This is a genomic window from Caballeronia glebae, assembly GCF_001545035.1.
Taxonomy (GTDB): Bacteria; Pseudomonadota; Gammaproteobacteria; order Burkholderiales; family Burkholderiaceae; genus Caballeronia; species Caballeronia glebae.
Map to the genome: position 1 here is coordinate 1 of NZ_FCOJ02000048.1, position 56,990 is coordinate 56,990.

The window sequence follows — 56,990 nt, forward strand, 5'->3', positions numbered from 1 at the left end:
CTCATCGGCATGTACACGCGGCTCGCGGCGAGCGCGCGCGTGCGGCTCGGCGAAGGCGTCGTGGCGGTGCGCAGCGCGGGCGCCGGCCAGCCGCAGATTCGCGCGACGCCCTACGCCGACGCCTCCGAATTCGTGCGCGACCTGCACGTGCTGATCGATTCGCTCGCGGAACATCACGGCGCGTCGATGTCGATCCTGCGTCTGTCGCCGCTCGCGCGCGCCGCCGAAGTGTTCGGCTTTCATCTCGCGAGTATCGATCTGCGGCAAAGCTCGGATATTCACGAAGCCGTCGTCGGCGAACTGCTTGCGCGCGCGGGCGTGGTGGCGGATTACACCTCGCTTTCCGAAGAGCAAAAGCGCGAAGTGCTGCTGAAGGAACTCGCGCAGCCGCGTCCGCTGCGTCTTCCTTACGCGCAATATTCCGATCTCGCGAAGAGCGAACTCGGCGTGCTCGAAGCGGCGCGCGAGACGCGTCAGAAATTCGGCGCGCGCGCGGTGCGCAACTACATCATCTCGCACACGGAAACCGTCAGCGACTTGCTGGAAGTCATGTTGCTGCAGAAGGAAACCGGCGTGCTGCAAGGCTACCTCGGCGCGAAGGACGATTCCCCGCGCGACGGCCTGATGGTCATTCCGCTCTTCGAGACCATCGCCGACTTGCGCAACGCGCCCGTCATCATGGGCGAGTTCTTCGCGCTGCCGGGCATCGACAAGCTGATCGAGAATCAGGGCAACGAGCAGGAAGTCATGCTCGGCTATTCGGACAGCAACAAGGACGGCGGTTTCCTCACGTCGAACTGGGAGCTGTATCGCGCGGAAGTGGCGCTGGTCGGGCTCTTCAAGGAACACGGCACAACGCTGCGTCTGTTCCACGGTCGCGGCGGCACGGTCGGACGCGGCGGCGGCCCGACCTATCAGGCGATTCTGTCGCAGCCGCCCGGCACCGTCGATGGGCAGATTCGCCTGACCGAGCAAGGCGAAGTGATCGCGAGCAAGTTCGGCAATCCGGAGATCGGGCGGCGCAATCTGGAAACGGTCGTCGCCGCGACGCTCGAAGCATCGCTCTTGCCGCACGAGAACGCGCCCGCGCAACTGCCGCAATTCGAAGCGACGATGCAGACGCTGTCCGATTCCGCGATGGCCGCGTACCGCGCGCTCGTGTACGAGACGCCCGGTTTCACCGACTACTTTTTCCTGTCGACGCCGATTTCGGAGATCGCGGAACTGAACATCGGCAGCCGGCCGGCGTCGCGCAAGCTGCAAGACCCGAAGCAGCGCAAGATCGAAGACCTGCGCGCGATTCCGTGGGGCTTTTCGTGGGGCCAGTGCCGTCTGCTGCTCACGGGCTGGTACGGGTTCGGCAGCGCGGTGACGGCGTATCTCGACCGCGCCGGTTCCGACGATGAACGCGCGAAGCGGCTCGCGACGCTGCGCAAGATGCACAAGACGTGGCCGTTCTTCAAGAACCTGCTGTCGAACATGGACATGGTGCTCGCGAAGACCGATCTCGCGGTGGCGTCCCGTTATGCGCAACTCGTCACCGACAAGAAGCTGCGCAAGACCGTGTTCGACAAGATCGTCGCGGAGCACGAGCGCACCTCGAACGTGCTCGCCGAGATCACGGGAAAAGGCGATCGTCTCGCGGACAACCCGTTGCTCGCGCGCTCGATCAAGAACCGCTTCCCGTATCTCGATCCGCTCAACCACTTGCAGGTGGAACTGCTCAAGCGTCACCGCGCGGGCGACCAGAACGTGCGTTTGCGGCGCGGGATTCACCTGACGATCAACGGGATTGCGGCGGGATTGCGCAATACCGGTTGAGGCCGGACGGCGTCGCGCTTTTTCCGGCGCGACGCCGTTTTCCTTTTAGTCCCTTCGTTTCGCCTCGATCATCATCGCGTCGAGTTCGAACGAGCCATCCTCCTTCACGCCGAAGTACTGGCGCACTTCATCGGGCGCGCTCTTCCACATTGATCTGATCGCCGTGACGCGCTCGGGCGGCGTGCGCATGCGCGTTACCCACGATTCGAATTCCAGCGGAATGCGCCAGCGTTGCGCGATGTGCGCGTCGAAGCCGGCGGCGTCGAGCATCGCGATCCATTCGTCGGCGCGATAGTCGCGGATGTGCGACGCATCGCGCAGGATTTCAATGGCCTGAATGTGCGTGTCGTAGAGCGGATCGTCGATACCCGCGATATCGATGAATTTCAGCCGGCCGCCCGGTTTCAGCACGCGACGCACTTCGGAAAGCGCCGCCGGCACGTCGCGCCAGTGATGCGCGCTCATGCGGCTCATCGCCCAGTCGAAGCTGGCGTCGGCGAACGGCAGCGCTTCGGCCGCGCCCTGCTGCGTGCGGATCGTCGTCAGGCCGCGCTCCTTCGCGGCCGCCTCGACTGTCGCGAGCATCTGCGGCGCGATGTCGTACGCCACCACCTCGCGCACGTGCGGCGCGATCGCAAAACTCGCGTGACCCGCGCCGCAACCCATGTCCAGCACGGTCGCGTTGCCGCACGTGGCCGCGAAAGTCGCGCTGAGATTCTGCAGATCCGCGCCGCTCGCGTGGACGGCGCTCGTGAGATAGGCGGCAGCGGTGCTGCCGAACGCGTCTGCGACCTGGTCGTGGTGTTTCATTACGGTCTCCGCTTGGGTGTGGGGAAGTCTGTTCAGTACAATAAAGCCCGCCTTGTACCAGTACAAGTTATGTAGTTATTCTGGTATGCACACCACCTGCCACGCATGAACCCCGCCGACAAGAACGAATCCCTCGCCGAAACGCCCGCGCACGCGCTCGGCGAGTTCATCCGCGCGCACCGCGAACGGCTTTCGCCGCAGGCCGTCGGCCTCGCGCCCGGTCCGCGGCGGCGCACGCCCGGGCTGCGCCGCGAGGAAGTCGCGCAACTGTGCGGCGTGAGTCCGACCTGGTACACGTGGATCGAGCAAGGCCGCCCCGTATCCGCTTCCGCGGATGCCCTCGCGCGCATCGCCGTCGCGCTGCAATTGTCGCGCGCCGAGCGCGCCTATCTCTTCGAACTCGCCGCCCAGCGCGATCCCTCCGAACCGGACCCCGCATCGCAAGACGCGCCCGCCGCGTTGCTCCAGACCGTCGGGCTCATCGGCGCGCCCGCCTACGTGCTCGATCGCCAGTGGAACGCGCTGCGCTGGAACGAGCACGCGTCGGCGTTGTTCGTCGGCTGGCTCGATGGCGCGCATGACCGCAATCTGCTCACTTACACGTTCACGTCGCCGGCCGCGCGCGAGTTGATCGTCGACTGGGAAACGCGCGCGCGGCGTCTCGCGGCCGAATTCCGCGCCGATTCGATCCGTCATCTGAACGACGCGCCGACCCGCGCGCTCATCGACGATCTGAGCGCCGCGAGCGATGCCTTCGCGCGCTACTGGGCGTCGCAGGACGTGTTCGAGCGCGAAGGCGGCGAGCGCGCGTTCAATCATCCGGCGCGCGGGCGCGTCGTGTTCAATCAGATCACGTTCAAGCCCGCGCATCGGGAGGATTTGAAGCTCGTCATCCTCGTCGGGAACGAATGACACAACTGTTAAAATCGTAGACTTCCGGCTTGAGAAAAGCCGCCTCAACCGCCACTGCACATCACCATGACGTCCCAACTCCACAAAAAAGGCGAAGCCTGGTCGGCTCGCTTCTCCGAGCCGATGTCGGAACTCGTCAAGCGCTACACGTCGTCGGTGTTCTTCGACAACCGGCTCGCGCTCGTCGACATTCAAGGCTCGCTCGCGCACGCATCGATGCTCGCGGCGCAGAAGATCATCGGCGCCGACGATCTCGCCGCCATCGAGCGCGGCATGGCGCAGATCAAGGGCGAAATCGAGCGCGGCGAGTTCGAGTGGAAGCTGGATCTGGAAGACGTGCATCTGAACATCGAGGCGCGCCTGACCGCGTTGATCGGCGATGCCGGCAAGCGCCTGCACACCGGCCGCTCGCGCAACGATCAGGTCGCGACCGACATTCGCCTGTGGCTGCGCGGCGAAATCGACCGGATCGGCGATCTGCTGAAGGATTTGCGCGTCGCGCTCATCGACATGGCGGAGAAGCACGCCGGCACCATCATGCCGGGCTTCACGCACTTGCAGGTGGCGCAGCCGGTCACGTTCGGCCATCACCTTCTGGCCTATGTCGAAATGTTCTCGCGCGACGCCGAACGCATGCGCGATCTGCGTCGGCGCGTGAACCGCCTGCCGCTGGGCGCGGCGGCGCTCGCCGGCACGAGCTACCCGATCGACCGTCACGCGGTCGCGAAAACGCTCGGCTTCGACGGCATCTGCGCGAATTCGCTCGACGCGGTGTCGGACCGCGACTTCGCGATCGAATTCACGGCGGCGGCCGCGCTCGTCATGACGCACGTGTCGCGCTTCTCCGAGGAACTCGTGCTGTGGATGAGCCCGCGCGTCGGCTTCATCGATCTGGCGGACCGTTTCTGCACGGGTTCGTCGATCATGCCGCAGAAGAAGAACCCCGACGTGCCCGAACTCGCGCGCGGCAAGACCGGGCGCGTGAACGGCCACCTGATGGCGCTTCTCACGCTGATGAAAGGCCAGCCGCTCGCGTACAACAAGGACAATCAGGAAGACAAGGAGCCGCTGTTCGATACCGTCGATACCGTCGCGGACACGCTGCGCATTTTCGCGGAAATGGCGGCGGGCATCACCGTGAAACCGGACGCGATGCGCGCCGCGGCGCTGCAAGGTTTTGCGACCGCAACCGATCTCGCGGACTATCTCGTGAAGCGCGGCCTGCCCTTTCGCGACGCGCACGAAGCGGTCGCGCACGCGGTGCGCATCTGCGACGATCGCGGCTGCGATATCGCGGACCTGTCGCTCGACGCGATGCGCATCGAACTGCCGAACGTCGCGCATCTGATCGGCGAGGACGTGTTCGAGTATCTGACGCTCGAAGGCTCGGTCGCGAGCCGCAATCATCCGGGCGGCACCGCGCCGGATCAGGTGCGCGCGGCGGCGCAGGCGGCCCGCGCGGCGCTTTGATCGCAATGCCTGGCTGCTGATCCCCGAAGGCCGTTCGTAAGAGCGGCCTTTTTCGTTTCTGGACGCGATGCGCGGCATTTTCGAGATAATCGCAAATTGCTCGCGCATTAATCGCGCATTCATCGACAAGCTCGCAAATGATCATTCGCCCCAAGCTCAACTGGTTCCGGCTGCTGTTCGTGTGGCGCGGCTCCGTGCTGCCGCAACTGCTGCCGCGCCTCGGGCTGATCTTCCTGCTGTCGGTCGCGGCGATTTTCATGCACGACCACATGCGCCACTATCCGATTGGGCTCGGCACGCCGCCGTTTGCGCTCGTCGGCATCGCGCTGGCGGTGTTTCTCGGCTTTCGCAATGGCGCGAGTTACGAGCGCTGGTGGGAAGGCCGCAGGCTGTGGGGCGCGCTGCTCAATACTTCGCGCGCGCTGGCGCAGCAGGTGCTGTCGTTGCCGGAGAAGCCCGACCGCGCGCAGTCGCGACGCCTTCTCGCCGCGCTGGGCGGACTGTCTCACGCGTTGAGGCATCAATTGCGCGGCACCGATGCGCTCGCCGATCTCGCGCCCCGCCTGCCACCCGAGCTGCACGCGCGCGTGGCCGCCGCGCAGTTTCGACCCGCGCTGATTCTGGTCTGGCTCGGCGAATGGGTTGCCGAGCGCAAACGCGAAGGTGTGCTCGACGGCTATGCGGTGCTCGCGATTCAGCACAATCTGAACGCGCTTTCGGACGTGATCGGCGGATGCGAGCGCATCGCGTCGACGCCGCTGCCCTTCTCATACTCGGTGATGATTCACCGCACGATCTACCTCTTCTGCGTGATGCTGCCGTTCGGACTCGTCGATGGCGCCGGTCTGCTCACGCCGCTTTTCGCGCTGCTCGTCGCATATGCATTCATGGCGCTGGAGGCGATCGCCGCGCAGATCGAAGATCCATTCGGTCTCGAAGAGAACGATCTCGCGCTGAACGCGATGTGCGACACGATCGAAGCCGCGCTGCACGACATGGCGGCCGATCCCGAATTTCCGATGCCGCCGCGGCCCGTCACGTCTTCACGCGAATTCATCCTCGACTGATTTCTATCGATTATTTGCCTTCAGCAAAGGCAATTCCGTCGAATCGTTCTTTCGTAAAACGACACAGTCAGTTTCGGGACAGCGGGTGCTGCGCGCATACGACATCGTTCATAATCGTGCGCAGTCATCAAGGAGAAATTGTTTTGAAACTGTTCTACAAGGCAGGCGCCTGTTCCCTCGCTTCGCACATCGCTCTCGAAGAATCCGGACTCCCTTACGAAATCGAAGCCGTCGATCTCAAGACCAAGCTCACCGCGAGCGGCGCGGATTTCACCAAGATCAACGCGAAGGGCTACGTGCCCGCGCTTCTGCTCGACGGCGGCGAACTGCTGACCGAAGGCCCCGCGATCATGCAATACATCGCCGATCAGGTTCCGGCGAAGCATCTCGCACCGCTCAACGACGCGATGGCGCGCTATCGCCTGCAAGGCTGGCTCACGTTCATCGGCACGGAATTGCACAAGAACTTCTCGCCGTTCTTCAACCCGGCCGCGAGCAGCGACTGGAAAGCCGCGGCGATGGCCAACCTCGAACGCCGTCTCGCTTACGTCGCGCAGCAGGTCGACGACAAGCAGTTCCTGCTCGGCAACGAGTTCAGCATCGGCGATGCGTATCTCTTCACCGTGCTCGGCTGGGCCACGCATATCGATCTCGATCTCGGCAAGTGGCCGGCGCTTGTCGCGTATCAGGAGCGTGTCGGTGCACGTCCGGGCGTGCGGGCCGCGCTCAAGGCCGAAGGCCTGATCTGAGGCTACGAGGTCCCGGACCAGGCCGCGCGGCGCACGTGCGGTCGAAGCATCCTGCCATCCACAGGATGCTTGCATTTAGCAAAGCAAGCTCCAACAGCGGGATAGTCGGGCATCCGTAATAAGTCCGGCGATGCCCGTCTTTCAACCGCGCGGTTTTCTCTCGAATCGCGTTCCGATCGCCAGCGCCGCGGCTCACTGCCGCACGCAATCGACGAAATACTCGATGCGCCCGTTGATCATCTCGCCGACCAGACCGTGGATGTCCGTATGGAAGCCCGGGAAACGCTCGTTGAACTCGCGCGCGAAACGCAGATAATCGACGATCGTGCGATTGAAACGCTCGCCCGGAATCAGGAGCGGAATGCCCGGCGGATACGGCGTCAGAAGGATCGACGTCACGCGCCCTTCCAGTTCGTCGATAGGCACGCGATCGATCTCGCGGTGCGCGAGCTTGGCGAACGCCTCTGACGGTTTCATCGCCGGCTCCATGCTCGACAGATACATCTCGGTCGTCAGGCGCGCGATATTGTTCGCGCGATAGACGCTGTGAATCTGCTCGCACAGATCGCGCAAGCCGATGCGCTCATACGACGGATGCTGCGCGACGAACTCCGGCAGCACGCGCCACAACGGCTGATTGTTGTCGTAGTCGTCCTTGAACTGCTGGAGTTCCGTGACCATCGAGTTCCAGCGGCCCTTGGTGATGCCGATCGTGAACATGATGAAGAACGAGTAAAGCCCCGTCTTCTCCACGATGATGCCGTGCTCCGCCAGATACTTCGTGACGATCGCGGCCGGAATGCCCGACTCGCCGAACTCGCCGTCCACGTTCAGCCCGGGCGTGATGATCGTCGCCTTGATCGGGTCGAGCATGTTGAAGCCTTCGGCGAGCGGGCCGAAACCGTGCCAGCGGTCGTTGGGCTTCAGAACCCAGTCCTCGCGGTCGCCGATGCCCTCTTCCGCGAGCGCGTCCGGTCCCCAGACCTTGAAGAACCAGTCGTCGCCGTATTCGTCATCGACCTTGCGCATCGCGCGGCGGAAATCGAGCGCCTCCGCAATCGACTCTTCCACGAGCGCCTCGCCGCCCGGCGCTTCCATCATCGCGGCCGCGACGTCGCACGACGCGATGATCGCGTATTGCGGCGACGTCGACGTGTGCATCAGATACGCCTCGTTGAAGCGATGACGGTCGAAGGTGCTGTTCTCGCTGTCCTGCACGAGAATCTGCGACGCCTGCGAGATGCCCGCGAGCAGCTTGTGCGTGGAATGCGTCGCGAACACGAGCGCGCCGGTGCGCGGACGGCCCGCGCCGATCGCGTGCATGTCCTGATAGAACGAGTGGAACTCGGCGTGCGGCAACCAGGCTTCGTCGAAGTGCAGCGTGTCGAGCATGTCGCCGAGCAGATCCTTGATCATTTCGACGTTGTAGACGACGCCGTCGTAGGTGCTCTGCGTGATCGTCAGAATGCGCGGCTTGACCTTCGGGTTCTTCGCCAGCGCTTCGCGCGCGAACGGATTCGCCTCGATCTTCCTGCGGATATTCTCCGGCTTGAACTCGTCGCGCGGAATCGGCCCGATGATGCCGAAGTGATTGCGCGTCGGCGTGAGGAAGACGGGAATCGCGCCGGTCATCGTGATCGCGTGGAGGATCGACTTGTGGCAGTTGCGATCGACCAGCACGATGTCGCCCGGCGCGACGGTCGCATGCCACACGATCTTGTTCGACGTGGACGTACCGTTGGTCACGAAAAAGAGATGATCCGCGCCGAAAATGCGCGCGGCGTTACGCTCGGACGCCGCGACCGGGCCGGTGTGATCCAGCAGTTGCCCCAGTTCCTCGACCGCGTTGCAGACGTCCGCGCGCAGCATGTTTTCGCCGAAGAACTGGTGGAACATCTGCCCGAGCGGATTCTTCAGGAACGCGACGCCGCCCGAGTGCCCCGGGCAGTGCCACGAATACGAACCTTCGTCCGCGTACTGCACGAGTTCCTTGAAGAACGGCGGCGCGAGCGCATCGAGATAAACCTTCGCTTCGCGGATCACGTGACGCGCGACGAATTCCGGCGTGTCCTCGAACATGTGGATGAAGCCGTGCAACTCGCGCAGGATGTCGTTCGGCAAGTGGCGCGAGGTGCGCGTCTCGCCGTACAGGAAGATGGGGATATCCGCGTTGCGGCGGCGCACGGCGTTGATGAACGCACGCAGCGCCACGATCGCCGAGGCGAGTTCCGGTGTATCGCCTTCCACGACGACGTTATCGGCGTAAGGCAACAGTTCGTCGTCATCGATCGACAGGATGAAACACGACGCGCGGCTCGACTGCTGCGCGAACGCGGCGAGATCGCCGTAGCTCGTCAGGCCGAGGACTTCGGCGCCTTCTTTCTCGATCGCCTCGGCAAGTGCCCGGATGCCGGAACCCGAGATGTTCTCGGAGCGAAAGTCTTCGTCGATGATGACGACGGGGAAGCGGAACTTCATGGGGCGAATCTCCAAATGGAAACGACCGCTGCCCGGGAAGCAATCCCGGAGCCAGCGGTCTTTCGACAAGCGTTTGCCGTGTGCGTTGCTAAAAGCGCGGCGACGATCAGGTTTTGGGCAGCGTCACGCCGTGCTGTCCCTGGTACTTCCCGCCGCGATCCGCGTACGACGTCTCACAGATTTCGTCGCTTTCGAAGAACAGGACTTGAGCGACGCCTTCGTTCGCGTAGATTTTGGCAGGCAAAGGTGTCGTATTCGAGAATTCGAGCGTGACATAACCTTCCCATTCCGGCTCGAACGGCGTCACGTTCACGATGATCCCGCAGCGCGCGTAGGTCGACTTGCCGAGACACACCGTCAAGCACGAGCGCGGAATGCGGAAATACTCGACCGTGCGCGCGAGCGCGAAAGAATTCGGCGGAATGATGCAGACATCGCCCTTGAAGTCGACGAACGATTTCTCGTCGAAATTCTTCGGATCGACGATGGTCGAATTGATGTTGGTGAAAATCTTGAATTCGTCGGCGACGCGGATGTCGTAGCCGTAGCTCGACGTGCCGTAGCTCACGATCTTGCGGCCGTCCTCGGTCACGCGCACCTGATCGCGCACGAACGGCTCGATCATTTTGTGCTCTTCGGCCATGCGGCGAATCCACTTGTCGGACTTGATGCTCATAGGGGACGCTACTCAACGGTGAACGGCTCGGGTCTCGCGACCGCCGCCTATGGTGAAACGGGGCATGGCCGGCGGCGGTTTGCACCGCGCGGACCAGACGAAAGCGGGTATTTTACGCGATCGGGCCGCCGCGCCGCGCGCGACGCGAACGGGGCGGCTAGCGCCGGATCACGCCGCAAGCGAGCGCGGGGCCCACGTTATGCGGCGCGTTCGCGTACGGGTCCATTGCTTCGCGATGCAACATGATCGCGCGGGAAATGATCGAGCGCACGCCGTCGAGCGAGACATCGGTCGCCACGATGAAGCCCGTCGCCGCGCCGGTCGCGTCCGCGTGGATATTGCCGAGCTCGCCTTCGAGCCGCGAAACCGTCCTTCTGCGATCCGAAGGCAGCGCGAACACCGGGCTCGCGTCCTGCTCGCTGACCGCGATGCAGTCGCCGCGCTCGTGCACGGTCAGCGCGTGATCGCTGTTCGGCGGCATGTCGGTGAGGTTGTAGGAAACCTGCACGCCGTCCGCGCGCTCGATCAGCGTGACGGTGCCGCGCGTCGCGTTTCCGGGCGTAGGCTGGAGCACCGCGTCCGCGCGCTTTTCGTGATTCTGGAAGAAGAGCCCGCAACCGCTCAGCATGACGCTGCAAGCGGCCATCGCGATCGAGGCGTAAAGCGCCCTTCCGTCGAATCTGTGTCTCATGCGATCCTCTCGACGGCCCGCGCACGCCCAGTGCGTCCGCGTTGCCGTGCATCGAAGGCGACATGATACCGCGAGCCGCATCGCACAAGGCTCGCGCAGATTTGATCGAATGCTCGAAATCAGGTGTTCTGCACGACGATGCTCGGAAACTTCGAGGTCATGTCGCGCTGACGCTCGGCAATCGAGATCGCGACGCGCCGTGCAATCGCGCGATACATCTCCGCGATGCGGCTCTCGGGCTGCGACACCACGGTCGGCTCGCCCGCGTCGGTGCGCTCGCGAATGGCGATATCGAGCGGCAAGGACCCAAGAATCTCGACGCCGTACTCCTTCGCCATGCGCTCGCCGCCGCCCGCGCCGAAGATGTGCTCTTCGTGGCCGCAGTTCGAGCAGATGTGCGTGCTCATGTTCTCGACGATGCCGAGAATCGGAATGCCGACCTTCTCGAACATCTTCAAGCCCTTCTTCGCGTCCAGCAGCGCGATGTCCTGCGGCGTCGTGACGATCACCGCGCCCGTGACCGGCACCTTCTGCGAGAGCGTGAGCTGAATGTCGCCGGTGCCCGGCGGCATGTCGACGACGAGGTAATCGAGATCCTTCCAGTTGGTTTGACGCAGTAATTGTTCGAGCGCGGAAGTGACCATCGGGCCGCGCCAGACCATCGGATTGTCCTGCTCGATCAGAAAGCCGATCGAATTCGCCTGGATGCCGTGGCCTTCGAGCGGATTCATCGTCTGGTTGTCGGGCGATTCGGGACGGCCGGTGATGCCGAGCATCATCGGTAGCGAGGGACCGTAGATGTCCGCGTCCAGCATGCCGACCGATGCGCCCTCGGCCGCGAGCGCGAGCGCGAGATTCGCGGCCGTCGTGCTCTTGCCGACGCCACCCTTGCCCGACGCCACCGCGATGATGTTCTTGACGTTCGGCAGCAGTTTCACGCCGCGCTGCACCGCATGCGCGACGACCTGCGACGAAACGTCCACGTTCACGTTCGCGACGCCGGCAACTTGCCGCAGCGCACCTTCCACTTGTTCGCGGATCGCGCCGAACTGCGTTTTCGCCGGATAGCCGAGCACGACGCTCACCGCGACGTTGGCCCCGTCGACGGCGACATTGCGAATGCTTTTCAGATCAACGAACTTGCGGTTGGTATTCGGATCGGTCAGTGTGGCGAGGGCGGCGTCGATCTTCGCGCGGTCAATGCTCATCGAAACTCCATGGTACGGTTGTTGCTTACGCGCACCGGCGCGCGACAACAAACTGAGGAAATTGAAAATAATTGTTAGCGCGATTGCGTTGTGACGCGCGCGCATTGCACTATGCCGCTGCAAATCTTTCCGGGGACGCATCGCGCCGGGCGGCCGGACGCTTCTCTCAATATTGTAGAGGCTCGCCCGGAGGCTCGTCCGAAGACCCTTTCGCACTGTCGGCCCCATTGGCCGAACGCTTGTTGAATTAAAGGAGCTCGAACATGAATTCTAAGTTGATGACCCGCCTTTCCGTCGTTGCCCTGGTGGGTGCCCTTCTCGCCGGCTGTCAAACGACCCAAGGCACAGACACCGCAGTCGGCACCGGCGCGGGCGCGGCAACCGGCGCGGCGATCGGCGCGATCTTCGGCGGCGGCAAGGGCGCGGCGATCGGCGCGGCAGCTGGCGCGGCGACGGGCGGCATCGTCGGCTACAACTGGCAGTCGATCAAGAACAAGATCTCGGGCGACTCGAAGGGCACCGGCACGAAAGTGACCGAGCAGCAAGACGGCTCGCTCAAGGTGAACATTCCGAACTCGATTTCCTTCGACACGAACAGCTACGCGATCAAGCCGTCGTTCGATCCGGTGCTGAACTCCGTCACGCAGACCATGCAGCAGCATCCGGAACTGATCGCGAGCGTGATCGGCTATACGGATAACACGGGTCAGCCGGCGTACAACCAGACGCTCTCGCAGAACCGCGCGCAGAGCGTCGCGTCGTACATCGCGACGCATGGCGTCGCCGGACAGCGCCTTGCGGCGTCGGGCATGGGCCAGAATCAGCCGATCGCGGACAACTCGACGGAAGCCGGCCGCGCCGAAAACCGTCGCGTGGAAATCTATCTGCGCGCCACGGCGCAGCCGGGTCAATCTCAGTAAGCGCCTGATTTAAAAGAGGATCGTGCCGCCGCACAGGCGGTGGCCGAACATGGAACGAGCGGCGTCCAGTCGCCTCAAAAAAATTTGAACCTTGGACGCAATACCGCTGTCTGTCCTTACGGTAGGTGGATGGCGACGCCATCACCTGCCATTCTCCTCTTGTCGTTGTTGCTCCGGGGCCCGATTGGACCCCGGTTTTTTTTGGCCGCTCGGAATGCAATTTCCGCGCTTCGCCCCACGCCACCTGCCCTCACGGATCATTTCGTTGGCGAGCAGGCAACGTCACGACCGATTACGCTTTCTCTGGCTTCGACGCCATCGGCACTTCGCGCCTTTATAGCCGCGACATAACAGCGATTCGCACCGCGCGACCACAAGTCTGCCCGCCTGTCCCCTCCCTGCTAAAATCGAAGCCCGCCTTTTTTCACAACCCCAAGCACTCCCACCGGGCCGCGCCTTTATGTCAGCACCGATTTCAGCCACTGCCCCCGCCGCGCCTGCCGCCCAAAACGGCGGCCGCCAGGTCCTCGTCACGTCCGCGTTGCCGTATGCGAACGGTCAGATTCATATCGGCCACATGGTCGAGTACATTCAGACGGATATCTGGGTTCGGACGCTGCGAATGCATGGCCACGAGGTCTACTACGTCGGCGCGGACGACACCCACGGCACGCCGGTCATGCTGCGCGCCGAGAAGGAAGGCATCACGCCGAAACAGCTGATCGAGCGCGTGTGGAAAGAGCACAAGCGCGATTTCGACAGCTTCGGCATCTCGTTCGACAACTACTATTCGACCGATGCCGAGGAAAACCGCGTCCTCTGCAATACGATCTACGGCGCGCTCCAGCAAGCAGGCCTGATCGAGGCGCGCGACATTGAACAAGCCTACGATCCAGTGAAGGAAATGTTCCTGCCGGACCGTTTCATCAAGGGCGAGTGCCCGAAGTGCGGCGCCAAGGATCAGTACGGCGACAACTGCGAAGTCTGCGGCTCGACCTATCAGCCGACCGAACTCATCAATCCGTATTCGGTCGTCTCGGGCGCGACGCCCATCCGCAAGACATCGACGCACTACTTCTTCAAGCTCTCCGACCCGCGCTGCGAGGAATTCCTGCGCGCCTGGGTGAGCGGTCTCGCGCAGCCCGAAGCCACCAACAAAATGCGCGAATGGCTGGGCGACAAGGGCGAAGCCAAGCTCGCCGACTGGGACATTTCGCGCGACGCGCCGTACTTCGGCTTCGAAATTCCCGGTGCGCCGGGCAAGTACTTCTACGTCTGGGTCGATGCCCCTGTCGGCTATTACGCGAGCTTCAAGAATCTCGCGGACCGCATTGGCGTGGATTTCGGCGAATGGGTGAAGCCCGGCTCGAAGGCCGAGCAGTATCACTTCATCGGCAAGGACATTCTGTATTTCCATACGCTGTTCTGGCCGGCGATGCTCGAATTCTCCGGCCATCGCACGCCGACGAACGTGTTCGCGCACGGCTTTCTGACCGTCGACGGCGCGAAAATGTCGAAGTCGCGCGGCACGTTCATCACCGCGCAGAGCGTGATCGACACGGGCATCAATCCCGAGTGGCTGCGCTACTACTTCGCCGCGAAGCTCAACAGCACGATGGAAGACATCGACCTGAACCTCGACGATTTCCAGGCGCGCGTGAACAGCGATCTCGTCGGCAAGTACGTGAACATCGCGAGCCGCGCGGCGGGCTTTCTCATCAAGCGCTTCGACGGCCGCGTGCAAGATAGCGCGATGCATCATCCGCTGATCGCGCAACTGCGTTCGGCGGTTCCGCAGATCGCCGACTACTACGAGTCGCGCGAATACGGCCGCGCGCTGCGCACGACGATGGAACTCGCCGATACCGTCAACGCCTACGTCGATACCGCGAAGCCGTGGGACCAGGCGAAGGACCCGGCGAACGCCGTTGCGCTGCACGAAACCTGCAGCGTGAGCCTCGAAGCGTTCCGCCTGCTGTCGCTCGCGCTGAAGCCGGTTCTGCCGAAGCTGGTGGAATCGGTGGAATCGTTCCTCGGCATCGCGCCGCTCGTCTGGGCCGATGCCGCCAGGCCGCTGTCGTCGGCCAGCGCGATCAACGCGTACAAGCATCTGACGACGCGCGTCGATCCGAAGCAGATCGAGGCGTTGCTGGCCGCGAATCGCGAATCGCTGCAAACGGGCGCGGACGCCGCGGCCGTCGCGGCTCCGGCAAAGGCTGCGGCGAAAGCGCCAGCGAAGAAAGAGGAAGAGCCGGGCGTGATCTCGATCGACGACTTCGCGAAGATTGATCTGCGTATCGCGAAAATCGTCGATTGCAAGGCCGTCGAGGGTTCCGACAAGCTGCTGCAACTCACGCTCGATATCGGCGAGGACAAGACGCGCAATGTGTTCTCGGGCATCCAGTCGGCGTATCAGCCGCAGGATCTGATCGGCAAGCTGACCGTGATGGTCGTGAACCTCGCACCGCGCAAGATGAAGTTCGGTCTATCGGAAGGGATGGTGCTGGCGGCGTCCGCCACGGATGAAAAAGCCGAACCGGGCCTTTACATTCTCGAACCGCATAGCGGCGCGAAGCCGGGCATGCGGGTGAAGTAAGGCGCCGCATCGAAACGGCAGTTCGACAACACGAAGGGCACGCGAATCGCGTGCCCTTCGTGTTTGCAGGCGCGTGAGTTCAGTCCGCCTCCGGCGGCGATGGGTCCGCCGCCGAAGCGCCCGACGGCGCCGACGCGGAATCCGCCGCCGACGCCCGCGCAGCCGACGTAGACGACGACCACAGCCGCGACCAGCGATTGAATCGCCGCGTATAGGAAAGATCGACGCCCTGATACGTCCCGCCATAGACCGTCACGGCCCAGAACCGCGACAGGCTCAGCGTCGCCTTGACCGCGTTGCTCGCCGATTGCAGGCCTTGCTCGTAGCCGATCACGAGCCGCTCGTTGATCGCCTTCGACAGCAGCACGACTTGCGGATCGGTCAGGCCCACTTCGCTCGATCCGACGGTGAACTCGTCCAGCCCGACCGTCTGCGCGATCTTCGCGCCGCCCTTGCTGCCGAGCAACGCGAGCGCGCTCGTCATCGCGCTCTGCTGACCGACGTTGTTGCCCTGATCCGTGCCGTGGCCGAACAGCATCCACGAGAGCTTTTCGTTGTCGGGCACGCTCGGCTCGGAGATCAGCTTGGCGACCGGCGCCTGCACGGTGCCCGTCACCTGCACGCCCGCCTCGACCTCCTGATTGCGCCGCATCGCGAGAATATTGAGGCCCGGATTCGCCACCGGCCCGTTGAACGTGAAGAAGCCGTTCTCGATGTTCAGCTTGCGCCCGAAGGCCGTGTACGACGAACCCGGCGTCGTCACGCGCACGTTGCCGACCGCGCGCAGCGGCATGCCCGGCGCGCTCGTCGCCGTGATGATGCCCGCGAGCCCGAGATCCGCGCCCGCGCCCTTGAAGCGAAAGCGCTGGCCGAGATTGATCTCGATGTTCGCGCGCGGCGTGAACGGCCCGACCGGCCTTTCGGTGGCGGCCGCGATCTTCTGGTTATCGCCCTTGATCGTGCCGTCGGGGCGCTCGATCACGACATCGTCGCCGAGAGAGGGCGCGGACGATTCCGGCAGATCGATGAGCGCGTGATCGACGGTGAACTTGCCATCGATCGCCATGCCGCCCTGCAAGCCCGCGTTCGCGATCGTCGCCTTGCCGGACAACATCAGCTCGCGGTCCGGCGACGCGAACAGCTCCAGCTTGTCGGCGATGATGCTCGCGGTCAGATCGGGCTGTTGCTGGTCGAGCCGCACCTTGCCGGTCGCGCGCAACGTGCCGCTTGCGCCATGAAACTCGACGCGCTGCAAGTCGACCAGATTCTCCGACAGCGCGATCCGGATGATGCCGTCCTTCAGTTGCACGCCCTGATCGACGACCGTCGCGGAAATGTTGTCGCCGGTGAGCGAGCCCGACAGATTCGGCTTCGCGACGATGCCCGCGATCACGAGCTTGAGCGCGATCCTGCCGCCGAGCAGATAGTTCGCGCCGAGCAGGCCGCCCGTAGTACGCAACTCGGGAACATTCGCGTCGATGCCGCCGGTGAGCGGCGCGTTGTCGTCGATGGTGAGCATGCCGTCGCGATTGACGAGCGGCGTATGCACGTTCGCATCGATCACGCCGATGCGGCTCGCCTGCGCGTGCAGCGTCGCGTTCAGCCGATTGCCGTTGCTGAAATCCGCGCGCGCCGAAATATCCGCGATACCGAGCGCGGACAGGCCGCGCGTGCCGTCGATCGTCACGTCGCCGGCGCGGCGCTTGACCTGCGCGTAGCCCGTCGCGGTCGCGCCGAGGGTGAAGTTCCAGTCGCCGTCGAAGACGAGATCGGTGCGGATCGGCGGCTCCTCGCCGGTCAATATCTGACGCACTTCGAGCAGATGCTGCACCGACAGGTTCGTGAGCGTGCCGGCCGATTGCAGGCGGCCGTTTTCCATCGCGAACGACTTCAGATTCAGCGCCGCGCCTTCCCCGACGAGCCTCGTCGCGCCGAGCACGAGACGCTTCGGACCGTAGCTCACCGAGAGCGGCGATTCGAGATTCAGCGACGGCGTGCCCTTGTTCGACAGCTTCGTGATCGAACCGTCCCAATGCGGGCCGTCGGGCGCATCGGTGAACTTGCCGTTCGCGCCGAGCGCGAGATTCACAGGCTGGCCGCGCACCTTGCCGGCAGCGGTCATGTCGAGCGTGTGATGCGCGCGCGTGCCGTTCAGACTCGCGTCGAGATTCGCAATCTCGACGTCTTGCGTGCTCGCATCGCGCGCCTTCAACGTGAAGACGAGCGCGCCGTTCGCACCGTCGCGGATATCGGCGCGGCCTTCCGCGTGACCGAGCCGGTTCGCGCCGAACACGACGCCATCGGCCTGATAATTCGCCGCGATGTTCGGATGCGCGATCGAGCCGGTCAGATCGCCGTCCGCCTTCACCGTGCCCGCGACGCCGAAGCCGAGCCGTTCGAGCGCGGGCGCATCGACCTTGAAGCGCAACCGGTCGCCGGGCGCGCCGAAACTGCCGTTCAGATCGACGTTATTGCCTGCCACCGACAGCGTCGCCTTGCTCGGCAACAGGCGCGTGCCCGCGACTTGCACGGTGCCCTCGCCCGTCAGCGGCAAATTGTCGTACATGCTGTCGGTGAGCTTGAAGGTCGCCTTGGCCGTGAGCGTCGGCGCGAGTTGCCCCGATGCGGCCAGCGTGCCGTTCACGCGCGCCTGCACGACGCGCGGCGGCGCGGCCGGCTTGCTCGCCGCCTTTGCGCCCTTCTTCACCGGCGCGGACTTTTGCGCGATCAACTGCTGTTGCAGCAGCAGCGGATTGAAATCGACGATCTTCGCCTTCAAGTCGTAGCTCGAATTCGCGTCCTTCTTCAGCACGCCGCTCGCTTCGACGCGGCCCGGGCCGACGGTGAGCTTCACGTCGTCGAGCGTGGTCGCTTTCGGATCGAGCTTCACTTTAGCCTGCGCGCGGATCGCGGCTTTCGGATCGTTCAGGTCGGCTGCGATGCGCTGCGTGTCGCCATCCAATTCGATGCCGATAGGCCCGGCGAAATCGGTCGGGCGCAGCGTCGGCTCGATTGCGTTCAGATCGAGCTTCGCCACTTTCAGGTCGAACTTGCCCTTCCCGCCCGCGAGCGTGCCGCCGCCCGTCACGGTCGCGTTCTTCAGGAGCCGCACGTCGAGATCGGTGATGCTTTGCGCCGACGCGTCGAGCCGCACGTTGGCGTGCGCGTCGATGAGCGGCAACAGCTTTTTGTCGATGGAGCCGGGCTTCGCGTTCACGATCGACACCGGCCCGCTCACGACGAACGCCTTCGGGTCCGCGTCGGCGACAGGCTTCACCTCGGCGCGCACCGCGAGATCGGCCTCGGGCGCGCTCGGGCTGAAGGCCTGCGGATTCACGTGATCGAACGTGACGAGCGCGGATTTGAGCGGCACGTCGGCGAACGGCAGCGCCTCGACATGCGCCTTTCCGTTGAGCTTCATGCCGCTCGCGTCGACATCCGCGATGAGGTCTTCGAGCGATCCGGAGAGCCGCGCGTTCACGTTCACCGTTTCGTTGGCGACCTTGCCGGCATAGCCCGCGTCGCCGGAAAGCGGAAACGGTCGCGCGCCGCCATCGAGCTTCGCCGAGGCCGTCACGGCGCCGAACGGCGTGTCGAGCCGCTGGACCGTCGCTTCGTGATGCTGACCGTCGCTTCGGCCATTGAAGAGCAGATGCGAGAATTCGGTCGTCGTGGCGCCCTGATGCAGGCGCAGTTTCCCGACGGAGAGATCGTTGATCGCGAGTTGAATCGGAATGCGCAGGTCCTTCGGCAGTTCCGTTTTCGTGCTCGGCTCGTTCGACGGCGCAATGCGCGCATCGATCGTCCCGACGTGCAGATAGTCGATCGTGAAGCGCAGCGGATCGCGCGTGAGCGCCCAGCGGCCCGACGCGCTGTCGACCGCGATGTCCGTGCCCTTGCCGTCTTTCCAGCGCACGTCGCGCAGTTGCAGGCCGGTCGCGATCGCGCCGCCGTCGAGCTTGCCGCTCAGTTGCCCTTTGAGCAGCGAAGTGGCCGCGTTCCACGCGTAGCGCGTGCCGCGTTCGGTCGTCAGCACGTAGAGAACCGTGCCGACGGCGATCCCGGCGATCAACACGACGACGAGCGCGAGCACGCCGATCCAGCGCGCGAGACGGCGCCAGCCGCTTCTGCGCGGCGGCGTTTTCTTCGCGCCGCCGTCATCGCCGCCAGCGTTGCCGGGCGGCGGTGTTTCAGCGTCCGCTTGCTTGGTCGGTTCCGTCATGCCAATTCAATTCCCTTCATCGTTCTCACGCGCATCAGAACGCGACGCCGAGCGTCAGATACGGTTTGATGCTTTTGTTCTTCAGTCCGTATGCCAGATCGACGTTGACCGGGCCGACCGGACTGCGCCAGCGCGCACCGATGCCCACGCCCGGCTGGAACACGCGCTCGGCCCAGGTGTCGGTGGCGGTGCCGATGTCGAAGAACACCGCGCCACCCCAGTCGTGCGTGAACCAGTGCTGATATTCGCTGCTGCCCGTCACCATATATTTGGTCGGCAGGATCGAACCGGCCACATTGTTGCCGATGCTCAGATAGCTATAGCCGCGCACCGAGTTCGCGCCGCCCGCGCGGAACAGCAGCGACGCCGGCACGCCGCTCGACGGCCCGCTCGTGAACACGCCGCCGAACTCCGCGCGGAACACGAGCAGATCGTTCTTGCCGAGCGGCACATATTGCTGCGCGTTGGTGTACAGGCGCGCGAAGGTCTGATCGGTCATCACGCCCTTCACGGCGAACCCCGCCTCCGCGCGGATGATGTTGCCGCGGCGCGGGAACAGCGGATCGTCGACATCGCGGCGCACCCAGGTCCAGGCGGGCACGAGCGCGCGCGCCGTCGAAGGATTCGGCTCGTTCTGCGTCAGGCGATCGTCGAAGAAAGTGAGCGAATACATCGTGTCGATGTTCTGACGCGAGCGCGAGCGCTGCACGCCGACGCGCGCGCTGTAAATCTTCGTGCTCGACACATCGGTGATCGTGTACGAGCCGAACACGACGTTGATCCAGCCGCTCGAATCCGGCGGCATCGCGAGTTGCACGCGGCCGTATTGCTGCGTCTGATCGAGCCGCCCGGAAATCGTGAATGGATAAGCCGCGCCGAACGTATCGAGATAGCTGTACGCGCCCTGAATGTGAAAACCCGTGTCGGTTGCGTAACCCACGCCGTAGCGGATGCTGTTGTACGGATACTCGCTCACCTTCACGTGCAGCGGCGTCTCGATCGGCTTGTTGACGTCGCTGTCCGTGTCGATGGCCACGCTCGCGTAATACGGCGTGTTCTGGATCTGGCGCTGCAATTCGTTCAGGCGCGCGACGCTGTAGATCTCGCCTTCGCGGATCGGATTCACGTGATCGATGATCCACGCGGGATAGCGTTTCGGGCCGCTCACATCGAGTTTGCCGAGCGTGAAGGTCGGGCCGCTGTCGAAAGTCACGGAGAGATCGGCCAGATGCGCGCGCGGATTGATGCGCGCCTGCGAGCGCACGATCTTCGCGCCGAGATAGCGCTTCGCCTGCAGCGCTCTGAGCGCGCCGTTCTTCGCGTCGTCCCAGCCGCTTTGCGTGAAAGGATCGCCTTCGTTGACCGAGAACGCGAAACGCGCCGCGTTCTCCTGCACGCGGTCTTCGGTCGTCACCGCGCCCGTGAAATTCAGTTGCACCGAGGCAATCGTCGTGCGCGGGCCGGGATCGACGCTCACCTTGACCTCGCGCTTGTCGTCGACGGTCGTAACGTCCGTGCGCACGACGGGCGTGAAATAACCTTCGGTCGCGACAAGATCACGCACGTCCTTCGGCGTCGCGGTGACGAGAAACTGGAACTGATCGTCGCTCACGTCATCGCGCCTGGCGAAGCGTGAGAGATCGAGGTTGTCTTTCAACAGCTTTTTGACACTGCGCGGCGCATCGATGTCGACGTCGTACTTGGCGCAAGCGGGCGCGGCGAAGCCTAACGCGATCAACGCGAAGATCAATGCCGGCCAGCGGCTCATGCCACGCGGCTTCACGCGCCACGCGCGCAGCGGATCAAACGAACGGCCCGCCAAACGTGACCTCCGGCATCGGGATACAGTGGAATCGAAAGGTAAAAGTTGCAGCCGACGCAATCGGACGCAGGCGCTATTTCACCACATCGGCATGCGCGCACGCCGCAAAAGCGGCCGTCTCGCGCCGGACGTGCGCCTTTGGACGGCTTCGCGCCGCGCGGGTTCCGCGAAACCTGCACGCGCGTGCGCCTTTGGAGCCGAAACAGCGACGCGCCGATATGCGTTGCGGCCGCACGCTTGCGGTAAAATCGCCGGCACAGGCAAAATCACACGCGCAACGCAGACTGCCGCGTTCGCCGACATCGTCACACAGAGGCGCGCGCCTCGACCCCCAACGGAAGCCGGATCATGTATCAGTCGGATATCACCCAGTTCATCAATCAGTTGAAAGAGCAAAAGCCCTCGCTGGAAGAAGAACAGCGCCGCGGCCGCGCGCTTCTGTGGGACAAGCAGCCGGTCGACCTCGACGAGCGCAGCAAGCAACAGCAATCGCGCGTGAACCAGACGCCCTACGTCTATTACCAGAACTTCTGAACGTGAGCGCAGCCGGCCGCGAGCCGCAATCGTCCGCGCATTCGCCGACTGAGCCGAAGCACGACGAAGCAAGGGAGGACCGCGCCGTGGCGCTCGTCACGCCCGCAACCGACTCGACGCCCGACACCATCGACGGCGTCGCGTTCGCGCATCTGTACGGCGAGCCGCTGTGGAAGCTGCCCACCGATCTGTACATCCCGCCCGACGCGCTCGAAATCTTTCTCGAAGCCTTCGAAGGCCCGCTCGACCTGCTGCTCTACCTCATCCGCAAGCAGAACTTCAACGTGCTCGACATTCCGATGGCGGATGTCACCGCGCAGTATCTCGGCTACGTCGACCAGATCCGCGAATCGAATCTGGAACTCGCGTCGGAATATCTGCTGATGGCCGCGATGCTGATCGAGATCAAGTCGCGCATGCTGCTGCCGGTCAGGAAGGCGGACACCGGCGAGGAAGCCGAAGATCCGCGCGCCGAACTCGTGCGGCGCCTGCTCGAATACGAGCAGATGAAACTCGCCGCGCAGAGGATCGACCAGTTGCCGCAGCTCGGCCGCGACTTTCTGCGCGCGGACATCTATATCGAACAGTCGGCCGAGCAGCGCTTCCCCGACGTCGACATGAACGATCTGCGCGCTGCGTGGGCCGACGTCATCAAGCGCGCGAAGCTCGTTCAGCATCACAAGATCACGCGCGAGGAGCTTTCGGTGCGCGAGCACATGAGCGTGATCCTGCGGCGTCTGCAGAGCGCGCGCTTCATGGAGTTCACGGAACTCTTCGACACCACGCGCGGCGTGCCGGTCGTCATCGTGAACTTCATCGCGATGCTGGAGCTGTCGCGCGAATCGCTGATCGAAATCACGCAGGCGGAACCCTTCGCGCCGATCTACGTGCGGCTCGCGTATTCTCCCGACTAGTTTTTCTTACCCTTTCCGCGTGGCGGCAAGACCGGCCGCTCGACAGGAGACACCCGCTCGATGAAAGTCATCAGCTCCATCCATGAACTGCGCGACCAGTTGCGCGGCCAGAACCGAACCGCCTTCGTCCCGACGATGGGCAACCTCCACGAAGGCCATCTCTCGCTCATGCGCCTCGCGCGCCAGCATGGCGACCCCGTGGTCGCGAGCATCTTCGTGAATCGTCTGCAGTTCGGCCCGAACGAGGACTTCGAGAAATATCCGCGCACGCTGCAGGACGACATCGAAAAGCTGCAAAGCGAGAACGTCTACGTGCTGTTCGCGCCGACCGAGCAGGACATGTATCCGCAGCCGCAGGAGTATCGCGTGCATCCGCCGCACAATCTCGGCGACATTCTCGAAGGCGAATTCCGCCCCGGTTTCTTCACGGGCGTGTGCACCGTCGTCATGAAGCTGATGTCGTGCGTGCAGCCGCGCGTCGCGGTGTTCGGCAAGAAGGACTATCAGCAGTTGATGATCGTGCGCGCCATGTGCAACCAGTTCGCGCTGCCGACGGAAATCATCGCGGCGGAAACCGTGCGCGACGAAGACGGACTCGCGCTGTCGTCGCGCAACCGGTTCCTCTCGGCCGACGAGCGCGCCGAAGCGCCGCACCTGGCCGCCGCGTTGCAGCGCGTGCGGGAAGCCGTGCTCTCGGGCAACCGCGATATCGCCGCGCTCGAACGCGACGCGATGAACGCGCTCGCCGAGCGCGGCTGGAAGCCCGACTACATCAGCGTGCGCAAGCGCTCGAACCTGATCGCGCCGGACGCCGGCGAGACGGACGCGCCGCTCGTCGTGGTCGCGGCGGCCAAGCTCGGCGCGACGCGTCTCATCGACAATCTGGAAATCTGAAGGAAGGAAGCATCATGCAGCGCACCCTGCTGAAATCGAAGATTCACCGCGCAACGGTCACGCATTGCGAATTGCATTACGAAGGCTCGTGCGCGATCGACGAAGACCTGCTCGACGCCGCGAACCTGATGGAAAACGAGCAGATCGACATCTGGAACGTGAACAACGGCGAGCGCCTGACCACCTACGCGATCAAGGGCGAGCGCGGCAGCGGCATGATTTCGCTGAACGGCTCGGCCGCGCGCCGCGCGCAACTCGGCGATCTCGTGATCATCGCGGCGTTCGCGCAGGTCGACGAGCAAGAGATCAAGGCGGGCTGGAAGCCGAACCTCGTTTTCGTCGACGACGGCAATCGCATCAAGGGCAACCGCGATCACGTGCCGACGCAGAACTGGACCTGAACTGGGCTGATTCCCGCGCGTTTTTAGTCCGATAAAACCGGCGATTCCTCAACGGACGCCGGTTTTTTCATTTCTTCGACACCCATTCGATGATCGGCTCCCACTGCTCCAGATCCTTTTCGACGCGGCTCTTCGCCACGTCCCAGATCGTGAGGCCGTGAGCGGCGAGCTGCACGTAATTCTGCGTATCGCGCAAAAAGCCGAGCACGGGCAGATCCAGTCCTTCCACAAAACGATGCAGTTGTTCGGCCGAGCGCGTGCGCGCATCGACGCGCATGCCGACCACGCCCACCTGAATCGCGCCCTTCCTCACCGCCTTTTCCTTCGCCAGCCTGGTGAGAAAGTCCTGCGTCGCGAGGATGTCGAACATCGACGGCTGCAGCGGCACGATCACTTTGTCCGCCAGTTCCAGCGCGAGCGAAAGGCGATTGCCGTGCACGCCGGCGGGCGTATCGACGACGGCTTTCTCCAGACCTTTGGGCGGCTTCGCGGGAGAATCGACGTCGATGGACCATTCCTCGATCTTCGGCAGCGTGTCGGCGCGCAGCGTAAGCCACGCGTGCGACGAGCGCTGTTTGTCGAGATCGGCGAGCGCGATCCATTCGCCTTGCGCCGCGAAATACCCGGCCAGATTGGTTGCGAGCGTACTTTTGCCGACGCCGCCTTTAGGGTTTGCCACCACGATCACGGTCATGAAGTGTCCTGGATTTTGTTGGGCGCGCGCTCGCGCATCGAGGCGCGGCGCACGATTTCGTCTTTACGGGAACAGATGCATGATTCGAGCGTTGATATTATCGGCAAAACGCGCGCGGCCGGCATCTATCCCGAACGGCCGTACGACTTCCTCCATTCCATCCGACTGAACGCCCATGACGCTCCTTCGCCCCGATGTCACGCTCGATTTCCTGCGCAACCGCCAGAAAGGCAGCCTGCCCGATCTGCTCGGCGTGCAACTGATCTCGCTCGACCACGGCCAGTTGAGCGGCGAACTCACGATCCGCCCGGACTTGCTCGCGCCGAACGGCTTCCTGCATGCGGCGACCGTGGTCGGCCTCGCGGATACGTGTTGCGGCTACGCGTGCATCGCGCATCTGCCGGAGAAGGCGCAGAACTTCACGACGCTCGAATTGAAGAGCAACCACGTTTCGACGGCGCGCGAAGGGAAGATCGTCGCGAAGGCGACGGCCGTGCATCTCGGGCGCAGCACGCAGGTTTGGGACGCAACCGTCACGAACGGCGACGGCAAGCTCATCGCCATGTTCCGTTGCACGCAGATGATTCTCTATTGAGCGAAGGCGGATCGTAGCGCGTCCATATCGAGCGATTGCGCGAACGAATCGGCGAGGCGATCGAGCGACGCCTCGCGCAGCGCCGGGTAATCGAGCGGCTCGGCATCTGTCACGCCCGCCCATGCGAGCAGCGCGGCGCACGCTTCGGGCGTGTCGAAGACGCTGTGCAGATAGGTCGCGGCGATCTGGCCATCGTCCGATATCGCGCCGTCGAAACGTCCGTCATCCAGCGCGACGAGCGGTCGCGCGAGCGCCGGGCCGTGCGTGCGGCCCATGTGAATTTCGTAGCCGCGCACGGGCGCGCGTCCGTCGCCGACGACCAATCGCCCGGCCACGTTCTCCAGTTGCTTGTGCGGCGTGAGCACGGTCGAGAGATCGAGCAGCGCAAGCCCGTTCACGCGTCCCGCCGCGCCTTCGACGCCGTCCGGATCGTCGATTTCGCGTCCGAGCATCTGCATGCCGCCGCAAATGCCGAGCACTTTCCCGCCGTATCGCAGATGCCGTTCGATCGCGTGATCCCACCCGTTCTCGCGCAGCCACGCGAGATCGCGTTGCACGCTCTTCGAGCCCGGCAGCACGATCAGATCGGCGGGCGGCGGCGCGACGCCCGCGCGCACGTAGCTGAAATCGACCTGGGCGTGGGCGCGCAACGCGTCGAAATCCGTGTGGTTGCTGATGCGCGGCAGCGCGGGCACGATCACTTTCAGCGCCGCCGCATCGCCGCGTGCGTGCGGCTGGCTCGGCAGCATGTCTTCGGCGTCGAGCGTGAGGCCGTGCAGATACGGCAGCACGCCGAACACCGGCTTGCCCGTTTGCGCTTTCAGCCAGTCGAGCCCCGGTTTCAACAAGCCGATATCCCCGCGAAACCGGTTGATGACGAAGCCGCGAATGCGCGCCCGCTCGCTCTCCGACAAACACGCCAGCGTGCCGACGAGATGCGCGAACACGCCGCCGCGATCGATGTCGGCGACGAGCACGACCGGACAATCGACGCGCTCGGCGAAGCCCATGTTGGCGATATCGCCGTCGCGCAGATTGATCTCGGCCGGACTGCCCGCGCCTTCGACGATCACCGCGTCGAATTCATGCCGCAAGCGCTCGTAGGACGCGAGCACGGCGTCGAATGCGACGCGCTTGTAGGCGTGATATGCGCGCGCATCGAGGTTCGCGTGCGCGTGACCGTGGATGATGACCTGCGCGCCGCGATCGCTCGTCGGCTTGAGCAGCACCGGATTGAAGTCGATGCGCGCAGCGACGCCCGCCGCGATCGCCTGCAACGCCTGCGCGCGGCCGATCTCGCCGCCATCCGCGGTCACTGCGCTGTTGAGCGCCATGTTCTGCGGCTTGAAGGGCGCGACGCGCACGCCGCCGCGCCGCGCGAGACGGCACAATCCGGCGACGAGCGTGCTTTTGCCGGCGTCGGACGTCGTGCCCTGAATCATCAGCGCGCCGCGTGGCGTGAATGGCATCGGAGGATTCCCGTGAAGAGCGACGCGCTATCTTAGCCCGTCAGTACAATATCGCGATGACTCCCGATCTCACTTTCATCCTCGGCGGCGCGCGCTCCGGCAAGAGCGCGCACGCCGAACGGCTCGCGGCCGAAAGCGGCTTGCCTGTCACGTATATCGCGACCGCGCGCATCGGTGACGTGGAGTTCGCCGAACGCGTGAGACTTCATCGCGAGCGCAGGCCCGCGCACTGGACGCTCGTCGAAGCTCCGCTCGATCTCGCGGACGCATTGCGCGACGCGGATCGCGCGGGACATTGCGTGCTGATCGACTGCCTGACGCTGTGGCTCGCGAATCTTCTCTTCACGCCGGAAACCGCGAACGAAGAAATCGCCGTGTTGCCCGACAGCGCGCGCGAGGCGTTCGCCCGGTTCGACGCCGCGCTGCGTGAAACGCGCGGCAAGGTCATCGTCGTGAGCAACGAGATCGGGCTGGGCGTCGTGCCGCTCGGTTCCGTCACGCGGCTTTACGTCGATGAACTCGGGCGGCTGAATCAGCGCGTCGCCGCCGCGAGCACGCGCGCGACGCTGATGGTCGCGGGCCTGGCCGTCGCGCTCAAGGGATAGCGCGATGCTCCTCCTCTCCGCCTACGCGATGGCGCTCTTCGCGGTGCTCGGCGTGATCGTCGATCGCATCTTCGGCGAGCCGCGCGCGCGGCATCCGCTCGTCGGCTTCGGCAATCTCGCGACGAAGCTCGAAGCGCGCATGAACACCGGCTTTCGCGCGCGGCCGGCGGGCATTCTCGCGTGGTTCGCGCTGATCGCGCCGCCGGTTGGCGTCGCGTGGTTTCTGGTCGGCGTGCTGCCCTTCGCCTACGCGTGTCTCGTGCACGTGCTGCTGCTCTGGTTCGCGCTCGGCGCGAAGAGCCTGCGCCAGCACATCGCGCCGATCGCGCGCGCCTTGAGTTTCGGCGATATCGACACCGCGCGTGTGCTGACCTCGCGCATCGTGTCGCGCGATACGTCGCATGCCGATGAAAACGCCCTCTCGCGCGCGGCGGTCGAATCGGCGCTCGAAAACGGCAACGACGCGATCTTCGGCGCGCTCTTCTGGTTCGCGATCGCGGGCGGTCCCGGCGCGTTGATGTTCCGCCTCGCCAACACGCTCGATGCGATGTGGGGTTATCGCACGCCGCGCTATTTGCGCTTCGGCTGGGCGGCGGCGCGCTTCGACGATGTGCTCAACTTCATCCCCGCGCGCCTCACGGCCGCCACCTACGCTCTCGCCGGCGACACGCAGATGGCGTGGCACTGCTGGCGCACGCAGGCGCGCTCGTGGGACAGCCCGAACGCGGGCCCGGTGATGGCCGCGGGCGCGGGCAGCCTGAACGTGCTGATCGGCGGCCCGGCGGTGTATCACGGCGTGCTCGAAACGCGCCCGACGCTCGGCGCGGGCCACACGGCGAACGCGAAACATGTCGTCGCGGCGTTGCGGCTCGTCGAGCGCGCGACGCTCATGTGGCTCGCCGTGCTATTGATCATCGCGGTTCTGAGCGCAACGACGAGTGGCTGACATGACGCATTCCATCCGGCACGGCGGCAATCTGCGCGAAGCCGCGCGCCGCTACGCGATTTCCTTCGATGACTGGCTCGATCTGTCGACGGGCATCAATCCGTGCGGCTATCCGGTGCCGCCCGTGCCGCCGGATGCGTGGCGGCGTCTGCCCGAGGACGACGATGGCTTGAGCGAGCACGCCGCGCGCTATTACGGCGCGCCGCTCGCGTTGCCCGTGGCGGGATCGCAGGCGGCGATACGCGCGTTGCCCGCGCTTTTGCGTCGCGGCACGGCGGGCGTCGCGCCGCTGACCTACGGCGAATACGCGCCCGCGTTCAGGCGCGCGGGTCACGCGATCGCCACGCTCGACGTCGCCCGGCGCGACTTGCCCGATACGCTCGATCACGTCATCGTCGCGAATCCGAACAACCCGACGGCCGAGCGCGTCACGCGCGACACGCTGCTTTCCTGGCACGAACGGCTCGCGTCGCGCGGCGGCACGCTGATCGTCGATGAAGCGTTCGCCGATGCCGATCCCGCTTCGTCGCTCGCGAGCGAAACCGCGCGCGAAGGGCTCGTCGTGCTGCGCTCGGTCGGCAAGTTCTTCGGGCTCGCGGGCATTCGCGCGGGCTTCGTGCTGGCCGCGCCGACGCTTGCCGACGCCTTGCGCGAAACCCTCGGCGCGTGGACCGTGAGCGGACCGGCGCGGCACGCGGTCGCCGCCGCTTTCGCCGATACCGCGTGGCAGCGCGAAACACGCGAACGCCTGCAACGCGACGGCGCGCGCCTCGCCGCATCGATCGCAATTCACGGCTTCGACGTGCGCGCGACGCCGCTCTTCGCGTGGACATCGACGCCGAAGGCGCCCGAGCTTCACCACGCGCTCGCGTTGCGCGGCATCTGGACACGCCTCTTCGATCTGCCCGGCATGACGCCGAGCCTGCGCATCGGGCTGCCCGGCGCGCCGGGTGACTGGGCGCGCCTGTCGCTCGCGTTGCGGGAGATCTGCGCATGATGTTGCGTCGTGCGCTCGCGTTGCTGACTGGCTTGCTCATGACACAAGCGCATGCGATCACCGTCACCGATGACAGCGGCGCATCGGTCACGCTCGCGAAGCCTGCCGAACGTGTCGTGAGTCTCGCGCCGCACGTCACCGAGTTGCTGTTCGCGGCGGGCGGCGGCGCGCGTATCGTCGGGGCGGTGACGTACAGCGATTATCCGAAAGAAGCGCAGACGATTCCGCGCGTGGGCGACAACAAGGCGCTCGATCTGGAGCGCATCGTCGCGTTGCATCCGGATCTGATCGTCGTGTGGCGGCATGGGAACGCGGCGCGTCAGATGGATCGCCTGCAAGCGCTCGGCGTGCCGATCTACTTCAGCGAACCAAAGCATCTCGGCGATATCGCGACGAGCATCGGCAAGCTCGGCGCGCTGCTCGGCACGCAAGATGAGGCGCGCGCAAGCTCCGACGCCTTCACGCGCGATATCGCGCAACTGCGCGCGCGTTACGCACAGCGGCCGCGCGTGAGCGTGTTCTATCAGGTCTGGGACGATCCGCTGATGACGCTCAATCGCGACAACGTGTTCGACGAAGTGATCGGACTATGCGGCGGCGTGAACTTGTTCGCGGCGGAAAAGCCGCGCGTGCCGACGATATCGAGCGAGGCCGTGCTCGCGGCGAATCCCGAAGCGATCGTCACGTCGACGCCCGGCGCGACGAAGGCGGATCGCCCGTTGCCCGCGCTCGAACGATGGCAACGCTGGACCTCGATGACGGCGGTTGCGCGCGGCAATCTCTTCGGTATCGACGGCGATCTCATCAACCGGCCGACACCGCGGCTCGCGTTGGGCGCGGCGCAACTTTGCCTCGATCTGGAGATCGCGCGCACGCGGCGGCCAAAGTAGTCACGCATTCCAGCGCGCGAGCAGCCACTGCCCGCGCACGCGCCTGAACCACACGATTGCGCCGAAATCGAGCGGCCATTGCAACGCCGTCTCGCGCGCGACGCCGAGAAGATGCGCCGCAAGCACGCGCACGACGCCCCCATGCGCGACGACATGCACGGCGCGCTCATCGGTACATGTCTCGTCGAACCACGCGATCACCCGTTGCGCGAACTGCGCCAGACTTTCGCCGCCGTGCGGACGCGCGTGCTCGATATCGGCGGCCCATGCGTCGATGAGCGCGCGATCGATCGAGTCCCACGCGCGGCCTTCCCACGCGCCGAAGTGCAACTCGGCCAGACGCGTGTCGATATGCGCGTCGCCTCCGAGTTCACGCGCGAGCGAAGCGCAACGCACGAGCGGACTCGCGTGCCATCCATCGGCGCACGCGGGCACGTTCAGCGCCGCCATGCGCGCCGTCAATGCGCTCGCGAGATCGCGCGCATCGCGTTGCAAGGGCACATCGGTTTGGCCGTAGCAAACGCCCGCATCGACGGCGACTTCCGGATGCCGGATCAGTATGAGATCCATGCGAGGCCGATGAGATAGATCGCGATTTCGAACACCTGCTGCGCGAAGCCGAGGCAATCGCCCGTATAACCGCCGATGCGCCGCACGAAGTAACGTCCGATGACGAAGCGCAAGACGATCAACGCGCCGATCGTCACGCAGGCGAGTTTCCAGTCGATCGCGAAGAGCCACGGCAGGCCGAATACGAGCGCCAGCGCCAGCGACGCGAGACTCATGCGCTGCGCGACCGGTTTCGCTTTGCCTTCGGCGCGCACGTAGTCGAGCGTGACGAGATAACTGATCGCGAACGCGCGGCTCGCGGCGTGCGCGGCGACCATCGTCCACGCGACGCGTTGCGGCGGCAGCGCGGCGAGCGCCTGCCATTTGAGCGCGAGCGCGATCACGAGTGCAATCGCGCCGAACGCGCCGATGCGCGAGTCATGCATGATGCGCAACGCGTCCTCGCGCGTGTACGCGCCGCCGAAGGCATCGACGCAATCGGCGAGTCCGTCTTCGTGAAACGCGCCGGTCAACACGAGCGTCGCGGCCATCGAAAGCAGCACGGCAATGCCCGCCGGAAACACGCGCAACGCCGCGAGATAAACCAGCGCCGCAACGCCGCCGACCATCGCGCCGACGAGCGGAAAGTAACGCGCCGCCGCGTTCAGATACTCGCGCTCGAAGCCGACCCAGCGCGGCACCGGCACGCGCGTGAAATAGCCGAGCGCGGTGAAAAAATAGCGCAGTTCGTCGAGCGGTCGCATTTCAATCGGCCTTGTTCGACACGCCCGCCGACTCGAAGCTCGCCATTTCGCCGACGAACGCGACGGCTGCGCGCAGGATCGGCAACGCGAGCGCCGCGCCCGTGCCTTCGCCGAGCCGCAGGTCGAGTTGCAAGAGCGCGGCGGCATCGAAATGCGCGAGCATGCGGCGATGCCCCGCTTCGTCCGATGCATGCGCGAACACGCAATAGCCGAGCACGTCAGGCGCGATCTTCGAGGCAACCAGCAGCGCGGACGTGGCGATGAAGCCATCGACGAGTATCGTCATGCCCTCGCACGCGGCGGCGAGATACGCGCCCGTCATCATCGCGATTTCGAAGCCGCCGAAGGTCGCGAGCGTGTCGATCGCATCGCCGTCATCGCGATGCAGCGCGAGCGCGCGGCCGAGCACGTCGCGCTTGTGCGCGAGACCCTGGTCGTCGAGACCGGTGCCGCGCCCGACGCATTCGTCGATCGGCAGATCGCACAGCCGGCTCATCAGGCACGCCGCCGCCGATGTATTCGCGATGCCCATCTCGCCGAAGCCGATCACGTTCGTGCCGAGCGACGCGTGATGCCGCACGCGCGCCGCGCCGCGCGCGATGCCTTCGAGCGCCGTCTCGCGCGACATCGCGCGCTCGTGCGCGAAGTTGCGCGTGCCGAGGCCGAGCGACAGACGCTCGTATCCATGATCGATGGAAATCGGCGTCGCCACGCCCGCGTCGACGACTTCGAGCGCCATGCCGACCGAGCGCGACAACGCGTTGATCGCCGCGCCGCCGGCCAGAAAATTCGCGACCATCTGCGCGGTCACTTCCTGCGGATACGAGCTCACGCCTTCCTTCGCGATACCGTGATCGCCCGCGAAGACGATCATCGCGGGACGCTCGATGCGCGGCTGCGTCGTGCGTTGAATCAGGCCCATTTGCAGCGCGATGGATTCGAGCCGCCCGAGGCTGCCGGGCGGCTTCGTCTTCATGTCGATGACACGGCGCAGTTGCGCTTCGAGCGTGCGGTCGAGGGCGCGGGGCATCGGGATGTCGTTGAGCGTGGACATCGAAATTCCTTTCATGAGCGAGGGATGGCAGGCACGAGGGCTTCGTGCGCGCCGTCGCGAATCAACGCGAGCGGATAGCCGAACGCGGCGCTCGCGCGTTCGGGCGTGAGCACGTCGGCGACGAGGCCCGCGTGCGCGCCGCCCTGTCCGTCGAGCAACAGCGCGTGCGTGGCGAACCGGCGCGCGAGATTCAGATCGTGGCACGAGAAGATTACGGTGCGCTTGTGCTCGCGCGCCGCGTCGCGCAACGCATGCAGGCAGTCGATCTGATGATGCAGGTCGAGATGCGAAAGCGGTTCGTCGAGCAACAGGAGCGGCGCGTTCTGGCACAGCACGGCGGCCAGCGCGACACGTTGGCGTTCGCCGCCGGAAAGCGTCAGCACGTCGCGCGACGCCAACGACGCGAGGCCGAGTGTGTCGAGCGCGGCGCGCGCGGCGGCGCGATCTTCCTCGCTCTCCCATCCCCAGCCCGCGAGATGCGGGAAGCGATTGAGCAGCACGGTGTCGAGCACGGTCGCGCCGAAGGCGTCGTGCGCGGCTTGCGGCATCAATGCGCGCGCGCGTGCGAGATCCGCCGCGCGCCACGACGCGAGCGCGCGGCCGTCGAGCGACACGCTGCCCGACGCGGCTTTCGCCAGTCCGGCGAGCACGTTGATGAGCGTGGTCTTGCCCGCGCCGTTCGGCCCGGCGATGCACCACACTTCGCCCGCTTCGATCAACTGAGTGAGAGCGTCGACGAGCGTGCGCGCGCCTGCACGAAGCACGATGGCGTCGAGCTGCAAAGTCATCGCGGTCTCCGTAGCAGCATCCACAGGAACATCGGCACGCCGATCAGCGCCGTGACGACGCCCACCGGCAATTGCGCGGGCGCGATCACCGTGCGCGCGACGAGATCGGCGGCCATCACCGCGAGGCCGCCGGCGAGCGCGGCGGCGGGCACGAGCATGCGCTGATCGTTGCCGAACGCGAGGCGCAGCACATGCGGCACCACGAGCCCGACGAAGCCGATGGTTCCCGCCGTCGTCACCGCGGCCGCCGCCGCGATCGATGCCACGAGATACACGCGCAGACGCAAGCGCTCGACCGGCACGCCGAGCGCACGCGCGCTCGTGTCGCCGCGCAAAAGCACGTTCAATTGCGGCGCGACGGGAACGATGACGACGAGCGCGACGGCGAGCGCGATCAATGCGGCCCATGGCGCCGATGCACCGTTGAGATCGCCCGTCAGCCAGAAGATCATGCCGCGCAACCGGTTCTCGGGCGCGACGCTCAGAATCAGCGTGATCAACGCGCCCCAGCCCGACGCGATCACGACGCCCGTCAGCAAGAGCCTCGGCGACGCATCCTGTCCGCTGCGCCAGAGATCCTTGCGCGCGAGTCCGAGCACGAGAACGATCGATGCGAATGCGCCCGCACACGCCGCGATATCGACGCCCCACCACGGCAGCGACGCGAGCATCGCGGCAAGCGCGAAGGCCGCCGCGCCGCCCGATACGCCGAGCACGTAGGGTTCGGCAAGCGGATTGCGCAACAACACTTGCAGGAGCGCGCCCGCCAATGCGAGCAACGCGCCCGATGCGAAGCCCGCGAGCGCGCGCGGCAGACGCAAGGTGAGCACGATGTCATCGGCGATATCGGGCGTCGTGGCATGCGCGTGAAAGAGCGCGCCGATCGCCTTCGATACCGGCAACGCGACGCTGCCCATCGCGAGCGACGCGACGAGCACGGCGAGCGAGGCGAGCCCGAGCGCGATCCAGATGGCGGTTGCGCGGCGCGCGTACATCGAGCGCGGAGATTCAGCCACGCGGCTCACGACGGATGCCAGCCCAAGGTGATGTAAGCGCCGCGCCGTGGCGTGTTGTACGAGTATGCGAGTTCATAGTCCTTGTCGAACAGGTTGTCGATGCGCGCCGTGACGTACCACGACTTCGCGATGTCGTAGCGCGCCGACAGATTCACGACGCCGTAGCCCGAGAGCGTCGAATCGTAATCGCTTCTCTGCCCGCTCACGATCCATTCGCCGCCGACGCGCCAGCGCCCGATCGTGCGATGCGCCGTCAACGTCGCGAAACGCCGCGCGCGCCGCGTGAGATCTTCGTGATTCGTTTCGTCGACGGGATTCTGGAACGTGACGCCCGCGCGCAGATCGGTGGCGCCGACGTGTCCCGCCCACGATCCTTCGACGCCCTGCACCTTCGCGCGCCCGACGTTCTGCGCGACATAGTAGAAACTGCCGTCGGACACATAGTCGATCAAGTTCGAATAGCGCGTCTGAAAGAGCGTCACGCGCATCACGCCGAGCGCACTCGATGCGTACTGCAACGCCGTCTCGACCGAGTGACTGCGCTCCGGCTGAATCGACGGATTGCCGCTCAACGGATAGTAGAGATCGTCGAAACTCGGCGCGCGAAACGATGCCGAATAACTCGCGCTCGCTCTCCAGTGCGCATCGAAGTTGTACGCGTAGCCCAGATAGTAGCTGTTCGCGCCGCCGAAATCGGAATACTGATCGTGACGCAGATTCGCCTGCAACTCGTTCGCGCCGATGTGCCCCACGTAGCCCGCGAACACGGAATTCAGGTGACGATCGGGCGCGGCGAACTGATCGGAATCGAGCGTCTGATCGAGATGCTCGTAACCGAAAAGCAGCTTGTGCGCCTCGCTGATGCGCACATCGTTCTGCCACGTGTACTGCCGGTTCTCCGAATCGAAACGGCTCGTATAGACGCCGTTCTGCTCGATGTTCGCGCGGTCCTGCCCCTGCGCGATCGTGAAGTGCGTGGTCCAGGCGTCGGTGATCCTGCCGTTCGCGAACACCGAAGCCGAGCGCACGCGATCGTGCGATTCGTTGATATCGGTCGGCTGGCCGTAGGCTTCGTCGAAACTGTTGATGCCGTTCGATTGCAGGAAGCGCACGCCCGCGTCCCACTTGTCGCCGAACTTGTGGCGCAAGGTCGCCGCGACGCTCTCGTTCAGATAGCCGTTCGCGTTCGGATTCACGCCGGGCGCGATCGCTGGATCGATCGACGAGAAACCGTCGGTCTTCTCGCGCGAGACGTTCACGCTGAAGGTCGTGCGGCCGTCCTTGTCGAGCGCGCCGTTCACGCCGGCCGATTGCCGCTGCGTGTGATAGCTGCCGTACTCCGCCTCGAAGGCGAAACGCGGCGGATGCGGCTCGCCTTCCTTCGTGAATATCTGCACGACGCCGCCGATCGCATTCGAGCCGTACAGCGCCGACACATTGCCGTTCACGACTTCGACGCGCCCGATCTGATCGAGCATCAGTTGCGATAACTGCGCCGCGCCGAGCGACGCCGAATCGACGCGCACGCCATCGATCAGCACGAGCGATTGCGACGATGCCGCGCCGCGTATGAAAAGCCCCGAGTTCGAGCCCGGCCCGCCGTTGCGCGTGACCTGCACGCCGGGCGCGAGCGCGACGAGGCCGAGCGCGTCGTTTGCGTTGGAGTCGGCGATGTCCTGCTCGTCGAAGACCGAGGTCTGCGGAATAGATTCGGCAAGCGGTTGCGGCGCACGCGTCGACGTGACGACGACGGGGGCAAGCGTTTGCGCGGTGTCGTCGGCGGCGTATGCGGTGCTCGCGAGCGGCAAGACGCCGATGGCGGCAATGAGCGCGCCATGACAATGACGAGCGAGACCGCTTTTGAGCGCGGCCAGTGGCAATACCATGAGTGAAGTGTCCGTTTCGCGTGAGCGCGACCCCGCTCCCCGCGAGGACGATGCGCGACGAACGCAAAGCGCGACGAGCGCCGATGCGTCGAACTTCGGCCGGTATCCGGGCTGGCGACGAATCGTCTCGCCTTCCCGCGCATCGCGCGCAGTGGCATCGACACGTTTCTTGCAGTCGCGTCCGTGCGATGAAATTCGACACGTCCGCGCAGCAAAAACGCGCATGAGACGACTTGCAACTTGCGTTGCGGTCGCTTACCGTTGCGGGGGCAGCACAGGTTGGCTCGTCCCCGGTTGTTCCCGGAAGGACTTCGGAGACTTCGCTCCCTGTTTCCCGTTTGACTGCATCCACGAGATTCGCGGATGCGAGCACCAAAAGTGCGGCAAGTGTAGGAGCGCGGGTTGGGGTCGTCAAGGACAGGTCGCCAAGCGGCGCGGGCGGATTGACGCGGCGTATGACGAATCGAACGAGAATCGGCTGACCTGTCTACACGAGCGACGAGCATTGTGCTGCGCTCGCGTTTTCTGCACACGAATGCATGGCGACACGCGCTTGATTCTCTGAATTAAGCGCGAGATCGCGTGTTGTTACGTCTCGAAACGAGACAATTATCGGAAGCTCCGTTGAACCGCGCTAAAATGCGAGGTCTTTAGAGGACGCAGCACATGCTCAACGAACTCGAATCACTGTCAGGAAATATTGGCCGGCTGATCCAGATCAGCGAGCGCCACAAGCAGGCGCATCAGGCCCTGCACGAACAACTCGAACAACTGCGCGCCGATTATGCGAACGTGCAGGCCGAGCTCACGCAAGTGCGCGAAGAGCGCGACACGCTGCAGTCCGAACGCGATTCGCTCTCCGCGAAAATCGACGACGCGCAAGTTCGCCTGAACGCGATTCTGGAAAAGCTGCCGCGCGGGAAATCCGCGCAACATGCCGAGGCCGACAATCAACTCGATCTCCTCGAAGCCGATTCCCGCGAAGTACAAGTGCATGAAGCGGAATTGCACGGCGAGCATCATCAGGGAGAGAAGGCATGACGACCACGCAGATCGAAGTATCCATTCTCGGGCAGCCGTATCGTCTCGCGTGCTCGCCGGAAACGGAAGGCGCATTGCGCGAAGCCGTCGCGCGCGTCGACGCCGAAATGAACAAGGTGCGCAATGCAAGCAACGTGCGCGGCACCGATCGCATCGCGGTAATGGCGGCGCTTTCGCTGGCGTCGGAATTGCTTAAATTGCAGGACAGCGTGCGTCACGGCGAGGCCTTCCCCGCCGAAGAAATCCGCCGCACGATGCACTCGATGAACGAACATTTGGGCGCTGTCATTGCGCAATACGAAGCGCAATGAGGCGTCTGCGCGCCGAGTCAATCAGCGCGCAATGTCAATCGAAAAAAGAAACCGCCGCAGGGCTGCACAAGGCAAACGATTGGTGTAGAGTGACGGTTCCCTGCCTGGTACGCCAAGGTCATATATTCCTTGAACCAATGCTACATTGGCATGGTTGTGGAACATTGCAGCATGGGCGCGCGCGTCGCTAGTCCGATGTACCCGAAGTGCTGCTTACTGCGACCAATCTTGAACCCAGGTTCAGGATGCCGGCCTAGCGGCTGAGGCGGGGACCCATTCAAGAAACGGCATCGGTTTTACCGATGCCGTTTTCGTTTGTGGGCCCTATCTGCGTCATTCATTCCGCATCGTCTATTTCCGCACAGCGAACCATCATGCGCTACTGGCTGATGAAGTCCGAACCCGACGAAGCGAGCATCGATCATCTCGCGCACGCGCCGAAGAAAACCTTGCCGTGGACCGGCGTGCGCAACTATCAGGCGCGCAACTTCATGCGCGATCAGATGCAGATCGGCGACGGCGTGCTCTTCTATCATTCGAGCTGCCCGGAACCGGGCATCGCGGGCATCGCGAAGGTGTGCTCGACGGCATATCCCGATCCCACGCAATTCGATCCGAAGAGCGATTACTACGATCCGAAATCGACGCAGGAAACGCCGCGCTGGATGCTCGTCGACGTGAAGTTCGTAAAGAAAACGCCGCTCGTTGCGCTCGCCGCATTGCGCGAGCACACGGAGCTCGCGGACATGCAGGTGCTCGCGCGCGGCAATCGGCTCTCGATCACGCCCGTGACCGAAGCGCAGTGGCGATTTATTACCGAGCACCTCGTCTAACACGGAACTTACGACTTCAAGACGGCGACTAAATCCCGTCGCAAGTACGCGATGACTTGGAGTCCTTCGATGATCAATAAGAAAACCGCCGCCGCCCTCGCCCTGCTCGCAATGTCGGGCACCGCGCTTACGTTGTCGCAAACCGCCGCTGCGCAAACGGTGGTTACGCAGCCGCAGCCCTCGGGCGTGCTCTCGCTCTCGGCACAGGCAAGCGCGCAAGTGCAGCAGGATGTCGTCGACATCACGCTCTTCTACGAACAGGAAGCGGCCGATCCCTCGTCGCTCACCAGCACGCTCAATCAGCGCGCCGAAGCCGCATTGCGCGAAGCGAAAGGCGTCGAGGGCGTGACCGCGAAGAGCGGCTCGTTCACGGTGTATCCGTCGACGGATCGCGACGGCAAGATTTCCGCATGGCGCGGCCGCACGGAAGTCGTGCTCGAATCGCACGACTTCGCGGCGGCGTCGAAGCTCGCGGGCAAGATGAGTTCATCGATGCAAGTGGGCAGCGTCACGTTCTCGCTGTCGCCTGAAGCGCAGCGCGCGGCCGAGCAGAAGCTCGTCTCGCAAGCCATCGATTCGTTCCGCAAGCAGGCGCAAAACGCCGCGCAAGGCTTCGGCTACAGCAACTTCACGATTCGGGAAGTGAACGTCGGGCGTAGCGGCGCGCAACCGCGTCCCGTCATGATGATGCAAGCGCGCGCGATGAGCGCCGATGCGAAGATGGCCCCGCCCATCGCGATGGAAGCCGGCACGACGACCGTGACCGTCGACGTATCGGGTTCCGTGCAAATGGGGCGTTAAGCGCTTCTCACGCGGGGCGGCGCTCGACGCCCCGCTCCTTCCTCAAGCCTTCGCGGATTCCGGCGGCAGGCGCAGATTGCGCTTGTACGCCCATACCATCATCAGCACGCCTGCGACGATCATCGGCAGCGAAAGCCATTGGCCCATCGAGAGGCCGAACGCGAGCAAGCCGAGATAATCGTCCGGCTCACGCGCGAATTCCACCGTGAAGCGCGCCAGTCCGTACCCGATCAGGAACAGCGCGGAAATGGCGCCGACCGGACGTTGCTTGCGCGAGAAGGTCCAGATCACGATGAACAGCACGAGCCCTTCCAGCGCGATCTCGTACAACTGCGACGGATGCCGCGGCAACATGTGATACCGCTGGAAGATTTCCGTGAGATGGTATTGCGCGTCGAGTTGCGGATTCTTCGAGAGCCAGATCGCGTCGTCGTTCGTCGAGCTCTGGAAGAGCATCGCCCACGGCGCGTTGGGGTCCGTCACGCGGCCCCAAAGTTCACCGTTGATGAAGTTGCCGAGACGCCCCGCCGCGAGGCCGAGCGGCACCATCGGCGCGACGAAATCGGTCACTTGCAGCCACGTGCGCTTGCGGTGAAACGCGAACAGCACCATCGCCAGCGTCACGCCGAGAAAGCCGCCGTGAAACGACATCCCGCCTTCCCAGACCTTGAAGATATCGAGCGGATGCGCGACGTAGTAACTCGCCTTGTAGAACAGCACGTAACCAAGGCGCCCGCCGAGAATCGTGCCGAGCACGCCGTAGAACAGCATGTCGTCGATGTCCTTCACGCTCCAGCCTTGCGCGGCCACGTAAGGCAAGCGCAGACGCAGCCTGCCGATGACGATGGCGGACACGAACGCGACCAGATACATGAGGCCGTACCAGCGCACGGCGAGCGGTCCGAGATGAATCGCGATGGGATCGAAATTGGGATGTATGAGCATTCTGATGTGGGAGCTTGAGCGAACTACAAGGGCGAATCATACAGAATTGGCGTTTTCAGCCCGCGAACGGACGATTTCGATGAATCCGGCGAGCACCGGGCTCACTTCCGCCGCGCGCCACACGAGGCCGGTTTCGACGAGCGCGCCCGACCCGTTCAGCGGGCGCAGAGGCCGATACACGACGCCCGTGCGCCGCAGATGACGCAGCGAGTGCGGCACGAGCGCGACACCCATGCCCGCGGACACGAGGCTCACGATGGTCTGCATCTGGATCGCCTCCTGGCCGATGCGCGGCGTGAGACCGGCCGCGCCGTAACAGCCCATGATGATGTCGTGCAGACCGGGCGCGAGACGCCTTGGGAAGACGACGAGCGGCGCGCTCGCGAGATCGTGCAGATCGACGGGCGTATCGGCCCATTCGTCGGCGCCTTGGCCCAGTTCGTGCGCGGCATCGGCGGACATGGCGATGACAAGCGGCTCGCGCGCGACGGCCACATAGGACAGCGCGCTCGCGTAACGCGGCGGCAGCGGCGGGATCACGAGGCCCGCATCGACCCGCCCGGCGACGAGCTCGTCGATCTGCACGTCGCTGGTCGCTTCGGTCAGTTGCAGACGCACGCCGGGATAGCGCGCGGCGAAATCGCGCAGGAGCGCCGGCAACAGGCCGTAATCGGCCGTGGACACGAACGCGAGCGAAAGCACGCCCGCCTCGCCGCGCGCGAGCGACTGCGCGAGCGGACGCAGCGCATCGGCGGAAGCGAGCAGACGGCGCACTTCCGGCAACAGATCCTTGCCGACGGGCGTGAGCTCCACGGTCCGTTTCGTGCGCACGAAGAGCGCGACGCCGAGCGCCTCTTCCAGCGCGCGGATCGCCTGGGAAAGCGGCGGCTGCGTCATCGCGAGACGCGCGGCGGCGTGGCCGAAGTGCATCTCTTCGGCCACCGTCACGAAGTAGCGCAGGAGACGCAGCTCGATGGGCGGATTTCTTTGCTCCATTGATATGTTTTGCGACCTAATAAGCCCTGAATAATATATTGGACAGACACATAGCGGGGTTGCATTCTTGCTGCACCAGACCAAAAACATCCCCTCAGGAGCACACCATGGCCTTCAATCGCCGCTCGAAGCACATCACTCAGGGCGTCGCGCGCTCGCCCAATCGTTCGATGTATTACGCCCTCGGCTACAAGGAGGAGGATTTCGACAAGCCGATGATCGGCGTCGCGAACGGGCACTCGACGATCACGCCGTGCAACGCGGGCCTGCAGCGGCTCGCCGACGCCGCCGTCGAAGCGATTCGTAAGTCCGATGCCAATCCGCAGATCTTCGGCACGCCGACGATTTCCGACGGCATGTCGATGGGCACCGAGGGCATGAAGTACTCGCTCGTGTCGCGCGAAGTGATCGCGGACTGCGTCGAGACCGCCGTGCAGGGCCAGTGGATGGACGGCGTCGTCGTGATCGGCGGCTGCGACAAGAACATGCCGGGCGGCATGATCGGCATGGCGCGCATGAACGTGCCGTCGATCTACGTGTACGGCGGCACGATTCGCCCCGGCAACTGGAAGGGCCGCGACCTGACCATCGTGTCGTCGTTCGAGGCGGTCGGCGAGTTCACGGCGGGCCGCATGTCGGAGGAGGATTTCAAGGGCGTCGAGAAGAACGCGTGCCCGTCGACCGGATCGTGCGGCGGCATGTACACGGCGAACACGATGAGTTCGTCGTTCGAGGCGCTCGGCATGTCGCTCATGTATTCGTCGACGATGGCGAATCCGGATCAGGAAAAGGTCGATTCCGCCGCGGAATCGGCGCGCGTGCTCGTCGAGGCCGTGAAGAAGGATTTGAAACCGCGCGACATCATCACGAAGAAGTCGATCGAAAACGCGGTCGCGCTGATCATGGCGACGGGCGGCTCGACCAACGCCGTGCTGCACTATCTGGCGATCGCGCACGCGGCGGATGTGGAATGGAGCATCGACGACTTCGAGCGCATGCGCAAGAAAGTGCCGGTCATCTGCGATCTGAAGCCGTCGGGTCAATACGTCGCCACCGACCTGCACAAAGCGGGCGGCATCCCCCAAGTGCTGAAAATCCTGCTCGACGCGGGCCTCCTGCACGGCGACTGCGTGACGATCACCGGCCGCACCATCGCGGACGAACTCAAGGACGTGCAAGCCAAGCCGCGCGCGGATCAGAAGGTCATCTTCCCGATCGAGCAGGCGCTTTACAAGGAAGGGCATCTGGCGATCCTGCGCGGCAATCTCGCGGAAGACGGCGCGGTCGCGAAGATCACCGGCTTGAAGAATCCGGTCATCACCGGCCCGGCGCGCGTGTTCGACGACGAGCAGAGCGCGATGGACGCCATTCTCGGCGACAAGATCAAGGCCGGGGATATTATCGTGCTGCGCTATCTCGGTCCGGTCGGCGGTCCGGGCATGCCGGAGATGCTTGCGCCGACATCGGCGATCATCGGCAAGGGGCTGGGAGAGTCGGTCGGCTTCATCACCGACGGGCGTTTCTCGGGCGGCACGTGGGGCATGGTGGTCGGCCACGTCGCGCCGGAAGCGTTCGCGGGCGGCACCATCGCGCTCGCGCAGGAAGGCGACTCGATCACCATCGACGCGCACAGGCTGCTCTTGCAACTGAACGTGGACGACGCCGAACTCGCGCGCCGCCGCGCCGCGTGGAAGCAACCCGCGCCGAAGTACACGCGCGGCGTGCTGGCGAAGTTCGCGGCGCTCGTGCAGCCGGCCAACAAGGGCGCGGTGACGGGCTGAACCCGTTTTGAACCGATAGCATCGCAGTGAGAGAAAGGGGCGCACATGCGCCCCTTTTCATGCTGTGCGCGCGCAAAGCGTCTCCTATAATGCGCCGAAACCAGCCCGGCGCACGCATCGGGGAGACCACATGAAATCGAATCGAAGAAGTGTCGTCGTGGGATTGGCGCTGCTCGCCGTGAGCGCGGCCGCGAATGCGCAAAACGGCAGCACGTCGATGCTCGGCTTCGTGCAGAGTCACAACTGCATGAGCTGCCACTCGATGACGCGCACGTTCATGGGGCCATCGTTCGAAAGCGTCGCGCACCGATATGCGCGTACCGACGGCGCGCGCACGATGCTCGCGCGCAGGATCGCCGAGGGCGGCGTGGGCGTCTGGGGTGCCGTGCCGATGCCCGCGAACACGCAAGTTTCACCGGATCAGGCTATCGCGCTCGCGGACTGGATCCTGTCGCTGCAATAAGGCTCATTCGCCGTTCTGGCGGCGCAATTCTTCTTCGACGGCATCGCGCACCCATTCGCTCATCCGGCTTTCGAGCGCTATTGCGACTTCGCGCGTGATCGTGGAGACGAGTTGCGTCGAATGCTCGCGCAGCGCTTCGCCGCAACGTTCTTCGATCAGCGCGCGCGCATCGCCCGTGAGGAACTTCGTGAAGCGGCCGCGCAGCCGCTCGGCGATCTGCTCCGCATCGTATTCGATCGCGGCGTTGAAGGATGGCGCGCGCGCATATTCCGGCTTGCCGGGCACGACGACATCGGTCAGTACGGGTATGGACGCATCGAAGGGTTCGGGCTTTTCGGTCATCTCGGGTGGTCTCCTTTGTTACTTCGAGCGTAGCGCGCGAACCGCGCGCCTTCTGTTCGCTCAACCGCCCTGATTGTGCGTCTCGATCGCATAGCCGCGATCGCGATAAAAACGAAAACGTTCACGGCCCGCGGCAAGTTCATCGCCATCGCTGCCGACGATCTCCACGAGCCGCTCGAAGCGCGCGAACTGCGCGGGCACCGGCGCGCCGAGATTCACGAGCACCTGATGATGCGGCGCTTCATCCAGATTCGACGTGAGCACGACAGGCGTGTCCTCGGCGAGCGGGCTCTTCGCCATGCAGTGCGGCACGAATTCGAGCGGCTGGAAGGTCCACAACTGCTCGTCGAACGCAGCGAGGCGTTGCGGTTCGGCGAGCATGACGAGCGGCTTGCCGCTCGCATACACCTTGCGCGCGAGGCGGCAGGCGTACGCGATCGGATCGCCGACGTTCGTATGAAAGTCGATGCGCGTCATGCCTGCTTCATGCGCCCGCGCGATCGATCAGAAACTGCGAAAGCAGCGGCACGGGACGGCCCGTCGCGCCCTTCGCCGCGCCGCTCTTCCACGCGGTTCCGGCGATGTCCAGGTGCGCCCACGGATAAGCCGACGCAAAGCGCGACAGGAAGCACGCCGCCGTCACGCTACCGGCCGGACGTCCGCCAATATTCGCGACATCCGCGAAATTCGACTTGAGCTGATCCTGATATTCGTCGTCGAGCGGCAGGCGCCAGGCCGGATCGGCGGCTTCGCGCGATGCGTCGAGCAGTTCGCCCGCGAGCGCGTCGTCCTTCGAGAAGAGACCGGTGTTGTGATGGCCGAGCGCGATGATGCACGCGCCCGTGAGCGTCGCGACATCGACCACCGCCGCAGGCTTGAAACGCTCGGCGTAGGTCAGCGCGTCGCACAGGATCAGGCGGCCTTCGGCGTCGGTGTTGAGCACTTCGATGGTCGTGCCGTTCATCGCCGTGATGATGTCGCCCGGCTTCACCGCGTTGCCCGCGGGCATGTTCTCGCAGGTCGGGATCACGCCAATCACGTTGAGCTTGAGGCCCATCTCGGCGACCGCGCGCATTGTGCCGAACACGGAGCCCGCGCCGCACATGTCATATTTCATCTCGTCCATCGCCTCACCCGGCTTGATCGAGATGCCGCCCGAGTCGAACGTGATGCCCTTGCCGACCAGCACGATCGGCGCGTTCTTGCCTTTGCCCTTGGCCGTTTCGGCGCCCGCGCCCTGGTAATGCATGACGATGAACTGCGGCGGCTCGACCGAGCCCTTCGCCACCGAGAGGAACGAGCCCATGCCCAGCGTCTCGATCTGCTTTTGGCCGAGCACCTCGACCTTCAGTTTGAAATCGCGGCCGAGCTTCTTCGCGGTCTGGCCGAGATAAGTCGGCGTGCAAACGTTCGGCGGCAGATTGCCGAGATCGCGCGTGAGATCCATACCGTTCGCGATCGCGACGCCATGCTTCACCGCGACCTTGGCCGCTTTCTCTTCGGCGGAATCGATGCTGAACACGATCTTCTTGAGCGAGCGCGCGCCGTTGTCGGGCTTGCTCTTCATCTGCGTGAACTTGTAGGTCAGTTCGCGCAGAGCGAGGATCGCGGCGCGCACGGCCCAGACGCCGTCGCGTTCCTGGACCGGCAGTTGCGCGAGCGTGAAGGTCGCCTGGCCGATCTTCGAGCCGAGCACCACGCGCCATGCGGCGCGCACGGCTTCGCCATAGGCTTTCTGATTGAAGGCGTCCTGCTTGCCGAGACCGACGAGCAGCACGCGCGATGCGCCGATGCCGGTCACTTCGGGCACCATCAGCGTCGTGCCGGCGCGACCGCTCATGTCGCCGGCTTTCACGACGCGCGAAATCAGGCCTTTGGTGGCGACGTCCATGTCGCGCGCGGCGCCCGTGAGCGACTGCGCTTCGAAGATGCCGAGCACGATGACATCCGACTTTCCGGTAAGGAAACCATTTGCCTCGCCCTTGCTCCAATCACAGGCTTTTATGCTAAAGTCCATCGCGCTTATCCTCGGATAAAATCTTGGCTGAAGGATGAAAGCCGCAATTATCCGCTATTTTTTCCGCGGCGGTCATAGGCGCGCGGCGTGAGGGTAAGCGAATACCCTTCCCGTAAGCCACGAGATGCGCGCATGATTTCGCATCCCCGCCGGCTCCAAGCAAAAATTCAATGATCTTCGAACGCTCCCTGCAGCGCGAACTCGCGTACACGGCCGGCGCCGTGTTCATGGTGCTGCTCACGATCATGCTCACGACGATGATGATCCGCATCGTCGGCTTCGCGGCACAAGGTCAGATCGACCCGAAAGACGTCGTCGTGCTGATCGGGCTGACCGTCATCGGCTACCTTGCGGTCATGCTGATCGTGACGCTCTTCGTCTCCATTCTGTTCGTGCTCACACGCTGGTATCGCGACTCGGAAATGGTCGTGTGGCTCGCGTCGGGCGTGAGTCAGACGCAGCTCATCAAGCCGATCGCCGTGTTCTCCGCGCCGATCATCGTCCTCATCATGTTCTTCGCGTTCGTCGGCTGGCCGTGGTCGAACCAGCAGAGCAAGCTCATCAAGCAACGCTTTCAGCAGCGCGATGAAGTGTCGCTGCTCGCGCCGGGGCAGTTCCGCGAATCGCCGGCGAGCCATCGCGTGTTCTTCATCGAGAAGATGTCGCCGGATCAGGGGCATGTCGAAAACGTATTCGTCACGAGCACGGAAGGCGGCAAGGTCAACGTGATCGTCTCGAAGAACGGCCACACCGAAACGCGCCCGGATGGCGACCGCTTCATCGTGCTCGACAACGGCCGCCGCTATGACGGCGAGCCCGGTCAGCCAAACTTCCGCATCATGGAATTCGAGCGGTATGGTGTGAAGATAATGAGTCGCCAGGTCGTGAATACGCCGACCACCACGGGCATTTACACGCCGGATCTGCTCGCCGATCCGACCAAGGAAAATCTTGCGGAGTTCGCCTGGCGCATGGGCCTGCCGCTCATCGCCATCAATCTGATGTTGCTCGCCATTCCGCTTTCGTATCAGAACCCGCGCCGCAGCCGCACGATCAATCTCGTGATGGCGGTGCTCATCTATCTCACGTACTCGAATCTGCTGAACGTCGTGCAGTCGTGGATCGAGCAAGGCAAGATGTCGTTCGGCGTGGGGCTCGTCGGGCTGCACATCGTCGTCGGGGCGCTCGTGGCGTTCCTCTTCTGGCTGCGGATTCGTAACCGGCCGCTATTCAGGCTCTCGTCGTTGACGGGTTCGAGGGGAGCCTGACATGTTTCGCATCTACGAACGATACTTCGCGCGCCAGATTTACCTCGCGTTCATCTTCATCCTGTTCGCGTTCTCGGGCCTGTTCTTCTTCTTCGACCTGATCAACGAGTTGAACACGGTCGGGCACGGTAATTACAAATTCCCGCTCGCGGTGCTGCGCGTCGGGCTGCAGACGCCTTCGCGCTTCTACGAGATCATCCCGGTCGCCGCGCTCATCTCGGCCATCTACGTGTTCGCGCAAATGGCGGCGGCCTCGGAGTTCACGATCTTCCGCGTGTCGGGCCTCTCGACCGGCGCGGCGCTGCGCTCGCTCCTGAAGATCGGTATCCCGATGGTGTTCATCACCTACCTCATCGGCGAAGTGGTCGGGCCGTACACGGACCAGTTGTCCGAGCGCGTGCGGCTGGAGGCGCTCGGGTCGTCGGTGTCGTCGAATTTCCAGTCGGGCGTATGGGTGAAGGACACGCTGTCGGCGAAAGAGAACGGCGAGCAGGTCACGCGCTTCGTCAACGTCGGCACGCTGAATCCCGACACGACAATCGCCAACGTGCGCATCTACGAATTCGATTCGAAATTCCGGCTGACCAACGTGCGCATCGCGAAGACGGGCGTGTACGAGCCGCCGGGCCACTGGAAGCTCACGGGCGTCACCGACACCCTCTTGAGCGACGCGCCGCCGCAGGCCGTCAATCCTGGCGACACGCTGAACCCGGTTTATCGCGCGACGCAAACGACGTTGCCCGAATATTCGTTGCGCTCCGAGCTGACGCCGCAGATTCTGTCGGTGCTGCTGGTGTCGCCCGACCGCATGTCGATGTTCAATCTGTTTCGCTATATCCAGCATCTGACCGAGAATCATCAGGACGCGCAGCGCTATCAGATCGCGTTCTGGCGCAAGATTCTTTATCCGTTCGCGGTGTTCGTGATGCTGATTCTGTCGCTGCCGTTCGCTTATCTGCATACGCGCGCGGGCGTGGTCGGCATGAAGGTGTTCGGCGGCATCATGATCGGCATGAGCTTCCAGTTGGTCAACACGCTGTTCTCGCATATCGGCAATCTGAACACATGGCCCGCGCCGATCACGGCGGCGGCGCCTGCCCTCGCCTATCTGGTAATCGGCTTGATAGGGCTGAAGTGGGTCGAGCGGCACTGACGTTTGTTCCGGGAGCGCGCAATGAAGAAGCACGGCATCATCCTCTTCGGCCACGGCGCGCGCGATCCGCGCTGGGCCGAGCCGTTCGAGCGGCTTGCCGCGAAGTTGCGCGGTTCTCGCGGCGATCAGCCCGTCTCGCTGGCGTTTCTCGAATTGATGTCGCCGGATTTGCCCGCTGCCGTGGCCCGGCAAGCCGCCGAGGGTTGCGAAGCGATTACGGTCGTGCCCGTGTTCTTCGGCCAAGGCGGGCATGTGCGCCGGGATCTGCCGGAGATCGTCGAGAAGTGCCGTGAGATGCATCCCGACATCGCGATTTCCTGCTCGACGGCCGTTGGGGAAGACGATGCGGTGCTTGATGCGGTGGCGGGATATTGCTTGAGGCAACTCGACACGTAGCGCATAGAAGCGTTCGTGCCAAAAACAAAGAGCGCACCGTTCGGTGCGCTCTTTGTTTTAAACCCGTGGAAACGACATCAAGCGGCCGCCTGCATTCCCTTCAAGTGGACCTTCGGCTTCGCGGCCGACGCCCGCTCGCGAAACGCCTCACCGATCATCAACAAGCTCGGCTGCGACGGATTCAGCCATTCCTGCGCCTCGCCCAGCGCCATGCGCGCCAGCGTCAACGTCAACGTGCGCTCACGCGGCGTGCTGCATGCCTCGACGATCGCCACCGGCGTCGACCCCGGACGTCCCGCGTCGATCAACTGCTGCGCGATATCCGGCGCGCTGTCGCGTCCCATGTAGAACACGAGCGAATCGGCCTTGGCCTGCTCGCGGATCTCTTCGCTGTCCGTCGCGCGCGAATGGGTCGCCAGCGCGACGCTCCGCGCCACGCCGCGCAAGGTCAGCGAGCGCTTGAGCGTCGCCGCGCTCGCGAGCGCCGCCGTAATGCCCGGCACCACTTCGAACTCGATGCCCGCGGCTTCGAGCGCGCGCATTTCCTCGTCGGCGCGGCCGAAAAGCATCGGATCGCCGCCCTTCAGACGCACGACGACGCCATGTTCCAGCGCCGCATCGACGATTTGCTTGTTGATGAAGTGCTGCGCCGTCGAACGCTGTCCGCAGCGCTTGCCGACGGCGATCTTCTTCGCGTCGGGCGCGTAATCGAGCATCGCCGGTTCGACGAGCGCGTCGTGCAGCACGACGTCCGCCTGTTCGAGCAAACGCATGCCGCGCACGGTGATGAGATCCGCCGCGCCCGGTCCCGCTCCGATCAGATAGACCTTACCCATAGCTTTCATCGTCGATTTCGAACGGTCAGATGGTTCAAGCGGAGATCGCACGAATCATACCGGCCGCGACCGTGTGATGCGTCGCTTCATCGATCAGCACGAACGCGCCGGTGCCCTGATGCGTATCGTACTCGTCCGCGACGATCGGCTTCTGCAACGTGAGCGCCACGCGGCCGATGTCGTTCATCGCGAGCGTGTTGCGATCGATCGAATGCGACAGCGTGTGCACGTCCAGCACCTGTTTCACCGCACCGATGCGCGCGAAAACGGTGTTCGTCGTCTGCTTCAGCAAATATTTGCGCTGCGGCGAAAGCGGCTCTTCGTCGAACCAGCAGAGGTCCGCTTCGAGCTTCTTCGCCGGCTCGACCTGAGCCGTGGCCGGCACGAAGGTATCGCCGCGCGACACGTCCACGTCTTCCGTCAGGCGAATTGTCACCGTCTGGCCCGCGAACGCGCGATCCACCGGCGCAACGCCTCCCGGCACCGGCGCGATGATCTCGGCGACGGTCGCTTCGCGATTGGCCGGCAGCACGAGAATCGAGTCGCCGACGCGCACTTCGCCCGCTTCCACACGGCCCATGTAGCCGCGGAAATCGTCGGCTTGCGAGCCGTCCTGACGCGCGACCCATTGCACCGGGAAACGCAGCGCCTGATCGTTCGGCTGCGCGACGGGCAGCGATTCGAGCAGATCGAGCAGCGGCTCGCCCGCGTACCACGGCATGCGTTCGCTCGCCGTCACGATGTTGTCGCCCTTCAACGCCGACACCGGCACAAAGCGCACGTTCGACAGCCCGAGCTGACGCGCGAGCGCGACGTACGCATCGCGAATCTCGTTGAAGCGCGCTTCGCCGTACTCGACGAGATCCATCTTGTTGATCGCGACGATCACGTGCTGCAGGCCGAGCAGCTTCACGATCGCGCTGTGGCGCTTCGTCTGCGGCAGCAGTTGCGCGGCGCCGTCCTCGAAGGTGACGCGCGTCGCGTCGACGAGAACGATCGCGGCATGCGCCGTCGATGCGCCCGTCACCATGTTGCGCGTGTACTGCTCGTGGCCCGGCGTGTCCGCGATGATGAACTTGCGCTTGGCGGTGGCGAAATAGCGATACGCGACGTCGATCGTGATGCCCTGTTCGCGCTCGGCTTCGAGACCGTCCGTGAGCAGCGACAGATCGATCTCATCGCCGACGGTGCGCTTGTTCTTCGCGCGCGAAAGCGCCGACAACTGATCCGACAGCACAGCCTTGCTGTCGTACAGCAGGCGGCCGATCAGCGTGCTTTTGCCGTCATCGACGGAACCCGCCGTGATGAAGCGCAACACGCCCAGGTCTTCAGCTTGATAAATGCTCATGATTCGTTGGTTCCGTAGGCGTGTTGCTTAGAAATAACCTTGCTTCTTGCGCTGTTCCATCGCGGCTTCGGACGCTTGGTCGTCCATGCGCGTCGCGCCGCGTTCCGTGATTTCCGTCACGGCCGTTTCCGCGATGATCTTCTCGACATCGTCGGCATCGCTCGCGACCGGGCACGTGCAGCTAATATCGCCGACGGTGCGAAAACGCACTTGCGCGAGCTCGGCGCTCTCGCCTTCGCGCACCGGCGTGAGCGGCGTCACCGGCACGAGCAGGCCGTTGCGACGCACGATCTCGCGCTCATGCGCGTAATAGATCGACGGCAGTTCGAGCTTTTCGCGGCCGATGTATTGCCAGATGTCGAGCTCGGTCCAGTTCGAGATCGGGAACACGCGCAGATGCTCGCCGTTGTGCAGACGCGCGTTGTAGATGCTCCACAGTTCCGGACGCTGCGCCTTGGGGTCCCACTGGCCGAATTCGTCGCGAAACGAGAAGATGCGCTCTTTCGCGCGCGCCTTTTCTTCGTCGCGGCGCGCACCGCCGATCATCGCCGTATAGCCGTATTGCTCGATGGTTTCGAGCAGCGTCACCGCTTGCGCGGCGTTGCGCGAATCCGTTTCGCGACGCAGACGCACGGTGCCCTTCTTGATCGAATCCTCGACATGACCGACCACGAGCTCCGCGCCGATTTCGGCCGCACGGCGATCGCGGAAGTCGATCACTTCCTGGAAGTTATGGCCCGTGTCGATGTGTACGAGCGGAAACGGCAACGTCGTCTTGCGGCCGCCGCCGAGCCCGAACGCCTTGAGCGCGAGGGCCAGCACGACGACCGAGTCCTTGCCGCCCGAGAACAAGAGCGCGGGCTTGCTGCATTCCGCGACCAGTTCGCGAATGATGTGGATCGACTCGGCTTCGAGCCAATCCAGGTGATCCATGCGAGTCGCCGTATTGGCGATCGGTGCGGTGACGGTTGAGTCGAGCGTCGTGCTCATGTTCGTCGATCCTTTTTTATGCAGCGTCATGCAATTCCTGATGTGACGATGCGTTCAATAACAGGGTTTGGTGCGGCGTCTGGCGCGCCTTAAATCGCCGAGCTCGGGGCTTCTTCGACGATCTTGATGTTCGTGATGTGCAGGCCGCATTCCTTCGTGTCGCGCGATTCCCACCACCAGCGTCCGGCGCGGCTGTCTTCGCCGGGACGCACCGCGCGCGTGCACGGCTCGCAGCCGATGCTCGGATAACCGCGCGCATGCAGCGGATTCACGGGCACGTCGAGGGCTTTCAGGTAATCCCACACATCGGCTTCGGTCCAGTCCGCGAGCGGATTGAACTTGGCGATGTTGCGCGGCTCGTCGTGCTCTTCCTCATGCAGTTCGGCACGCGTCACCGATTGCTCGCGACGCTGACCCGTGACCCACGCGGAGACATCCGACAGCGCGCGATTCAGCGGCTCGACCTTGCGGATATGGCAGCAGCTCTTGCGCAAATCAATGCTTTCGTAGAACGCGTTCAGACCGTGATCGCGCACGTAGGCATCGACCGCATCCTGCTGCGGATGAAACTGCTCGATGTCATAGCCGTAGCGCGCTTTCACGATGTCGAGCATGCCAAGCGTTTCGGCATGCAGACGACCCGTGTTCAGGGAGAAGATGCCGATCTTCACACCGCGCGAAAGAATGGCGTGCGTCAGGACCATGTCTTCGGCGGCGAGGCTGCTGGCTAGCTTGACGCGCTCGTGACGGGCCGCGATCGAATCGAGCAGCGCGTCCAGGCGTTCAACCTTGGCTTGCAATTCAGGCGTCATGCATCAGACTCCAAGCGCTGCGACGAGCGCCGCGCGACGGCGAAACAGCGGTTCGAGGTTATCGGTCGCGCCCTGATACAACTCGGTGAATTCGGTGAACGCGTTCAGCGCGTCGTTGATGTCCTTGTCCGCGCGCACCGCGAACGCATCGAAGCCGCAGCGCGCGTGGAACGCGACCTGATCGCGCAGCACGTCGCCGATCGCGCGCAGTTCGCCGGTCCACTGATAACGCTCGCGCAGCAGGCGGCCGATGGAAAAGCCGCGGCCATCGCGGAACACTGGGAAATCCACCGCGATCACGGAAAGCGAGCCGAAGTCCGGCGCGAGGTCGGCGGGTTCGTCGTCCGGGGCGAGCCACACGCCGATGTCCTCTTTCGCACGCGCCGCGACGATCGCCGACTTGTGCTCTTTCCACAACGCGAACGGCACGATGATCTTGCCGGCCGGCAACGCATCGACAGCGGGCAACGCGCCGTCTTCGGCGGCACGCACAACGGTGAAACTGTCTTCGACGACCGCGCGGTTCTTGATAATCAACGTCATTTGCAGATCCTTAAGCGTGAGCCTGGCGCGATGCGTACACGCGCTCCTTGAACGGCGCCATGCCGATGCGGCCGAACGTTTCGATGAAGCGCTCGCCTTCGATACGGTTGTCGACGAAGGTGTCGATCACTTGCGAGATCACGTCGGGCATCTCTTCCGCCGAGAACGACGGGCCGATCACCTTGCCGAGATGCGCGCCGGTCTCGCCCGAGCTTTGCTCGCCGCCGAGCGTCACCTGATACCACTCCGAACCGTCCTTATCGACGCCCAGAATGCCGATGTTGCCGACGTGGTGATGACCGCACGCGTTGATGCAGCCCGAAATGTTCAGCGACAGGTCGCCGAGGTCGTGCACGTAGTCGAGGTCGTTGAAACGGTCCTGAATAGCGAGCGCGATCGGAATCGACTTCGCATTCGCGAGCGAGCAGAAATCGCCGCCCGGGCACGCGATGATGTCCGTCAACAGGCCGATGTTCGCGGTCGCGAAACCGAGTGCCTTCGCGCGTTCCCAGACCGTGTACAGATCACGCTTGGGCACGTTCGCGAGGATTAGGTTCTGCTCGTGCGACACGCGGATTTCGCCGAACGAGAATTCGTCGGCAAGCGCGGCGACGTCGTCCATCTGCTTGTCGGTCGCATCGCCCGGCGCGATCTCGCGCGGCTTCAGCGACAGCGTCACCGACGCGTAACCCGGCACCTTGTGCGGGCGCACGTTGCGCTCGACCCAGCGCGCGAAAGGCTTGCTTTCGATCAGATGCGTTTCATACGATACGTCGGTGTCCGCGAGCTTTTCGTAAGCCGGCGGCGCGAAGAACGTCGTCACGCGGTCGACTTCCTCCTGCGTAAGCGTCGACGGGCCGTCCTTCAGGTGCTGCCACTCTTCCTCGACCTGCTTCGAGAACTTCTCCGGCGACAGCGCCTTCACGAGAATCTTGATGCGCGCCTTGTACATGTTGTCGCGGCGGCCGTAGCGGTTGTACACGCGCAGCACGGCTTCGCAATAAGTGATCAGGTGCTGCCAGGGCAGATCGCGCTTGATGATCGCGCCGACGATCGGCGTGCGGCCGAGACCGCCGCCCGCGAGAATGTCCATCACGACTTCGCCCTGCGCGTTTTTCCTGAGATACACGCCGAGATCGTGAATCTGCACGGCCGCGCGGTCTTCCGCCGAGCCGTTCACCGCGATCTTGAACTTGCGCGGCAGCCACGCGAATTCCGGATGGAACGTCGACCATTGACGCAGGATTTCCGCCCACGGACGCGGATCGACCTGTTCATCGGGCGCGACACCGGCGAATTGATCGGCGGTGATGTTGCGGATGCAATTGCCCGAAGTCTGGATCGCGTGCATCTGCACGGAAGCCAGTTTGCGCAGAATTTCCGGCGTCTCTTCGAGCTCGACCCAGTTGAACTGGATATTGGTACGCGTCGAAAAGTGGCCATAGCCGCGGTCGTGCTCGCGCGCGATGGTGCCGAGCATGCGGAGCTGGTCGCTGCGCAGGTTGCCGTATGGAATCGCGATGCGGTGCATGTATGCGTGGCGCTGCATGTACAGGCCGTTTTGCAGACGCAGCGGACGGAATTCTTCTTCGCTCAATTCGCCCGACAAACGGCGGCGGACCTGGTCGGCGTACTGCGCGACACGTTCGTCGACGATGCGTTGGTCGATCTGATCGTATTGGTACATTCGGGGGCCCCAAGTTCTTGTAAAAAGCGCAGCGTCCTAGGTTTACGCGGCGCGTCTCATCCACTGAATATCCATTGAGTCCCTGTCGCGCGCGCCGTTCAGACTGAACGCTTATTTGCTTATGACAGATAGAGATATGGATATTGGAAAAATTGGACTGATAGTAAAGAACCTGCTATATATTGCAAACGACTGAAAAATTACTTTGATATGCCCGGTAGTAATAAACAAAGGCTATAAATGAATCTGCATCAGTTCCGCTTCGTGCGCGAGGCCGTCCGGCAGAACTTCAATCTGACGGAGGCCGCCAAGGCGCTGTATACGTCGCAGCCGGGCGTCTCGAAGGCGATCATCGAGCTGGAAGACGAACTGGGCGTCGAAATCTTCACGCGGCACGGAAAACGCGTGCGATCGCTGACCGAGCCGGGACGCATCATCCTCGCGTCGGTCGAGAAAATATTGCAGGAAGTGGAAAGCCTGAAGCGCGTCGGTAAAGATTACGCGGCGCAGGATCAGGGCAATCTCGTCATCGCGGCGACGCACACGCAGGCGCGTTACTCGCTGCCCTCGGCCATCGCCGAGTTCAAGAAGCGCTTTCCGAAGGTTCATCTCGCGATTCTGCAGGGCAGCCCGACACAGGTCGCGGAGATGGTGATTCACGATCAGGCGGATATCGCCATCGCGACCGAGGCGATCGCCAACTATAAGGAACTGATCTCGCTGCCCTGCTTTCAGTGGCAACATTTGGCCGTCATGCTGCCGGACCATCCGCTCTTGGAACGCAAGACGCTCACGCTCGACGATCTCGCGCAATATCCGATCATCACCTACGAGGCTTCGTTCGCCGGGCGCACGAAGATCAATCAGGCGTTCGCGCTGCGCAATCTGACGCCGGACATCGTGCTCGAAGCCATCGACGCGGACGTGATCAAGACTTACGTCGAACTGGGGCTCGGCATCGGGATCATGGCGGACATCGCGTTCAATCCGGAGCGCGACCGGCATTTGCGCGCGATGCCGGTCGGGCATCTGTTCGGCACGAACGTCACGCGGCTCGCGCTCAAACAAGGCGCGTATCTGCGCAGCTATGTGTATACGCTCGTCGAACTGCTGTCGCCGTCGCTTAATCGCAAGCTGATCGAACAGGCGCTTTCCGGCGATCACGAAAGCTACGAGCTTTAACCGCAAATAACACGGCGGCGCACGCTGCCCGAGAAAAATTCTTCCTCTGGAGACCTTTCCGATGACGTTGTCGAAGTTCACGCGCCGGCTCGCTGCCGGCGTTGCCTTGTCCGTGGTTGCCGCCGCCGCGCACGCGCAATTGAAAGTCGGCATCGATTTGTCCAGCACCGGCCCGGCCGCCACGATCGGCATCACCAGCAAGAACGCGATGCTCATGTGGCCGAAGACCATCGCCGGGCAGAACGCGGAGTACATCATTCTCGACGACGGCTCGGACCCGGGCGCGGCCGTGCGCAACATCCGCAAGCTCATCAGCGAGGATCATGTCGACGTGATCGTCGGGCCGAACATCACGCCGGCGGCGCTCGCCGCGCTCGATCCCGTTGCCGAATCCGAAACGCCGATGATCACGCTGATCGGCTCGGCGTCGGTCGTGGAGCCGCAGGAAGGCAAGAAAGTGTGGGCGTTCAAGATGGCGCAGACCGATCGCGCGATGGCCGACGTGATGACGCGCTACATGGCGAATCACGGCGTGAAAACGGTGGGATTCGTCGGCTTCGCGGACAGCTACGGCGATAGCTGGCTCAACGAATTCACCAAATTCGCGGATTTGCGTCACATCAAAATTGTCGCGAGCGAGCGCTTCAATCGCACCGATGCGAGCGTGACCGGGCAAATTCTCAAGCTGATGGCCGCGAAGCCGGACGCGGTGCTGATCGCGGGCGCGGGCACGCCGACGGTGCTGCCGCAGCGCACGCTCGTCGAGCGCGGCTACAAGGGCGCGATCTATCAGACGCACGGCATCGC

General features: G+C 64.1%; 53 protein-coding genes, 1 other RNA gene and 1 riboswitch. Of the genes, 28 read left to right on the top strand and 26 right to left on the bottom strand.

All coding sequences use genetic code 11. The features are described from left to right. On the top strand, positions 1-1,821 hold a 1,821-nt coding region (ppc, locus tag AWB82_RS26620), incomplete at its 5' end, for a phosphoenolpyruvate carboxylase (protein ID WP_086972345.1). 45 nt (positions 1,822-1,866) lie between these two features. Here the strand turns inward: ppc and AWB82_RS26625 are convergent. Then, on the bottom strand, positions 1,867-2,631 hold the full coding sequence (locus tag AWB82_RS26625; protein ID WP_086972346.1) for a class I SAM-dependent methyltransferase: 765 nt from the start codon (positions 2,629-2,631) through the stop codon (positions 1,867-1,869). 105 nt (positions 2,632-2,736) lie between these two features. Between AWB82_RS26625 and AWB82_RS26630 the strand changes: the two genes are divergently transcribed. The 4 genes from AWB82_RS26630 (at position 2,737) to gstA (ending at position 6,829) form a co-directional block, all read left to right on the top strand. Next, entirely contained in the window at positions 2,737-3,543 is an 807-nt protein-coding gene (locus AWB82_RS26630) for a helix-turn-helix transcriptional regulator (RefSeq protein ID WP_086972347.1), read from the top strand. Between the two features lie 66 nt (positions 3,544-3,609). Beyond that, positions 3,610-5,013 carry an argininosuccinate lyase gene (argH, locus tag AWB82_RS26635; RefSeq protein WP_086972348.1) on the top strand — a complete coding sequence of 468 codons (1,404 nt, stop codon included), beginning with the start codon at positions 3,610-3,612 and terminating at the stop codon, positions 5,011-5,013. Positions 5,014-5,150: 137 nt separating this feature from the next. Beyond that, positions 5,151-6,080 carry a bestrophin family protein gene (locus AWB82_RS26640; protein WP_086972349.1) on the top strand — a complete coding sequence of 310 codons (930 nt, stop codon included), beginning with the start codon at positions 5,151-5,153 and terminating at the stop codon, positions 6,078-6,080. 143 nt (positions 6,081-6,223) lie between these two features. Then, entirely contained in the window at positions 6,224-6,829 is a 606-nt protein-coding gene (gene gstA / locus AWB82_RS26645) for a glutathione transferase GstA (RefSeq protein ID WP_086972350.1), read from the top strand. A 192-nt stretch (positions 6,830-7,021) separates the two neighbouring features. Here the strand turns inward: gstA and AWB82_RS26650 are convergent, their stop codons facing one another. From AWB82_RS26650 to apbC, 4 genes are all read right to left on the bottom strand, one after another. Continuing rightward, positions 7,022-9,307, bottom strand: coding sequence for an arginine/lysine/ornithine decarboxylase (locus AWB82_RS26650; protein WP_086972351.1), 2,286 nt, complete (start codon positions 9,305-9,307; stop codon positions 7,022-7,024). 106 nt (positions 9,308-9,413) lie between these two features. Continuing rightward, complete coding sequence (dcd, locus tag AWB82_RS26655; protein ID WP_086972352.1) at positions 9,414-9,983, bottom strand: dCTP deaminase; 570 nt, start codon at positions 9,981-9,983, stop codon at positions 9,414-9,416. 157 nt (positions 9,984-10,140) lie between these two features. Further along, positions 10,141-10,674 carry a superoxide dismutase family protein gene (locus tag AWB82_RS26660; RefSeq protein ID WP_086972353.1) on the bottom strand — a complete coding sequence of 178 codons (534 nt, stop codon included), beginning with the start codon at positions 10,672-10,674 and terminating at the stop codon, positions 10,141-10,143. A 119-nt stretch (positions 10,675-10,793) separates the two neighbouring features. After that, positions 10,794-11,882, bottom strand: a complete 1,089-nt coding sequence (apbC, locus tag AWB82_RS26665) for an iron-sulfur cluster carrier protein ApbC (RefSeq protein ID WP_086972393.1) — start codon at positions 11,880-11,882, stop codon at positions 10,794-10,796. Between the two features lie 263 nt (positions 11,883-12,145). On the opposite strand from apbC, the gene AWB82_RS26670 reads away from it, so the two are divergent. Together AWB82_RS26670 and metG are read left to right on the top strand one after the other, a co-directional pair. Beyond that, positions 12,146-12,802, top strand: a complete 657-nt coding sequence (locus AWB82_RS26670) for an OmpA family protein (protein ID WP_086972354.1) — start codon at positions 12,146-12,148, stop codon at positions 12,800-12,802. A gap of 460 nt (positions 12,803-13,262) precedes the next feature. Further along, positions 13,263-15,398 (top strand): methionine--tRNA ligase, encoded by a 2,136-nt coding sequence (gene metG / locus AWB82_RS26675; protein WP_086972355.1) that lies wholly within the window; start codon positions 13,263-13,265, stop codon positions 15,396-15,398. Between the two features lie 79 nt (positions 15,399-15,477). Here the strand turns inward: metG and AWB82_RS26680 are convergent, their stop codons facing one another. Both AWB82_RS26680 and AWB82_RS26685 read right to left on the bottom strand, forming a co-directional pair. Continuing rightward, positions 15,478-19,620, bottom strand: a complete 4,143-nt coding sequence (locus AWB82_RS26680; protein WP_086972356.1) for a translocation/assembly module TamB domain-containing protein — start codon at positions 19,618-19,620, stop codon at positions 15,478-15,480. Between the two features lie 34 nt (positions 19,621-19,654). Beyond that, positions 19,655-21,388, bottom strand: coding sequence for an autotransporter assembly complex protein TamA (locus tag AWB82_RS26685; RefSeq protein WP_235023451.1), 1,734 nt, complete (start codon positions 21,386-21,388; stop codon positions 19,655-19,657). Positions 21,389-21,787: 399 nt separating this feature from the next. Here AWB82_RS26685 and AWB82_RS26695 point away from each other — a divergent pair, with 399 nt between their 5' ends. The 4 genes from AWB82_RS26695 to panD all read left to right on the top strand — a co-directional run bounded on the left by AWB82_RS26695 (position 21,788) and on the right by panD (position 24,185). Continuing rightward, the gene (locus AWB82_RS26695) at positions 21,788-21,976 is read left to right on the top strand and encodes a DUF3460 family protein (protein WP_200818208.1); all 189 of its coding nucleotides are present in this window, start codon (positions 21,788-21,790) and stop codon (positions 21,974-21,976) included. Between the two features lie 86 nt (positions 21,977-22,062). Then, positions 22,063-22,890, top strand: a complete 828-nt coding sequence (locus AWB82_RS26700) for a segregation and condensation protein A (RefSeq protein ID WP_086972394.1) — start codon at positions 22,063-22,065, stop codon at positions 22,888-22,890. Between the two features lie 60 nt (positions 22,891-22,950). After that, on the top strand, positions 22,951-23,784 hold the full coding sequence (gene panC / locus AWB82_RS26705) for a pantoate--beta-alanine ligase (RefSeq protein WP_086972360.1): 834 nt from the start codon (positions 22,951-22,953) through the stop codon (positions 23,782-23,784). 14 nt (positions 23,785-23,798) lie between these two features. Further along, entirely contained in the window at positions 23,799-24,185 is a 387-nt protein-coding gene (gene panD / locus AWB82_RS26710) for an aspartate 1-decarboxylase (protein WP_086972361.1), read from the top strand. Positions 24,186-24,252: 67 nt separating this feature from the next. On the opposite strand, the gene AWB82_RS26715 is transcribed toward panD, so the two are convergent. After that, on the bottom strand, positions 24,253-24,879 hold the full coding sequence (locus AWB82_RS26715; protein ID WP_086972362.1) for a ParA family protein: 627 nt from the start codon (positions 24,877-24,879) through the stop codon (positions 24,253-24,255). A gap of 175 nt (positions 24,880-25,054) precedes the next feature. Here AWB82_RS26715 and AWB82_RS26720 point away from each other — a divergent pair, with 175 nt between their 5' ends. Then, complete coding sequence (locus AWB82_RS26720; protein WP_086972363.1) at positions 25,055-25,474, top strand: PaaI family thioesterase; 420 nt, start codon at positions 25,055-25,057, stop codon at positions 25,472-25,474. Here the strand turns inward: AWB82_RS26720 and AWB82_RS26725 are convergent. Beyond that, complete coding sequence (locus AWB82_RS26725) at positions 25,468-26,943, bottom strand: cobyric acid synthase (protein WP_086972364.1); 1,476 nt, start codon at positions 26,941-26,943, stop codon at positions 25,468-25,470. The genes AWB82_RS26720 and AWB82_RS26725 overlap by 7 nt on opposite strands. Before the next feature lie 56 nt (positions 26,944-26,999). Between AWB82_RS26725 and cobU the strand changes: the two genes are divergently transcribed. The 4 genes from cobU to AWB82_RS26745 are packed head-to-tail and all read left to right on the top strand — an operon-like array spanning position 27,000 to position 30,381. Then, positions 27,000-27,548: a bifunctional adenosylcobinamide kinase/adenosylcobinamide-phosphate guanylyltransferase gene (cobU, locus tag AWB82_RS26730; RefSeq protein WP_086972365.1), complete on the top strand. Its 549-nt coding sequence runs from the start codon at positions 27,000-27,002 to the stop codon at positions 27,546-27,548. A 4-nt stretch (positions 27,549-27,552) separates the two neighbouring features. Next, positions 27,553-28,494: an adenosylcobinamide-phosphate synthase CbiB gene (cbiB, locus tag AWB82_RS26735; protein WP_086972366.1), complete on the top strand. Its 942-nt coding sequence runs from the start codon at positions 27,553-27,555 to the stop codon at positions 28,492-28,494. A 1-nt stretch (position 28,495) separates the two neighbouring features. After that, on the top strand, positions 28,496-29,491 hold the full coding sequence (gene cobD / locus AWB82_RS26740) for a threonine-phosphate decarboxylase CobD (protein ID WP_086972367.1): 996 nt from the start codon (positions 28,496-28,498) through the stop codon (positions 29,489-29,491). Next, positions 29,491-30,381 carry a cobalamin-binding protein gene (locus AWB82_RS26745; RefSeq protein ID WP_407643047.1) on the top strand — a complete coding sequence of 297 codons (891 nt, stop codon included), beginning with the start codon at positions 29,491-29,493 and terminating at the stop codon, positions 30,379-30,381. Before cobD ends, AWB82_RS26745 begins: the two co-directional genes overlap by 1 nt. On the opposite strand, the gene AWB82_RS26750 is transcribed toward AWB82_RS26745, so the two are convergent. From AWB82_RS26750 to AWB82_RS26775, 6 genes are read right to left on the bottom strand one after another with little or no spacing between them, the layout of a single operon-like run. Continuing rightward, positions 30,382-30,951: a histidine phosphatase family protein gene (locus AWB82_RS26750; protein WP_086972369.1), complete on the bottom strand. Its 570-nt coding sequence runs from the start codon at positions 30,949-30,951 to the stop codon at positions 30,382-30,384. Continuing rightward, a complete protein-coding gene (locus AWB82_RS26755; protein WP_086972370.1) occupies positions 30,936-31,694 on the bottom strand; it encodes an adenosylcobinamide-GDP ribazoletransferase in 759 nt (252 codons plus the stop codon). The genes AWB82_RS26750 and AWB82_RS26755 overlap by 16 nt, the downstream gene beginning before the upstream one ends. A 1-nt stretch (position 31,695) precedes the next feature. Beyond that, a complete protein-coding gene (gene cobT / locus AWB82_RS26760) occupies positions 31,696-32,748 on the bottom strand; it encodes a nicotinate-nucleotide--dimethylbenzimidazole phosphoribosyltransferase (protein WP_086972395.1) in 1,053 nt (350 codons plus the stop codon). A gap of 11 nt (positions 32,749-32,759) precedes the next feature. Beyond that, a complete protein-coding gene (locus AWB82_RS26765) occupies positions 32,760-33,536 on the bottom strand; it encodes an ABC transporter ATP-binding protein (protein ID WP_086972371.1) in 777 nt (258 codons plus the stop codon). Next, the gene (locus AWB82_RS26770; protein ID WP_086972372.1) at positions 33,533-34,531 is read right to left on the bottom strand and encodes a FecCD family ABC transporter permease; all 999 of its coding nucleotides are present in this window, start codon (positions 34,529-34,531) and stop codon (positions 33,533-33,535) included. The genes AWB82_RS26765 and AWB82_RS26770 overlap by 4 nt, the downstream gene beginning before the upstream one ends. Before the next feature lie 26 nt (positions 34,532-34,557). Next, positions 34,558-36,438, bottom strand: coding sequence for a TonB-dependent receptor domain-containing protein (locus AWB82_RS26775; protein ID WP_086972373.1), 1,881 nt, complete (start codon positions 36,436-36,438; stop codon positions 34,558-34,560). A gap of 80 nt (positions 36,439-36,518) precedes the next feature. Then, positions 36,519-36,831, bottom strand: a riboswitch (cobalamin riboswitch). A gap of 273 nt (positions 36,832-37,104) precedes the next feature. Here AWB82_RS26775 and AWB82_RS26780 point away from each other — a divergent pair. From AWB82_RS26780 to AWB82_RS26800, 5 genes are all read left to right on the top strand, one after another. Further along, positions 37,105-37,479, top strand: coding sequence for an ATPase (locus AWB82_RS26780; protein WP_086972374.1), 375 nt, complete (start codon positions 37,105-37,107; stop codon positions 37,477-37,479). Further along, positions 37,476-37,790, top strand: a complete 315-nt coding sequence (locus tag AWB82_RS26785; RefSeq protein ID WP_086972375.1) for a cell division protein ZapA — start codon at positions 37,476-37,478, stop codon at positions 37,788-37,790. Before AWB82_RS26780 ends, AWB82_RS26785 begins: the two co-directional genes overlap by 4 nt. A gap of 94 nt (positions 37,791-37,884) precedes the next feature. After that, a non-coding RNA gene (gene ssrS, locus AWB82_RS26790) (6S RNA) lies at positions 37,885-38,066 on the top strand. Positions 38,067-38,164: 98 nt separating this feature from the next. Next, on the top strand, positions 38,165-38,623 hold the full coding sequence (locus AWB82_RS26795) for an EVE domain-containing protein (protein ID WP_086972376.1): 459 nt from the start codon (positions 38,165-38,167) through the stop codon (positions 38,621-38,623). 72 nt (positions 38,624-38,695) lie between these two features. Then, positions 38,696-39,424 (top strand): SIMPL domain-containing protein, encoded by a 729-nt coding sequence (locus AWB82_RS26800; protein WP_096031464.1) that lies wholly within the window; start codon positions 38,696-38,698, stop codon positions 39,422-39,424. A gap of 42 nt (positions 39,425-39,466) precedes the next feature. Here the strand turns inward: AWB82_RS26800 and lgt are convergent, their stop codons facing one another. After that, a complete protein-coding gene (lgt, locus tag AWB82_RS26805; RefSeq protein WP_086972377.1) occupies positions 39,467-40,369 on the bottom strand; it encodes a prolipoprotein diacylglyceryl transferase in 903 nt (300 codons plus the stop codon). Between the two features lie 36 nt (positions 40,370-40,405). Then, entirely contained in the window at positions 40,406-41,365 is a 960-nt protein-coding gene (locus AWB82_RS26810; RefSeq protein WP_086972378.1) for a LysR family transcriptional regulator, read from the bottom strand. A gap of 107 nt (positions 41,366-41,472) precedes the next feature. Between AWB82_RS26810 and ilvD the strand changes: the two genes are divergently transcribed. Both ilvD and AWB82_RS26820 read left to right on the top strand, forming a co-directional pair. Beyond that, positions 41,473-43,146 (top strand): dihydroxy-acid dehydratase, encoded by a 1,674-nt coding sequence (ilvD, locus tag AWB82_RS26815; RefSeq protein WP_086972379.1) that lies wholly within the window; start codon positions 41,473-41,475, stop codon positions 43,144-43,146. Between the two features lie 130 nt (positions 43,147-43,276). Beyond that, the gene (locus AWB82_RS26820) at positions 43,277-43,609 is read left to right on the top strand and encodes a c-type cytochrome (protein WP_086972380.1); all 333 of its coding nucleotides are present in this window, start codon (positions 43,277-43,279) and stop codon (positions 43,607-43,609) included. A gap of 3 nt (positions 43,610-43,612) precedes the next feature. Here AWB82_RS26820 and AWB82_RS26825 read toward each other — a convergent pair whose 3' ends face one another. From AWB82_RS26825 to AWB82_RS26835, 3 genes are read right to left on the bottom strand one after another with little or no spacing between them, the layout of a single operon-like run. Then, positions 43,613-43,951 carry a DUF2486 family protein gene (locus AWB82_RS26825; protein WP_086972381.1) on the bottom strand — a complete coding sequence of 113 codons (339 nt, stop codon included), beginning with the start codon at positions 43,949-43,951 and terminating at the stop codon, positions 43,613-43,615. Positions 43,952-44,011: 60 nt separating this feature from the next. After that, the gene (locus AWB82_RS26830; protein ID WP_086972382.1) at positions 44,012-44,428 is read right to left on the bottom strand and encodes a DNA polymerase III subunit chi; all 417 of its coding nucleotides are present in this window, start codon (positions 44,426-44,428) and stop codon (positions 44,012-44,014) included. Between the two features lie 7 nt (positions 44,429-44,435). Continuing rightward, on the bottom strand, positions 44,436-45,968 hold the full coding sequence (locus tag AWB82_RS26835) for a leucyl aminopeptidase (protein ID WP_086972383.1): 1,533 nt from the start codon (positions 45,966-45,968) through the stop codon (positions 44,436-44,438). 170 nt (positions 45,969-46,138) lie between these two features. On the opposite strand from AWB82_RS26835, the gene lptF reads away from it, so the two are divergent. The 3 genes from lptF to AWB82_RS26850 are packed head-to-tail and all read left to right on the top strand — an operon-like array spanning position 46,139 to position 48,785. Further along, positions 46,139-47,236: an LPS export ABC transporter permease LptF gene (gene lptF, locus AWB82_RS26840; RefSeq protein ID WP_086972384.1), complete on the top strand. Its 1,098-nt coding sequence runs from the start codon at positions 46,139-46,141 to the stop codon at positions 47,234-47,236. Position 47,237: 1 nt separating this feature from the next. Beyond that, positions 47,238-48,389: an LPS export ABC transporter permease LptG gene (gene lptG / locus AWB82_RS26845; RefSeq protein ID WP_086972385.1), complete on the top strand. Its 1,152-nt coding sequence runs from the start codon at positions 47,238-47,240 to the stop codon at positions 48,387-48,389. A 21-nt stretch (positions 48,390-48,410) separates the two neighbouring features. After that, the gene (locus AWB82_RS26850; protein ID WP_086972386.1) at positions 48,411-48,785 is read left to right on the top strand and encodes a sirohydrochlorin chelatase; all 375 of its coding nucleotides are present in this window, start codon (positions 48,411-48,413) and stop codon (positions 48,783-48,785) included. A gap of 77 nt (positions 48,786-48,862) precedes the next feature. Here AWB82_RS26850 and cobA read toward each other — a convergent pair whose 3' ends face one another. From cobA to AWB82_RS26880, 6 genes are all read right to left on the bottom strand, one after another. Then, complete coding sequence (gene cobA / locus AWB82_RS26855; RefSeq protein WP_086972387.1) at positions 48,863-49,621, bottom strand: uroporphyrinogen-III C-methyltransferase; 759 nt, start codon at positions 49,619-49,621, stop codon at positions 48,863-48,865. 34 nt (positions 49,622-49,655) lie between these two features. Continuing rightward, complete coding sequence (locus tag AWB82_RS26860; protein WP_086972388.1) at positions 49,656-50,969, bottom strand: sulfate adenylyltransferase subunit 1; 1,314 nt, start codon at positions 50,967-50,969, stop codon at positions 49,656-49,658. A gap of 27 nt (positions 50,970-50,996) precedes the next feature. Next, positions 50,997-51,959: a sulfate adenylyltransferase subunit CysD gene (gene cysD / locus AWB82_RS26865; RefSeq protein ID WP_086972397.1), complete on the bottom strand. Its 963-nt coding sequence runs from the start codon at positions 51,957-51,959 to the stop codon at positions 50,997-50,999. A gap of 89 nt (positions 51,960-52,048) precedes the next feature. Then, positions 52,049-52,771, bottom strand: coding sequence for a phosphoadenylyl-sulfate reductase (locus AWB82_RS26870; RefSeq protein WP_086972389.1), 723 nt, complete (start codon positions 52,769-52,771; stop codon positions 52,049-52,051). A gap of 3 nt (positions 52,772-52,774) precedes the next feature. Continuing rightward, complete coding sequence (locus AWB82_RS26875) at positions 52,775-53,314, bottom strand: DUF934 domain-containing protein (RefSeq protein ID WP_086972390.1); 540 nt, start codon at positions 53,312-53,314, stop codon at positions 52,775-52,777. A 10-nt stretch (positions 53,315-53,324) separates the two neighbouring features. Further along, a complete protein-coding gene (locus tag AWB82_RS26880; protein ID WP_086972391.1) occupies positions 53,325-55,001 on the bottom strand; it encodes a nitrite/sulfite reductase in 1,677 nt (558 codons plus the stop codon). Between the two features lie 240 nt (positions 55,002-55,241). Here AWB82_RS26880 and AWB82_RS26885 point away from each other — a divergent pair, with 240 nt between their 5' ends. Together AWB82_RS26885 and AWB82_RS26890 are read left to right on the top strand one after the other, a co-directional pair. After that, positions 55,242-56,183, top strand: a complete 942-nt coding sequence (locus AWB82_RS26885; protein WP_086972392.1) for a CysB family HTH-type transcriptional regulator — start codon at positions 55,242-55,244, stop codon at positions 56,181-56,183. 61 nt (positions 56,184-56,244) lie between these two features. Next, positions 56,245-56,990: ABC transporter substrate-binding protein (locus AWB82_RS26890; protein WP_143756864.1), on the top strand; the 746-nt coding region annotated here is incomplete at its 3' end.

Bases quoted from the DNA above. Each gene is read 5' to 3' on its own strand.
- AWB82_RS26755 (WP_086972370.1), bottom strand. From the start codon at position 31,694: ATGCGACCGCTCGACGAACTGCGCTATTTTTTCACCGCGCTCGGCTAT.
- AWB82_RS26670 (WP_086972354.1), top strand. From the start codon at position 12,146: ATGAATTCTAAGTTGATGACCCGCCTTTCCGTCGTTGCCCTGGTGGGT.
- AWB82_RS26680 (WP_086972356.1), bottom strand. From the start codon at position 19,620: ATGACGGAACCGACCAAGCAAGCGGACGCTGAAACACCGCCGCCCGGC.
- AWB82_RS26660 (WP_086972353.1), bottom strand. From the start codon at position 10,674: ATGAGACACAGATTCGACGGAAGGGCGCTTTACGCCTCGATCGCGATG.
- AWB82_RS26835 (WP_086972383.1), bottom strand. From the start codon at position 45,968: ATGGACTTTAGCATAAAAGCCTGTGATTGGAGCAAGGGCGAGGCAAAT.
- AWB82_RS26770 (WP_086972372.1), bottom strand. From the start codon at position 34,531: ATGTACGCGCGCCGCGCAACCGCCATCTGGATCGCGCTCGGGCTCGCC.
- dcd (WP_086972352.1), bottom strand. From the start codon at position 9,983: ATGAGCATCAAGTCCGACAAGTGGATTCGCCGCATGGCCGAAGAGCAC.
- AWB82_RS26685 (WP_235023451.1), bottom strand. From the start codon at position 21,388: ATGAGCCGCTGGCCGGCATTGATCTTCGCGTTGATCGCGTTAGGCTTC.
- AWB82_RS26885 (WP_086972392.1), top strand. From the start codon at position 55,242: ATGAATCTGCATCAGTTCCGCTTCGTGCGCGAGGCCGTCCGGCAGAAC.
- AWB82_RS26870 (WP_086972389.1), bottom strand. From the start codon at position 52,771: ATGACGCCTGAATTGCAAGCCAAGGTTGAACGCCTGGACGCGCTGCTC.
- AWB82_RS26720 (WP_086972363.1), top strand. From the start codon at position 25,055: ATGACGCTCCTTCGCCCCGATGTCACGCTCGATTTCCTGCGCAACCGC.
- AWB82_RS26750 (WP_086972369.1), bottom strand. From the start codon at position 30,951: ATGGATCTCATACTGATCCGGCATCCGGAAGTCGCCGTCGATGCGGGC.
- AWB82_RS26880 (WP_086972391.1), bottom strand. From the start codon at position 55,001: ATGTACCAATACGATCAGATCGACCAACGCATCGTCGACGAACGTGTC.
- lptF (WP_086972384.1), top strand. From the start codon at position 46,139: ATGATCTTCGAACGCTCCCTGCAGCGCGAACTCGCGTACACGGCCGGC.
- lptG (WP_086972385.1), top strand. From the start codon at position 47,238: ATGTTTCGCATCTACGAACGATACTTCGCGCGCCAGATTTACCTCGCG.
- lgt (WP_086972377.1), bottom strand. From the start codon at position 40,369: ATGCTCATACATCCCAATTTCGATCCCATCGCGATTCATCTCGGACCG.
- cobD (WP_086972367.1), top strand. From the start codon at position 28,496: ATGACGCATTCCATCCGGCACGGCGGCAATCTGCGCGAAGCCGCGCGC.
- apbC (WP_086972393.1), bottom strand. From the start codon at position 11,882: ATGAGCATTGACCGCGCGAAGATCGACGCCGCCCTCGCCACACTGACC.
- cbiB (WP_086972366.1), top strand. From the start codon at position 27,553: ATGCTCCTCCTCTCCGCCTACGCGATGGCGCTCTTCGCGGTGCTCGGC.
- AWB82_RS26725 (WP_086972364.1), bottom strand. From the start codon at position 26,943: ATGCCATTCACGCCACGCGGCGCGCTGATGATTCAGGGCACGACGTCC.
- ilvD (WP_086972379.1), top strand. From the start codon at position 41,473: ATGGCCTTCAATCGCCGCTCGAAGCACATCACTCAGGGCGTCGCGCGC.
- panD (WP_086972361.1), top strand. From the start codon at position 23,799: ATGCAGCGCACCCTGCTGAAATCGAAGATTCACCGCGCAACGGTCACG.
- AWB82_RS26830 (WP_086972382.1), bottom strand. From the start codon at position 44,428: ATGACGCGCATCGACTTTCATACGAACGTCGGCGATCCGATCGCGTAC.
- AWB82_RS26630 (WP_086972347.1), top strand. From the start codon at position 2,737: ATGAACCCCGCCGACAAGAACGAATCCCTCGCCGAAACGCCCGCGCAC.
- AWB82_RS26875 (WP_086972390.1), bottom strand. From the start codon at position 53,314: ATGACGTTGATTATCAAGAACCGCGCGGTCGTCGAAGACAGTTTCACC.
- cobA (WP_086972387.1), bottom strand. From the start codon at position 49,621: ATGGGTAAGGTCTATCTGATCGGAGCGGGACCGGGCGCGGCGGATCTC.
- metG (WP_086972355.1), top strand. From the start codon at position 13,263: ATGTCAGCACCGATTTCAGCCACTGCCCCCGCCGCGCCTGCCGCCCAA.
- cobT (WP_086972395.1), bottom strand. From the start codon at position 32,748: ATGTCCACGCTCAACGACATCCCGATGCCCCGCGCCCTCGACCGCACG.
- AWB82_RS26715 (WP_086972362.1), bottom strand. From the start codon at position 24,879: ATGACCGTGATCGTGGTGGCAAACCCTAAAGGCGGCGTCGGCAAAAGT.
- AWB82_RS26650 (WP_086972351.1), bottom strand. From the start codon at position 9,307: ATGAAGTTCCGCTTCCCCGTCGTCATCATCGACGAAGACTTTCGCTCC.
- panC (WP_086972360.1), top strand. From the start codon at position 22,951: ATGAAAGTCATCAGCTCCATCCATGAACTGCGCGACCAGTTGCGCGGC.
- AWB82_RS26810 (WP_086972378.1), bottom strand. From the start codon at position 41,365: ATGGAGCAAAGAAATCCGCCCATCGAGCTGCGTCTCCTGCGCTACTTC.
- argH (WP_086972348.1), top strand. From the start codon at position 3,610: ATGACGTCCCAACTCCACAAAAAAGGCGAAGCCTGGTCGGCTCGCTTC.
- AWB82_RS26745 (WP_407643047.1), top strand. From the start codon at position 29,491: ATGTTGCGTCGTGCGCTCGCGTTGCTGACTGGCTTGCTCATGACACAA.
- AWB82_RS26625 (WP_086972346.1), bottom strand. From the start codon at position 2,631: ATGAAACACCACGACCAGGTCGCAGACGCGTTCGGCAGCACCGCTGCC.
- cobU (WP_086972365.1), top strand. From the start codon at position 27,000: ATGACTCCCGATCTCACTTTCATCCTCGGCGGCGCGCGCTCCGGCAAG.
- AWB82_RS26640 (WP_086972349.1), top strand. From the start codon at position 5,151: ATGATCATTCGCCCCAAGCTCAACTGGTTCCGGCTGCTGTTCGTGTGG.
- AWB82_RS26775 (WP_086972373.1), bottom strand. From the start codon at position 36,438: ATGGTATTGCCACTGGCCGCGCTCAAAAGCGGTCTCGCTCGTCATTGT.
- AWB82_RS26860 (WP_086972388.1), bottom strand. From the start codon at position 50,969: ATGAGCATTTATCAAGCTGAAGACCTGGGCGTGTTGCGCTTCATCACG.
- AWB82_RS26795 (WP_086972376.1), top strand. From the start codon at position 38,165: ATGCGCTACTGGCTGATGAAGTCCGAACCCGACGAAGCGAGCATCGAT.
- AWB82_RS26780 (WP_086972374.1), top strand. From the start codon at position 37,105: ATGCTCAACGAACTCGAATCACTGTCAGGAAATATTGGCCGGCTGATC.
- AWB82_RS26825 (WP_086972381.1), bottom strand. From the start codon at position 43,951: ATGACCGAAAAGCCCGAACCCTTCGATGCGTCCATACCCGTACTGACC.
- AWB82_RS26785 (WP_086972375.1), top strand. From the start codon at position 37,476: ATGACGACCACGCAGATCGAAGTATCCATTCTCGGGCAGCCGTATCGT.
- AWB82_RS26765 (WP_086972371.1), bottom strand. From the start codon at position 33,536: ATGACTTTGCAGCTCGACGCCATCGTGCTTCGTGCAGGCGCGCGCACG.
- cysD (WP_086972397.1), bottom strand. From the start codon at position 51,959: ATGAGCACGACGCTCGACTCAACCGTCACCGCACCGATCGCCAATACG.
- AWB82_RS26850 (WP_086972386.1), top strand. From the start codon at position 48,411: ATGAAGAAGCACGGCATCATCCTCTTCGGCCACGGCGCGCGCGATCCG.
- AWB82_RS26820 (WP_086972380.1), top strand. From the start codon at position 43,277: ATGAAATCGAATCGAAGAAGTGTCGTCGTGGGATTGGCGCTGCTCGCC.